The sequence below is a fragment of the Lentzea aerocolonigenes genome (assembly GCF_000955955.1).
Classification (GTDB): domain Bacteria; phylum Actinomycetota; class Actinomycetes; order Mycobacteriales; family Pseudonocardiaceae; genus Lentzea; species Lentzea aerocolonigenes_A.
Window position 1 is genome coordinate 1 of sequence record NZ_JYJG01000151.1, and the last position, 46,329, is coordinate 46,329.

Annotated in this window: 45 protein-coding genes; 16 read left to right on the forward strand and 29 right to left on the reverse strand. The window is 68.4% G+C overall.

What is annotated here, in order from left to right; translation table 11 throughout:
- The 5 genes from UK23_RS21890 to UK23_RS21910 form a co-directional block, all read right to left on the reverse strand.
- Positions 1-1,669 (reverse strand): glycoside hydrolase family 2 protein (locus UK23_RS21890; protein WP_045313456.1); only part of this gene is annotated, 1,669 nt, incomplete at its 3' end.
- A gap of 7 nt (positions 1,670-1,676) precedes the next feature.
- The gene (locus UK23_RS21895; RefSeq protein ID WP_045313457.1) at positions 1,677-2,630 is read right to left on the reverse strand and encodes an ABC transporter permease; all 954 of its coding nucleotides are present in this window, start codon (positions 2,628-2,630) and stop codon (positions 1,677-1,679) included.
- The gene (locus UK23_RS21900; RefSeq protein ID WP_045313458.1) at positions 2,627-3,571 is read right to left on the reverse strand and encodes an ABC transporter permease; all 945 of its coding nucleotides are present in this window, start codon (positions 3,569-3,571) and stop codon (positions 2,627-2,629) included. Before UK23_RS21900 ends, UK23_RS21895 begins: the two co-directional genes overlap by 4 nt.
- On the reverse strand, positions 3,540-5,042 hold the full coding sequence (locus UK23_RS21905) for a sugar ABC transporter ATP-binding protein (protein ID WP_045313459.1): 1,503 nt from the start codon (positions 5,040-5,042) through the stop codon (positions 3,540-3,542). Before UK23_RS21905 ends, UK23_RS21900 begins: the two co-directional genes overlap by 32 nt.
- On the reverse strand, positions 5,032-6,069 hold the full coding sequence (locus UK23_RS21910; protein ID WP_045313460.1) for an ABC transporter substrate-binding protein: 1,038 nt from the start codon (positions 6,067-6,069) through the stop codon (positions 5,032-5,034). Before UK23_RS21910 ends, UK23_RS21905 begins: the two co-directional genes overlap by 11 nt.
- A 131-nt stretch (positions 6,070-6,200) precedes the next feature.
- Here UK23_RS21910 and UK23_RS21915 point away from each other — a divergent pair, with 131 nt between their 5' ends.
- Positions 6,201-7,190: a LacI family DNA-binding transcriptional regulator gene (locus tag UK23_RS21915; RefSeq protein ID WP_045313461.1), complete on the forward strand. Its 990-nt coding sequence runs from the start codon at positions 6,201-6,203 to the stop codon at positions 7,188-7,190.
- Positions 7,191-7,202: 12 nt separating this feature from the next.
- Here UK23_RS21915 and chvE read toward each other — a convergent pair whose 3' ends face one another.
- The 8 genes from chvE to UK23_RS21955 all read right to left on the reverse strand — a co-directional run bounded on the left by chvE (position 7,203) and on the right by UK23_RS21955 (position 17,938).
- The gene (gene chvE, locus UK23_RS21920) at positions 7,203-8,297 is read right to left on the reverse strand and encodes a multiple monosaccharide ABC transporter substrate-binding protein (RefSeq protein ID WP_045313462.1); all 1,095 of its coding nucleotides are present in this window, start codon (positions 8,295-8,297) and stop codon (positions 7,203-7,205) included.
- A 193-nt stretch (positions 8,298-8,490) separates the two neighbouring features.
- Positions 8,491-11,028: a hypothetical protein gene (locus tag UK23_RS21925; protein ID WP_045313463.1), complete on the reverse strand. Its 2,538-nt coding sequence runs from the start codon at positions 11,026-11,028 to the stop codon at positions 8,491-8,493.
- 17 nt (positions 11,029-11,045) lie between these two features.
- A complete protein-coding gene (locus UK23_RS21930; protein WP_045313464.1) occupies positions 11,046-11,867 on the reverse strand; it encodes a carbohydrate ABC transporter permease in 822 nt (273 codons plus the stop codon).
- Positions 11,864-12,793, reverse strand: a complete 930-nt coding sequence (locus tag UK23_RS21935; RefSeq protein WP_082114863.1) for a carbohydrate ABC transporter permease — start codon at positions 12,791-12,793, stop codon at positions 11,864-11,866. Before UK23_RS21935 ends, UK23_RS21930 begins: the two co-directional genes overlap by 4 nt.
- Positions 12,793-14,091: an ABC transporter substrate-binding protein gene (locus UK23_RS21940; protein ID WP_045313465.1), complete on the reverse strand. Its 1,299-nt coding sequence runs from the start codon at positions 14,089-14,091 to the stop codon at positions 12,793-12,795. The genes UK23_RS21935 and UK23_RS21940 overlap by 1 nt, the downstream gene beginning before the upstream one ends.
- Positions 14,088-16,229: a glycoside hydrolase family 36 protein gene (locus UK23_RS21945; protein WP_196777818.1), complete on the reverse strand. Its 2,142-nt coding sequence runs from the start codon at positions 16,227-16,229 to the stop codon at positions 14,088-14,090. The genes UK23_RS21940 and UK23_RS21945 overlap by 4 nt, the downstream gene beginning before the upstream one ends.
- 102 nt (positions 16,230-16,331) lie before the next feature.
- On the reverse strand, positions 16,332-17,351 hold the full coding sequence (locus UK23_RS21950) for a LacI family DNA-binding transcriptional regulator (protein ID WP_045313466.1): 1,020 nt from the start codon (positions 17,349-17,351) through the stop codon (positions 16,332-16,334).
- A gap of 50 nt (positions 17,352-17,401) precedes the next feature.
- On the reverse strand, positions 17,402-17,938 hold the full coding sequence (locus UK23_RS21955; RefSeq protein WP_045313467.1) for an O-acetyl-ADP-ribose deacetylase: 537 nt from the start codon (positions 17,936-17,938) through the stop codon (positions 17,402-17,404).
- A gap of 41 nt (positions 17,939-17,979) precedes the next feature.
- Between UK23_RS21955 and UK23_RS53870 the strand changes: the two genes are divergently transcribed.
- The 3 genes from UK23_RS53870 to UK23_RS21965 all read left to right on the forward strand — a co-directional run bounded on the left by UK23_RS53870 (position 17,980) and on the right by UK23_RS21965 (position 18,910).
- A complete protein-coding gene (locus UK23_RS53870) occupies positions 17,980-18,258 on the forward strand; it encodes a hypothetical protein (RefSeq protein ID WP_231114614.1) in 279 nt (92 codons plus the stop codon).
- Positions 18,248-18,508 carry a hypothetical protein gene (locus tag UK23_RS53875; protein ID WP_231114615.1) on the forward strand — a complete coding sequence of 87 codons (261 nt, stop codon included), beginning with the start codon at positions 18,248-18,250 and terminating at the stop codon, positions 18,506-18,508. The genes UK23_RS53870 and UK23_RS53875 overlap by 11 nt, the downstream gene beginning before the upstream one ends.
- Positions 18,509-18,706: 198 nt before the next feature.
- Positions 18,707-18,910 carry a cold-shock protein gene (locus UK23_RS21965; RefSeq protein ID WP_045313469.1) on the forward strand — a complete coding sequence of 68 codons (204 nt, stop codon included), beginning with the start codon at positions 18,707-18,709 and terminating at the stop codon, positions 18,908-18,910.
- Between the two features lie 108 nt (positions 18,911-19,018).
- On the opposite strand, the gene UK23_RS21970 is transcribed toward UK23_RS21965, so the two are convergent.
- The 12 genes from UK23_RS21970 to UK23_RS22030 form a co-directional block, all read right to left on the reverse strand.
- Complete coding sequence (locus UK23_RS21970; RefSeq protein WP_045313470.1) at positions 19,019-20,242, reverse strand: MFS transporter; 1,224 nt, start codon at positions 20,240-20,242, stop codon at positions 19,019-19,021.
- A complete protein-coding gene (gene ectA / locus UK23_RS21975) occupies positions 20,239-20,727 on the reverse strand; it encodes a diaminobutyrate acetyltransferase (protein ID WP_045313471.1) in 489 nt (162 codons plus the stop codon). The genes UK23_RS21970 and ectA overlap by 4 nt, the downstream gene beginning before the upstream one ends.
- Complete coding sequence (locus UK23_RS21980) at positions 20,724-21,116, reverse strand: ectoine synthase (RefSeq protein ID WP_045313472.1); 393 nt, start codon at positions 21,114-21,116, stop codon at positions 20,724-20,726. The genes ectA and UK23_RS21980 overlap by 4 nt, the downstream gene beginning before the upstream one ends.
- Complete coding sequence (gene ectB / locus UK23_RS21985; RefSeq protein WP_045313473.1) at positions 21,113-22,357, reverse strand: diaminobutyrate--2-oxoglutarate transaminase; 1,245 nt, start codon at positions 22,355-22,357, stop codon at positions 21,113-21,115. Before ectB ends, UK23_RS21980 begins: the two co-directional genes overlap by 4 nt.
- Positions 22,354-22,602 carry an acyl carrier protein gene (locus tag UK23_RS21990; RefSeq protein ID WP_045313474.1) on the reverse strand — a complete coding sequence of 83 codons (249 nt, stop codon included), beginning with the start codon at positions 22,600-22,602 and terminating at the stop codon, positions 22,354-22,356. The genes ectB and UK23_RS21990 overlap by 4 nt, the downstream gene beginning before the upstream one ends.
- Complete coding sequence (locus UK23_RS21995; protein WP_045313494.1) at positions 22,602-24,053, reverse strand: class I adenylate-forming enzyme family protein; 1,452 nt, start codon at positions 24,051-24,053, stop codon at positions 22,602-22,604. Before UK23_RS21995 ends, UK23_RS21990 begins: the two co-directional genes overlap by 1 nt.
- Positions 24,053-24,787, reverse strand: a complete 735-nt coding sequence (locus UK23_RS53880; RefSeq protein WP_231114616.1) for a holo-ACP synthase — start codon at positions 24,785-24,787, stop codon at positions 24,053-24,055. Before UK23_RS53880 ends, UK23_RS21995 begins: the two co-directional genes overlap by 1 nt.
- Positions 24,784-25,989, reverse strand: coding sequence for a type III PLP-dependent enzyme (locus UK23_RS22010; protein WP_045313475.1), 1,206 nt, complete (start codon positions 25,987-25,989; stop codon positions 24,784-24,786). The genes UK23_RS53880 and UK23_RS22010 overlap by 4 nt, the downstream gene beginning before the upstream one ends.
- Positions 25,986-27,176 (reverse strand): aspartate kinase, encoded by a 1,191-nt coding sequence (locus UK23_RS22015; RefSeq protein WP_045313476.1) that lies wholly within the window; start codon positions 27,174-27,176, stop codon positions 25,986-25,988. Before UK23_RS22015 ends, UK23_RS22010 begins: the two co-directional genes overlap by 4 nt.
- Positions 27,177-27,447: 271 nt before the next feature.
- The gene (locus tag UK23_RS22020; RefSeq protein ID WP_045313477.1) at positions 27,448-28,722 is read right to left on the reverse strand and encodes a prolyl oligopeptidase family serine peptidase; all 1,275 of its coding nucleotides are present in this window, start codon (positions 28,720-28,722) and stop codon (positions 27,448-27,450) included.
- A gap of 11 nt (positions 28,723-28,733) precedes the next feature.
- Entirely contained in the window at positions 28,734-29,102 is a 369-nt protein-coding gene (locus UK23_RS22025) for an STAS domain-containing protein (protein ID WP_045313478.1), read from the reverse strand.
- A 76-nt stretch (positions 29,103-29,178) separates the two neighbouring features.
- Positions 29,179-30,066: a helix-turn-helix transcriptional regulator gene (locus UK23_RS22030; protein ID WP_231114618.1), complete on the reverse strand. Its 888-nt coding sequence runs from the start codon at positions 30,064-30,066 to the stop codon at positions 29,179-29,181.
- Positions 30,067-30,157: 91 nt separating this feature from the next.
- Here UK23_RS22030 and UK23_RS22035 point away from each other — a divergent pair, with 91 nt between their 5' ends.
- Positions 30,158-31,276, forward strand: coding sequence for an FAD-binding protein (locus UK23_RS22035; protein ID WP_045313480.1), 1,119 nt, complete (start codon positions 30,158-30,160; stop codon positions 31,274-31,276).
- 19 nt (positions 31,277-31,295) lie between these two features.
- Here the strand turns inward: UK23_RS22035 and UK23_RS22040 are convergent, their stop codons facing one another.
- Entirely contained in the window at positions 31,296-32,150 is an 855-nt protein-coding gene (locus UK23_RS22040) for an SGNH/GDSL hydrolase family protein (protein WP_082114865.1), read from the reverse strand.
- A 93-nt stretch (positions 32,151-32,243) separates the two neighbouring features.
- Between UK23_RS22040 and UK23_RS22045 the strand changes: the two genes are divergently transcribed.
- Complete coding sequence (locus UK23_RS22045) at positions 32,244-32,765, forward strand: isochorismatase family protein (protein WP_052684926.1); 522 nt, start codon at positions 32,244-32,246, stop codon at positions 32,763-32,765.
- 87 nt (positions 32,766-32,852) lie between these two features.
- Here UK23_RS22045 and add read toward each other — a convergent pair whose 3' ends face one another.
- Positions 32,853-33,857 (reverse strand): adenosine deaminase, encoded by a 1,005-nt coding sequence (gene add / locus UK23_RS22050; RefSeq protein ID WP_045313482.1) that lies wholly within the window; start codon positions 33,855-33,857, stop codon positions 32,853-32,855.
- Positions 33,858-34,197: 340 nt separating this feature from the next.
- Here add and UK23_RS48850 point away from each other — a divergent pair, with 340 nt between their 5' ends.
- The 5 genes from UK23_RS48850 (at position 34,198) to UK23_RS22075 (ending at position 41,614) form a co-directional block, all read left to right on the forward strand.
- Entirely contained in the window at positions 34,198-36,987 is a 2,790-nt protein-coding gene (locus UK23_RS48850; RefSeq protein WP_156213301.1) for a caspase, EACC1-associated type, read from the forward strand.
- A 51-nt stretch (positions 36,988-37,038) separates the two neighbouring features.
- Positions 37,039-37,509: a nucleotidyltransferase domain-containing protein gene (locus UK23_RS22060; protein WP_045313483.1), complete on the forward strand. Its 471-nt coding sequence runs from the start codon at positions 37,039-37,041 to the stop codon at positions 37,507-37,509.
- 315 nt (positions 37,510-37,824) lie between these two features.
- Positions 37,825-39,072, forward strand: coding sequence for a cytochrome P450 (locus UK23_RS22065; protein WP_045313484.1), 1,248 nt, complete (start codon positions 37,825-37,827; stop codon positions 39,070-39,072).
- A gap of 35 nt (positions 39,073-39,107) precedes the next feature.
- The gene (locus UK23_RS22070) at positions 39,108-39,830 is read left to right on the forward strand and encodes a class I SAM-dependent DNA methyltransferase (RefSeq protein ID WP_045313499.1); all 723 of its coding nucleotides are present in this window, start codon (positions 39,108-39,110) and stop codon (positions 39,828-39,830) included.
- Positions 39,831-39,892: 62 nt separating this feature from the next.
- Positions 39,893-41,614: a hypothetical protein gene (locus UK23_RS22075; protein WP_045313485.1), complete on the forward strand. Its 1,722-nt coding sequence runs from the start codon at positions 39,893-39,895 to the stop codon at positions 41,612-41,614.
- On the opposite strand, the gene UK23_RS22080 is transcribed toward UK23_RS22075, so the two are convergent.
- Positions 41,594-41,989 (reverse strand): nuclear transport factor 2 family protein, encoded by a 396-nt coding sequence (locus UK23_RS22080; RefSeq protein ID WP_045313500.1) that lies wholly within the window; start codon positions 41,987-41,989, stop codon positions 41,594-41,596. The two genes, UK23_RS22075 and UK23_RS22080, sit on opposite strands and share 21 nt — an antisense overlap.
- 50 nt (positions 41,990-42,039) lie before the next feature.
- Here UK23_RS22080 and UK23_RS22085 point away from each other — a divergent pair, with 50 nt between their 5' ends.
- Complete coding sequence (locus UK23_RS22085) at positions 42,040-42,609, forward strand: PadR family transcriptional regulator (protein ID WP_045313486.1); 570 nt, start codon at positions 42,040-42,042, stop codon at positions 42,607-42,609.
- 15 nt (positions 42,610-42,624) lie between these two features.
- On the forward strand, positions 42,625-42,933 hold the full coding sequence (locus UK23_RS22090) for a hypothetical protein (RefSeq protein WP_045313487.1): 309 nt from the start codon (positions 42,625-42,627) through the stop codon (positions 42,931-42,933).
- 15 nt (positions 42,934-42,948) lie between these two features.
- Here UK23_RS22090 and UK23_RS22095 read toward each other — a convergent pair whose 3' ends face one another.
- Complete coding sequence (locus UK23_RS22095) at positions 42,949-43,344, reverse strand: GNAT family N-acetyltransferase (protein ID WP_196777819.1); 396 nt, start codon at positions 43,342-43,344, stop codon at positions 42,949-42,951.
- 89 nt (positions 43,345-43,433) lie between these two features.
- Here UK23_RS22095 and UK23_RS22100 point away from each other — a divergent pair, with 89 nt between their 5' ends.
- From UK23_RS22100 to UK23_RS22110, 3 genes are all read left to right on the forward strand, one after another.
- Entirely contained in the window at positions 43,434-43,943 is a 510-nt protein-coding gene (locus tag UK23_RS22100) for a hypothetical protein (protein WP_156213302.1), read from the forward strand.
- A 50-nt stretch (positions 43,944-43,993) separates the two neighbouring features.
- Positions 43,994-45,292, forward strand: a complete 1,299-nt coding sequence (locus UK23_RS22105) for a PepSY-associated TM helix domain-containing protein (protein WP_156213303.1) — start codon at positions 43,994-43,996, stop codon at positions 45,290-45,292.
- Positions 45,293-45,405: 113 nt separating this feature from the next.
- On the forward strand, positions 45,406-46,329 hold a 924-nt coding region (locus tag UK23_RS22110; protein ID WP_045313491.1), incomplete at its 3' end, for a hypothetical protein.

Sequence of the window (46,329 nt, forward strand, 5' to 3'; positions counted from 1 at the left end):
GTTCGGTGTAGAGGGACGCGGACAGCCCGCGCGTGTGGATCAGCCGCGCGACCTGCTTGACGATCTCCTCGTACCGCTTGGTGAGCGACTGCTCGTCCGGATACAGGGCGCCGTAAGCGAATCCCCTGCCCGGTTCGTACTCGTGGCCGACGACTCGCCGTCCCAGCCCACCGAACTCGCCGAGCATCGCGACCCTGTTGTTGTCTGGCAGGCGGTTGGCCGTCGTGATCTGGTAGGAGTGGTCGTCGATCACGTCGCCGTTGCCCGGATCGGGATCGCTCAGACAGCAGTTGGAGCCGGAGTTGTGGTTGATCAGCCGAGTGTTGTCGATGCCGCGCACCAGGTTCACGATCCGGCCGGCCTCGTACTCGCCCCAGCCCTCGTTGAACGGCACCCACTGCACGATCGACGTGATGCCCTTGAGCTGGTCGATGATCCTGCGCAGCTCGGACTCGTAGTTGGCGTGCGAGTTCGGCGCCTCGTTGACCGCGTCGACCGACGGCATGTCCTGCCAGACCAGCAGACCGAGCTTGTCCGCGTGGTAGAACCAGCGCGCGGGTTCGACCTTGATGTGCTTGCGGACCATGTTGAACCCCAGGGCTTTCTGGCGTTCGAGGTCCCAGCGCAATGCTTCGTCGGTCGGTGCGGTGTAGATGCCGTCCGGCCAGTAGCCCTGGTCGAGGGTGCCCTGCTGGAAGACGAACTTCCCGTTCAGCAACGGCCGCATGACGCCGCCGACCATCGCCTTGCCGAGCGAGCGCATGCCGAAGTAGCCGGTCACGGAGTCGCCGTCGGCCAGCGTCACCTTGAGGTCGTAGAGGAACGGGTCGTCGGGCGACCACAGCCTGGCGTTCGGCACCGGGATGCGCAGCGAACTTCCGGTCGTGCCGGTCTGCCTGCCGACCACCTGCCCGCCGCTGAGCACCTCGGCCGTGACCGACTGTCCCGCGGTGCCCTGCACGACCAGGTCCAGCGCGCCCGCCGGTACGTTCGGGGTGGTGTCGAGGCGCGTGATGTTCGCGCTGCGCACCGGTTCCAGCCAGACCGTCTGCCAGATGCCGGACGCCGCCGTGTAGAAGATCCCGTCCGGGTTCCGCCGCTGCTTGCCGATCGGATAGCGGCTGCCGTCGACCGGGCTGTTAACGCCCACAATGATCTCGTTCGCGCCCGTGGTCAGCGCCGACGTGATGTCGAACGAGAACGCGTCGTAGCCGCCGGTGTGGGTGCCGACCTGCCGGCCGTTGACCCAGACCCGCGTCTCCCAGGTGACGGCGCCGAAGTTGAGCTTGATGTTCCGGCCGTTCCAGGTGGGCGGAACGGTGAAGGTGCGGCGGTAGAACATGTTGTCCTCGTGCCGTTTGATGCCCGACAGCGCGGATTCGATCGGGTACGGCACGAGGACGCCTTCGGCCAGCGGCCTGCCGATCGGCGGGGTGTTCAGGTTCGGTGCTCCTGCGAACTCCCAGACGCCGTTCAGGTTCTGCCACTCGGTGCGGACGAGCTGCGGCCGCGGGTACTCGGGCAGCGCGTTCGCCGGCGACACCTGGTCGGTCCAGGGTGTCGTGAGCGGAGGGGCTTTCGGGACCCACTCCGCCGCGTGAGCTGCCGGTACGACTGTGGTGGCGGTGATCAGGATGCCGACCAACACGCCCAGGACGCGTCTGGCCATGATGCTCCTATCTGCGCAGTATTCGTTGCAGAACAACGACGATGAGCAGGAAGACGCCGCTCACCACTGACTGGTAGTTGCTGTCGAGCGTGCCGATCTGGTTGATCACGTTCTGGATCACCTTGATCAGGCCGACACCGATCACGGTGCCGAGGACCGTCCCCATGCCCCCTGACAACAGAGTGCCACCGATCACCACCACCGCGATGGCGTCCAGCTCAGTGCCGACACCTATGACCGTGACCCCCGACTGCAGATAAGCCGCTGTCAGCGCTCCCGCCAGACCTGCCAGCGTGCCGCTCATCGTGTAGACACCGATCTTGGTCTTGGCGACGGGGACGCCGAGCAGGACGGCGGACTGCTCGGCGCCCCCGGTGGCGAACACGTTCTGGCCGAACGTGGTCCGGTTCAGGATCAGCCCGCCCAGGACTGCCAGTGCGGCCGCGATGAAGATCGGATAGCCGAAGCCGAACACCGTGCCGCGGCCGAGCTCGACGAACGCACTGTCTGGTGCGATCTGGTAGGTGTTGGCGCCCTCGTCGGTGATGGCGAGCAGGAGTCCGCGGGCGAACAGCAGGGATGCCAGCGTGACGATGAACGGCGCCATGTTCGTGCGGGCGATCAGCAGGCCGTTGACGAACCCGATCGCGCCACAGACGAGCAACGGCAGTGTTAGCGCTACCAGGAACCCGTACTGCGAGCCCCAGGCCGCCAGCACGCCGCCGAGGGCGTAGAGCGAGCCGACGGACAGGTCGATGCCGCCGGTGATGATCACGAACGTCATGCCGAGCGCGATCACCGCGAGGAACGAGCCCTGCAGGGCGAGGTCGCGAAGGTTGTCGAGGCTGCCGAAGCGTGGGAAGACCAGCCACGACACCGCGACCATCAGGATCAGCGCGACGGCGGCGCCCTGCCGTTGCAGGACCTTGGTTCTGGTCGCTGTTGCCTGCACGGTGCTCATCGGCGCTCCCGTGCCACGTACACGGCGGCGACGATGATCGCGGCCTGGATCATCTGCGCGATGGAGTCCGGCAGGTTGTGCTTGATCAGCGTGGCCCGGACGAGCTGCATCAGGACGACTCCCATGACCGTGCCGAGCACGCGCACCTTGCCGCCGGTGAGCGGAGTCCCGCCGACGACCACGGCGGTGATCGCGGACAGCTCCATCAGCAGACCCATGTCGGCGGGGTCGCTGGCGGCGAGCCTGGACGTGGCCAGCACGCCCGAGATCGCCGCGAGCACGCCGCAGATGGTGTAGACGCCGATCAGCACGCGGTTGACCGGCAGACCGGCCAGCGTGGCCGCCTTGCGGTTGCCGCCGACCGCGACGAGCTGCCGTCCGAACGTGGTCCGGTTGGTGAGTGCGGCGACCGTGAGCGCCAACAATCCTGCGATGACCACGCTGATCGGGATTCCGAGCACGTCGTCGGTACCGAGCGCGAGGAACGCCGGGTCGTGCAGCTGGACCAGCCGGCCGTCCGCGATGACCAGCGCGAGGCCTCTTCCGCCCACCAGCAGGGCGAGCGTGGCGACGATCGGTTGGATGCCCACCTTCGCGACGAGGAAGCCGTTGAAGGCTCCTGCAGCGAGGCCGACTGTCAGCGCCATCATGATGGCCACGAGCGGTCCGGCGCCGAGGTAGAGCGGGATGATCGCGGCGGCGAGCGCCATGACCGCGCCGACCGAGAGGTCGACGCCTTCGGTGCCGATCACCAGGGCCATGCCCAGAGCCACGATCAGCACCGGTGCGGCCTGGACGAGCTGGGTGCGGAAGTTGCCGACTGTCAGGAAGTTGGCCGTGAACGCCACGTTGAACAGCACCAGCGCGACTACGGCGACATAGACACCGTTGTCCTGGAGCCAGCGCGTTCTAGTGGCTGTTCTGGTTGCCGTCAGCGTCATCCATCACCTCCGCCGCGATCGCGTTGAGCACGTGCTCACGGGTGAGCTGGGCTCCCTCCAGCTCACCCGCGACTTCCCCGTCCCGCAGCACGATGAGCCGGTCCGCACCGTCGAGCAGCTCGTCCAGCTCGGAGCTGATCAGCAGCACCGCCAGGCCTTCCTTCGCGAGCTCGTCGATCAGCGCCTGCACCTCCGCCTTGGCGCCGACGTCGATGCCGCGGGTGGGTTCGTCGAGCAGCAGGATCTTGGGCTCGGTGCACAGCCAGCGGGCCAGCAGGACCTTCTGCTGGTTGCCGCCGGACAGTTCCGCGACCTTCTGCTCTGGGCTGGACACCTTGATGCGCAGGCGTTTGATGAACGCGTCGACGATCCGGTCCTGCTTGGACCTGCTGGTGATGCCGAACCGGCTGAGCTTCGGCAACGCGGCCAGCACGATGTTCTCGCGCACCGAGAGGTTCGGGATGATCCCCTCGGTCTTGCGGTCCTCCGCGAGCATGCTGATGCCCGCCCTGGTGGCCGCCTTCACGTTGTGCGGCACGGGTTTGCCCGCGACGAGCACCGTGCCGTGGTCGAGCGGGAGTGCGCCGATGATCGCCTTCGCGGTCTCGGTGCGTCCTGAGCCGAGCAGTCCGGCCAGACCGACGACCTCGCCCGGCCGGATCGAGACGTCGATGTTGTTGATGCGCGGCTTGCTGGTCAGGTCGAGCGCTTCGAGCACCGGCAGGGTGTCGGCGTGGTGATCTTCGCCGAACGCCGTGGTGCCGTGCTTCTGGATCTCGTTGACCGACCTGCCGAGCATCAGCGAGACGAGTTCGATGCGCGGAAGTTCTTTGAGGGGACCACTGTGAACGCTAACGCCGTCTCTCAACACCGTGACGGTGTCGCAGATCCGGTACAGCTCGTCCATGCGGTGGCTGACGTAGATGATCGCGATCCCTTGTTCGTGCAGCTTGCGGACCACGTCGAGCAGCGTCTCGACCTCGCGCGGCTCGAGCGAGGACGTCGGCTCGTCCATGATCACGACGTCCGCGTCCGCCTCGACCGCCCTGGCGAGCGCGACCATCTGCTGCTCGCCGACCGCGAGTGTCCCGAGTGGACTGCTCACATCCGCTGTGATTCCGTAGCCCTGCAGGAGTTCCTTCGCTTCGGCGTCACGTCTCGTGCGGTCGATCAGGCCGAGCCGGTTGCGCGGTTCCCTGCCCAGGAACAGGTTGGCGGCCACGCTCATCAGCGGGACGAGGTTGACTTCCTGGTAGATCGTGGAGATCCGGCCGTTCCTGGCGATCCGGCCGCCGTCCGGGCTGTGGATGCCGGTCAGCACCTTGATCAGCGTCGACTTGCCGGCGCCGTTCTCGCCGACCAGCGCGTGGATCTCGCCTCTGTTGAGCGTGAAGTCCACGTCGTCGAGTGCTTTGACCCCGGCGAACGTCTTGGTGACGCCGGCGACCTCGATCACCGGTTCAGTAGGCATTGCCGAGCTTCTGCTGGGCGTTGCTGCTGTCGTACTCGTCGTCGGAGATCACGATGTTCTGCGGGATCTCGTCACCCTTGGCGAACTTCTCCAGCGTCTCGAACGCGAGCGGCCCGAACCGCGGGTTGGACTCGACCACCGCGGTGTAGCTGCCGTCCGCGATGAGCTGCACGGCGTTGCGCGTGCCGTCGATGGACACGACCTTGACGTCCTTGCCGGGTGTCTTCCCCGCGGCCTTGAGAGCGGTGACAGCTCCGACGCCCATCTCGTCGTTCTCGGCGTAGACGGCGGTGATGTCGGGGTTGCTCTGGATGAGCTGCTCCATCACGGCCTGGCCCTTGGACCTGTCGAACTCGCCGGTCTGCTCGGCGACCACCTGGAGACCGCTGTTGGCGATGCCGTCCTTGAAACCCTTGGTGCGGTCGACCGTGACGTTGTTGCCCGACGCACCCAGCAGGATCGCGACCTTGCCACTGCCGCCGGTCGCCTTGATCATCTGCTGCGCCGCGCGTTTGCCCTGCTCGACGAAGTCGCTGCCGATGAACGTCAGGTAGTCCGTGCAGGGCTGTGACGTCACCTTGCGGTCGATGGTGACCACCGGGACCTGCTTGGCCTTGGCCGCGTCGAACGCGGGCTGCAGCCCGTCGGAGTTCAGCGGCGCCACGATCAGCAGCTTCGCGCCGCGGTCCAGCAACGACTTGATGTCGCTGATCTGCTTGTTGAGGTCGCTCTGCGCGTTCGTGTAGAGCAGGTCGACGCCCTTCTTGGCCGCCTCGTCCTTGATCGACTGCGTCTCGGCGGTGCGGAACGGGTTGGCTTCCTTCTCCGACTGGCTGAACCCGACCGTCGCACCCTTGACGTCGACCTGCGGGTATCCGGTCCTGCTCCGCGGGCAGCCGGGACCTGCGCTCTGTTGCTGCGCGGCACTCGCAGCGGGCCCGCCGCTGGTCGTGGTCTGTTGGCTCTCTCTGCTGGTGCAGCCGGTGACGAGCAGGGCGGCAACGGCGATGAGCAGGATGCGAGACATCGTTGGCTCCCGGACTGTGCGTGGTCGCGCTCTCACCGCTAGATTTGCATCGTTGTTCCAACGATGTAAAGACCGCGACTTCCCGGTACTTTTCCCGGTACAGGTACCGGTCCTTTCGGCTAGGAGGCTGCGTGGCCACGCTCAAGGACGTCGCCCGGCTGGCGGGCGTCTCGGTGAAGACCGTGTCGAACGTGGTCAACGGCTACTCGTTCGTCAAACCGGACAACCGCGCCCGCGTGGAAGCCGCCCTGGAGGCCACCGGCTACCGCCCCAACCTGGGCGCCCGCAACCTGCGCCGCGGCCGCACGGGCTTCATCGCCCTGGTCCTGCCCGAGCTCTCCATCCCGTACTTCGCCGAACTGGCCGGCCTGGTCATCGCCGCGGCCCAGGAACACGAGTGGAACGTGCTCATCGAGCAGACCTTCGGCACCCTGTCCGGCGAACGCCTGGCTCTCGCGTCCTTGGGCCCGCACCTGGTGGACGCCGCCATCCTGAGCCCGGAAGCGCTGCAGGTGGAGGACTTCCAGCTCTCCGTACCCGCCGTGATGCTGGGCGAGCACGCCGTCGACGTCCCCTTGTCGCGCGTCGGCATCGACAACGTGGCCGCCGCGACGTTCGCCGTCCGCCACCTGATCTCGTTGGGCCGCCGGCGAATCGCCGCGATCGGCGCCCACCCCCAACGCGGCACCGCGGCGCTGCGCCTGGAGGGCTACCGGGCTGCGCTGGCCGAGGCAGGCCTGCCCTTCGACTCCTCACTGGTCGTGCCCGCGCTGAACTACCACCGCGCGGACGGGGCCGCCGCGATGAAGGCCTTGCTGGACATGCGAAACCCGCCCGACGCGGTGTTCTGCTTCAACGACCTGCTGGCCGTCGGCGCGATGCGAACGGCCGCCGAGCGTTTCGTGCGCGTCCCCCAGGACCTGGCCATCGTCGGCTTCGACAACAACGACGAGAGCGCCTACAGCTCGCCATCCCTGACCTCCATCGCCCCGGACAAGGCCGCCATCGCCCGTGCCGCCGTCAACCTTCTTCGCGAACGCGCCGGCTCGCCCGACCTCGAGCTGGACGACGTGCAGACGCCGTTCTCGTTGCAGGTCAGGGAAAGCACGGTGGCACGGTGAAGTCCGGCGCGGCTAGCGGAGCTGGGCGTCGGTGTAGTAGCCGGACTCCACGAGAACCTTGTGGTAGTTGGCCTTGTTGACGCTCACCGGGTTCAGCAGGAAGGCCGGGACGACCTTCACGCCGTTGTGGTAGTCGTTGAGGTTGTTGAGCTGCGGCGGCGTTCGGTCCTTCAGCACGGCGTCGGCCATCAGCGCCGTGACGGTCGCCAGTTCGCGGGTGTCCTTGTAGATCGTCGAGTACTGCTGGTCGGCGATGATGGACTTCACGGAGCCCAGCTCGGCGTCCTGGCCGGTCACGATCGGGAACACCGGGCCGTAGCCGTTGTTCTTGAGCGCGGTGAGGATGCCGAGGGAAATGCCGTCGTAGGGCGAGAGCACACCGTTCACCTTTGTGCGGCGGTAGGTCGTGGCGAGGACGTCCTCCATGCGCTTGCGAGCGGTCTCGCCGTCCCAGCGCAGGGTCGTCACGGACTGGAAGTCCGTCTGGCCGCTGCGCACCACCACCGAACCGTCGTCGAGGTACGGCTTGAGCACGGACATGGCGCCGTTGAAGAAGAATGTCGCGTTGTTGTCGTCCGGCGAGCCGGCGAACAGCTCGATGTTGAACGGGCCCGTCGCGGGGCCGGGGCGGCCGTCGGCGGTGCGCAGGTGCAGGCCGGTCAGCAACGACTCGGCCTGGTACACGCCGACCCGGAAGTTCTCGAACGTCGCGTAGTAGTCGACGTTCGGGCTGCCGCGCAGGAGCCGGTCGTAGGCGATCACCGGGATCCTGGCGTCGGCGGCCCGCTGGAGCGGCTTGGTCAGCGCGGAGCCGTCCACCGAGGCGATGATCAGGAGTTTCGCGCCCTTGGCGATCTGGCCCTCGATCTGCTTCACCTGGGTGGGGACGTCGTTCTCGGCGTACTGCAGGTCGACCCGGTGCCCGTGCGCTTCCAGATCGCGCTTGATGTTCTCGCCGTCGTGAATCCAGCGCTCCGACGAGGTCGTCGGCATGGTGACGCCCACGAGAGCGCTCTCGGCGGGTTTGAGCTGCTGGTCGGACGCGGAAGCGCCGCACGCTGCGGCCAGCAGCGCTACCACCGGCAGCACGAACCTCGACACTCTCATTCCGGCTCCTCGCGCGGATCAACATCGTTGTTGACGGGTCGCCACGGTTCTCGCGGCGAGCTGAGGGCACGGCTTTCGTGTGATCCGGGCCACGAGCGGGTGTGAACGCTAACAAGTGAAGTCGCCCTGATCAAGCGACGACCTCGTCACCGGCGAAGGCCCGCCGGTGACGAGGGATGTCAGACCGCGTTCGTCACCGCCGCGTCACCCTGTTCGCCACGACCAGCGGGGCGAACTGGACCCAGTCGACGTTCGGTCCCCAGGCCGCGGGGTTGCCGAAGGTGACCGAACCGTCGCGCGTGACCAGGTCGATCGGCGACGTCTCTAGCCAGAAGCCGTCCCAGGTGTAGTTGTGGCGGTACGGCGTGGCGGTGGACTTGCCGCCCGTCTCGGTGGCGACGAGCGTCCGGTTGATGATGTCGGTGTTGTACGGGTGGCCGGTGTTCTTGTCCGCTTGGGCGTAGGCGACGGTCAGGTTGTACTGGCCGGGTGCTCCCGAACGGGGAATCGTCAGCGTGCCGTTGTTGCCGACGTAGCCGACGTAGGAACCGCCGGACGCCCAGGTGCTCGACGCGATCGCCGCGCCGCCCGCGAGCCGGCCGGCCTCGGCTTCGACGCGCACCGCGTTCCGGTCGGCCGAGGCGTCGCGGGTCAGCGTGAGGGTGCCAGCGGCGAGCGGGGTGCGGCCCTCGTTGGACAGCTCGACCTCGGTGATGCCTGCCTTGAGGTGCACGGTGGTGCTGCCGTTCCACGCACCGGCGCAGGTGGCGGTCTGGTCCGCGCCGGTGACGCGGCGGCCGGAGAGCGTGAGTCCGAGCGTGCTCCTGCCGGTCGCGGTGAAGGCGGTGTCGAGCCGGTAGTAGCCGTCCTCGGCCGCGGAGACGTAGGTGGTGACGGACTCGCCGGCGCGCAGCATCGCGCCACGGCCGGAGCCGCGCGCGTCCGAGAGCGGGTAGACCGTCCTTTCCGGACCGGTGACCTCGGTCAGGTCGACGCGGTCGAGCGTGATGTCCGCCGAGCCACCGAGGTAGCCGCCGGGACCGCTGGTGCGCAACGAGATCCGGTGCGTGCCCGCGGCGAGCTGGACAGGCGTGTCGTATCGGCCGCGGTAGGTCCAGCTCAGCGTCGCGGGCAGGGTCAGGTTCCGCACGTGGGCGTCGTCCACGTAGAGAGCGCTCTGACCGACGAACGCGTTGGTGCCGTACAAGACACCGAGTTTGTACGTGCCGGTGCGCGGAACGGTGACGTTGACGGTCACTCGCGAGTCCGGCCGGTTCATGGAGCCGACGTCCTTGCGCCCGGACGTGGTGTAGCGCATGGCCATGTCCCAGGAGCCCGATCCGTCGTCCTGGACGTACACCTGGGCGTTCTCCACCGTGCCGTTCTCGGCCTCGTAGCTCGCCTGCCACGGCGCGTTCGCGACCGGCGCCGCACCCGCCGCTGGCGTGACGATCACCTGGTACGCGGCGAGCTGGTCGCCACCCGGCACCTTGACCGTCGCACTGCCGTTCGCCACCCGGATCCGCGACGCCGCCACCACCGGCGGCTGTCCAGCGTCTCCTTCGTAGCCGCTCCAGCCGGCCTTCGAGATTCGCACGTCGACCTGGTCGCCGAACACCTTGCGGTCGATGCCGGTGAGAGCGACGTTCACGTCGTTCGCCGTGCCGCCGAGCAGAACAGTCGCCTTGGCGGCACCGCGGTTCAGCGTTGCCAGGCCCTGCAGGGTGTCCCTGACGTTCGGCTGCGGCGGCGTCACCTTGACGGTGTTGACCTCGTTGGCCGAGCTTCCGGCAAGGTCGCCGTACCACTTGGTGAGCCACCAGCCGCCGTTGGCGCGGTCCGAGCGCACGGCGTGGTCGCTGAGGTTGCCGGCCATGGACCAGAACGCCATGTGACCGTCCACTTTGGTGTCTTCCAGCATGGTGATCCACTGGACCATCTGGCCGGGCACCGAGGTGTCGCGCCTGTTGGTGTACTCGTTGATGACGATCTCTCGCGGCGAGACGCCGAGCTGCTTCTCCATCTCGCGGTACTCCGCGTAGTTCCTGCGGTAGTTCGCCAGCGAGTCCGGGCCCAGCTCGTGCCAGCTGGTCAGCTCCGGCAGCACGTTGTTGGCCTTGGCGTACGTCAGGAACTCGCGCAGGTGGTCCGCGCGGTACCGGGTCTCACCGATACCGGCGATGCGGGCGTTCGGCAGCACGGACTTCACCAGGCGGTAGATCCTCGTCCAGTCGGCGAAGAACTTCTGCTTCTTGTTCGCCCAGTCCGAGTACCAGATGCCGTCCGGCTCGTTGAAGATCGTCCACACGAACTTGTCGCGGTCGGGACGCTGGGCGACCTTCTCCAGCTGTGGCCGCAACCTGGCGGCGTAGTCGTCGATGCCCAGCTCCTCGTACGGCCACTTGCTGTACGCGTCCTGCGCGTAGATGTGCATCTCGCTGCCACCCGTGGCGAAGAACTCGTCCGCGAGCTTCAGGGCGTCGCCGTTCGGGTGCTGGTCCCCGTCCGGCGCCTTCTGCGAGATGCTGCGCAGCCGCATGCCCGCGATCAGGTCCTTGGACGGGACACCGGCGTCGCCCAGGCCGTAGAGCATGCCGGTGGCGCCGCCGCGGAACTGGCCCGTGGACGAGGCCAGGTCCACGCGCAGGGTCTCGGTCGCGGCGACGGCGGCCGCCGGGGACAGGGTTGTGAACGCTAACGCGGCAACGACCGCGCAGGCAGGGATACGCATCGGAGCTCCATTTCGGATCACTTGACGGCACCGCCGGTGATGCCTGAGATGATCTTTCGCTGGGCGACGGCGAGCACGACGACGAGCGGCAGGCTCATCAGCACGACGTAGGCGAAGATCAGGTGCCAGTTGTTCAGGTACAGACCGGCACTCGCCACGCGGAACAGGTTCAGCGGCAAGGTGTCGAGCCGGCCACCGACGACGAAGAACGCGTAGAACACGTCGTTCCACACGTACAGGCAGATCAGGATCGTGGCGGTGGCGAGCACCGGCCGCAGCAGCGGCAGCACGATCCGCCAGAACACCATGAACGGGCCGGCGCCGTCGATCTGCGCGGCCTCCTCCAGCGCCGGCGGGATGGTCCGGACGAACCCGGTGACGAAGAAGATCACCGTGGACAGGTAGATCCCCGTGTAGACACCGATCATGCCGATCGCACTGCCCGCGAGCCCGAGCTGACGCAGCAGCAACACCACCGTGACGACCGCTGGTGGCAGCACGATGCCGCTGATGCCCAACGCGTACAGCACCGCGTTCAGCCGGGTCGCACGGCGGGCCAGGACCCATGCCGCCATCGAGCCGAACGTCAGCAGCAACGCGACCGTCGGCACGACGATCAGCAGGCTGCCGAAGAACGCCGTGGGCACCTCGCCTTCGGTCCACACCTGGCGCAGGTTCTCCAGCAGCTGCCAGTGTTGTGGCAACGACAGGTCCGGGTTGAGCGCCTCGCCCTGCGACTTCGCCGCCGTGACCACCACGAGCCACAGCGGGATCCCGATGACACCGAGCACGAGCGCGATCGCCGCGACGGGCTGCACCCTGGTCCAGAACTTGGTCACAGGACCGCCTCCCGCCGGCGCAGCGTCCGGATCACCGGGAACGCCAGCAGCGCGACGAGCAGGAACAGCACCAGGCTCATCGCGGTGGCCTGGGCGAACAGGCCCTGCCCGAACGTGCGGTAGATGAAGATGTTGAGGATCTCGGTGGTCCGCGCGGGACCGCCACCCGTGGTGGCCTGCACGATGTCGAACCCGTTCATCGAGCCCAGCAGCGCGGTAGCCACGTTGAACGTGACCGCGGGCGCCAGCAGCGGGAACCTGATCGACCAGAACGCCTTGAACCGGGAGGCACCGTCGATGCGCGCCGCCTCCAGCAGGTCCTCGGGAATCGTCTTCAGGCCCGCCAGGTAGATGAGCATCGAGAGCCCCATCCACTTCCACGCGTGGATCACCGCCACCACGACGATCGTCCAGGTGGTGTCGCCGAGCCACGCGTAGTCGATGCCCAGGAGCTGGTTGAGGCTGCCCTGCGGCTTCAGCAGTGCCTGGAAGATGTAGCCGACGGCGAGCGCGGACATCAGCACCGGCACCAGGAAGAAGATCCGCGCCACCCGGTTCAGCGCGGTGTCGCGTTCCAGCAGCACCGCCAGGCCGAAGCCGAGGAGGTTCTGGAACACCGCGACCAGCACCGCGTAGACGAGCGTGATCCGCACCGCCCGCAGCAGCGTGCCGTCCGCTGCCAGCTGGGCGAAGTTGTCGAAGCCGACCGGGTTGATCGTGCTCTTGAAGCCGGACCAGTCGGTGAACGCGTAGACGAAGTTGAACACCGTCGGCAGGAAGAAGAACACGAGCAGGATCGCGAAAGCCGGTGCCAGGAACCACATCGGGTGCGTCTGCCGCCGGACGGCACCGCGGCGCGGCGGGTCCGGCACGGGGAGCGGCCGCACCGGCGACCGCTCCCGCACAGCTGCGGAGGTGACCGGCATCAGAACCCCGGTGCCCCGGCCGCCTTGGCCAGCTGGGCGAACTGGTCCTGGGTCGCCTTCGCGACCTGCTCCGGCGTCATCGTCCCGACGATCATGTCCGCCAGGTTGATGTACAGGTCGGGGTTCGCGACCGCCAGCGCCTGCATGGAGCCGACCGCGGTGCCGAGCGACGCGTGCACGTCGAGCAGGGCCTTGGGCACGCCGGCCGGGTTGGCGACCGCGGGCTGCAACGAGACCGTCTTGCGGGCGTTGACGAACTCCTGGTAGCCGGGCCCCGTCCAGTACGCCAGCAGCTGCCTGGCCGCGGCCTCCCGCTTGGCGTCACCGGTGCGGAACGCGACGAGTGCGTTGGACTGGTCCGGGATGAACGTGCCGACGTGACCGGACGGCGAGATCGGGAAGAACCCGATCTTCTGGTCCAGCGTCGCGGTGTCCGACTTCGCCTGCAGCTGTCCGAAGAACGAGTTCACCTGCACGGCCATCGCGGCCTTGCCGTCGAGCAGCGCGGCGCCCTGGTCCTCGAACTTCGCGGTCTTGATGTCGGAGTTGAACAGTCCCTCGTCGACCAGGGACTTGTACTTCTTGATCGCGTCGAGCACGACCGGGCTGCCGAAGGTCTCCTTCTTGGTGTTGATCTGCTCCCAGAGGCCGTTCTTGGCGGCGTCGGCGAGCTGGACCTGCACCCACCACTGGGTTGCCCAGCGGTCACCGGCCATCTCGAAGAACGGCGTGACGCCCTTGGCCTTGAGCGACCTCGCCGCGGTGACCATGTCGTCGAAGTTCTTCGGCAGCTCGGTGATCCCGTTGGCCGCGAACACTTCCTTGTTGTAGTAGACGCCCTCGACGGCCGGGCTGGTGACCAGCGCCGCGTACCGGGTGCCGTCGAGGATGCCGGTGATGTCCTTCAGCTCCGGCGCGAGCTTCGACAGCCAGGGCGCGTCCGTGAGGGGCTGGAGGTTCGACTTGGCGTTGATCGCCGTGAGCATCGACGCGGTGGGCTGCCAGAACGCGAGATCCGGCTTGTCACCTGTGGCGACCTTGGTCTGCACGCCCTGCTCGTACGGGTCCGGGATGGTCACGACGTTGACGTCGGCACCGGTCGCCTTCTCGAACGCCGCCACCACCTGCTCCGGCACGGTGTTGCTGTTCTGCGCCGCCCAGATCGTCAGCTTGACACCGCTGAGCGACGCGGTCGGGTCGGGCCAGGAGACCGCACCGGTGGCGCCGGTGTCCGCGCCGGGGTCACTGCACGCGGCGAGTCCAAAGAGGACGGCGGCGACGCTGATCCATTTCTTCATCGTGCGGTTCCTTCGGTGGGAGAGGGAATCGGGGATGTGCGTGGGGTGATCCGGAACAGCCGCGCCGAGGCCGCGACACGCGGCGCCGTCAGCGTCAGCTCTCCCGCGTCGAGATCCCAGACGGACTTCCACTCGGGCAGATCACGTGGGTAGAGCACGTCGAGATCGATCTCCGCGCCGCGCAGGTGCGGCAGCGGCAACGTCACGCTGTCCTGGTCGCTGTCGCGTTGCCACCCGGCGAGGTAGGTGATCTCGCCGGACTTCAGGGCCAGGCTCAGCCACCGGTCGCTCCACGCGGGCAAACCCAGTGGCCACAACGGAACCGAGGTCGCGAGATCGGCACGGATCTCGTGCTGCACCCGGACCGCGGCCCGCACGGACGCGAGCTGTCCGGCCGTCATGTGGTCGAGCCGGCCGGACAGGTAGAGACGGCCGAGCATGCCGGTGCAGAGGGTGAACGCGATGTCCTCGTCGGACATGTCCGGCTGCGGGTAGGCCCAGCTGGCGGACTGCTCCGGCAGCACCGACATCGGCGCGGACACCGCGATCGGCGGGTACCGCAGGAAGTCCTGCTGGTCGCTGGTGGACTGCAGCTGCATCCGCGCCAACATCGCGTAGTCCATGCGCATCGCACCGGACGCGCAGTTCTCCAGGATCAGGTCGGGATGCCGTTCCAGGACGGCGTCGAGCCACGCGAGGTGCGCCCGGTTGTGCGCGAGCAGGCCCGCGCCGGCACTGTCCGCGGCGGTGTCGGTGCCCGCGCCGGCGTCGATGTTGTAGTCGAGCTTGAAGTAGCCGACGCCCAGTTCGCCGACCAGCCGGTCGACCACCGCGTCCAGGTGCGCGACGGCCCGCGGATCGCGCAGGTCCAGGTGGTAGCGGCCGTGCTCGACCAGCCGTACCCCGCCGCGTTGCAGGAACGCCGAGGCGGGCAGCTGATCGGCCATCGGGCTGCGCACCCCGATCACCTCGGGCTCGAGCCACAGACCGGGCACCATGCCGCGCTCGCGGATGTGCGCGATGACCTTCTCGATCCCGCCGGGGAACCTCGTCCGGGACGGCTGCCACTCGCCGACGCTGTCCCACCAGCCGGAGTCGTCGTCGTACCACCCCGCGTCGATGCAGAACACCTCCGCACCGGCCTCAGCGGCCGCGTCGATCAACGGCAGCAGCTTCTCCGTGGTGGGATCGCCCATCAACGTGTTCATGTAGTCGTTGAACACCACCGGCAGCGCGGCCCGGTCGGGGTGCGGGCGCACGATCTCGCGGCGGTGCGCGGTGAGCGCGGCAACCGCACCGTCCACACCGGACTCGGACACCGCCACGGACACCGGCACGGAGGTGAACGACTCGCCGGGCAGCAGGCGGTGCTGCCACTGGTGGTCGATGTCGGTCGGCCCGAGCAGCGCGACGTACGGGCCGTCCAACCGCTCGGCCACCTCCCAGCGCCAGGCCCCGTTGTGCTCGACCTGCCACAGCCACGCCTGGCCGGTCCGCCGGTCCACGAGACCACCGGTCGGCAGAACCGTGCCCGTCGACCACGTGCCGGTGCTGACCACGGCGGCCCGGCCGCGGCCGTCCTGTCCGTGCAGCCCGAGGTTGAGATCGGGCAGGGCAGCGTCGCGCAGCGGGTGCCGGACCCACCGGCCCTCACCGAGCCATTCGCTGTCGGCCCGCAGCACGTCGACGTCCTCGACCTGCGCTGTGAAACCCGCTGCGAACGACGTCAATCCCTGCAGCACCAACGACTCCTGGCCGTGGTTGGTCACCGTGGTGGTGACCTGGCAGGCGGCGACCCCGTCGACCGAACGGAACGTCGTGCGCGCCATCAGACCGGTGCGCTCGTCCCGCAGGTCGATGTGCAGTTCGCTCCACTTGCCGTCGGTGCCGCGGGAGGAACCGGCGAAGACCATGCGCGTGCCGACAGCGGTCTCGGAGAACCTGTGCGAGACCCTCGCGCGCCCCTCCCCCGCGACCAGCACCTCGACCAACGGCTGCACAGCCCGAGGACGATCGACGTGGCCGGAAACGGCGGACAGCGAGCGGATACCGACCGGCCCGTCCGGCGACACGTCCACCACGAGCTCCAGCGCGGAATGGCCCCACGCCACGTCGGTAGCGGATTCGATCGAGCTCACGCGCGCCTCATTCCCACTGGTCAGCGTCTGTGTGACCGGTCACATCGTCGGCACAGTGTGAGCGCTAACATAGCTGTGGGGAAAGACTGCGTTACGCAGTTGTTACGCCGGGGGTCGCCCGGTGGACTCGCGGATCACGAGCGACGGCGGCGCGAGCGCGATCACCTGCCGGGGCTCCCCCGCCAGTTCGGCCGCGATCGCGGCCAGGCACGCTCGCCCCAGCGCGGTGAAGTCCATCCGCACGGTCGTGAGCGCCGGCGTCCAGTAAGCGGCGCCGGGCACGTCGTCGAAGCCGATGATGCTCACGTCTCCCGGCACGTCCCGGCCCGCGTCGTAGAGCGCGCGACGCACTGCCAGCGCCGTGTCGTCGTTGCCGCACAACACCGCCGTCACGTCCTGGTCGGCAGCCAGCCGCGCCCCCGCCTGGTAGGCCGACCGGACGTCCCATCCCGCCGCCAGCACGTCGGGCACGGCCGCACCGGCCGCCTCGAGCGCGGCACGCCACCCCGACTGCCGGGCGCTCGTGCCGCTCTCCGACGGGATCGCGACGTGGTGCACCGTGCGATGCCCCAGATCGAGAAGGTGCCTCGTCGCGTCGACAGCCGCCTGACGCTCGTCCAGGAACACCATCGAACGCGTGACACCGGCGAGCCCACCGGCTTCCGTCGCGGCCACGGCGGGAACCTTCGCGGGCAGCGCGCGCAGCACCTCGGCACCGGCCGTGTCGTACGCGATCACCACGACTCCGCCCGCGTCGGGATCACTCACGTGCTCGACGGCGTGCTGGACGTCGACCGGCCCGTCCGACTCCACCACCCGCACCCCCACCGCGAAACCCGCGGACCGCGCGGCCTCCTCGATGCCCTGCAACGTCGCGGCGTAGCCGTACAGCGTGGTGTTGGCGACGATCACCGTCACCGTGCTCGACCTCCCGGAACCGAGCGCGCGAGCCGCCCGGCTGGGCCGATAACCGAGCCGCCCGATCGCGTCGAGCACATGCCTGCGGGTGTCGGCGTTCACCCTCGGCGAGTCGTTCAGCACGCGTGACACGGTCTGGTACGAGACGCCCGCGGCCGCCGCGACGTCGCGGATGCTCGGTGTGCTGGAAGATCGGCGTGTCACGCCGACATCGTGATCTCTGCCGGACGTGGCGTCAAAACCGGGCCATGCCGCTAGCGCGCGTATGCCTCGTAGGCAGTTCGGTCGAAGAGCACGAACCTGACGAGCTCGACCGGCGCGTCCGCCACCGCAGCCCGTGCGATCTGTGCCGCCGACTCCACCGGCCACCGGTAGATGCCGGTCGAGATCGCCGGAAACGCCACCGACGCGGCCCCCAGTTCGGCCGCCACCCGCAGTGAGTTGCGGTGGCAGTCGGCGAGCAGTTCCGAGCGGTCCTCCGAGGCCGACCACACCGGGCCGACGGTGTGCACGACCCACCGCGCGGGCAGGCGGCCCGCGGTCGTGGCGACGGCCTGGCCGGTTTTGAGACCGCCGCCGTAGTGGCCGGCGCGGAGTTCGCGGCACTCGGCGAGGATTTCCGGGCCGCCCTTGCGGTGGATCGCGCCGTCCACGCCACCGCCGCCGAGCAGCGAGGAGTTGGCGGCGTTGACGATCACGTCGACGTGCTGCTCGGTGATGTCGCCCAGGACGTACTCGATGGTGGCCACGCGCTGGATTGGAACACGGCAGAGGACGGGCGGCCACGCCATTCGGGCCCGCCCGTCGGCCTGGTTCTGACAGGGTCTGGTCCGTGCTCAACATCCGGATGAACGAGGTGGCGATCGAAGCTCTGGGGCCGGCGCGCGCGGTGCCGGCGGCAGAGCTGGCACCGGAACTGCGTGAGCTGGTTGCCGAAGGCATCGTCCGGCACGGCCCGGCGCTGGCCTTCGCCCGGCATGCCGCCCGTGTCCCGGCGCCCCGCTCGGGCGCACCGGATCTGACCGCGTGGGAGTGCGCCACGAGCAGCTTCCACCTGCGACGTGGTGCCCGTCGAGGTCGGATCGCTGGAGGACGAGCCGGTGATCAGTGAGGCGGGCCAGGTGGTGATGCTGCGCCACGGGCTGGGCCTCGCCCTGGAGGTCGTGCGGCTCGTCCGTGCGCTGCCTGAGCCTGTCGCGGTGCGGTGCATTGTGAGCGCGAACAGCACGAACGGCACATTCAGGTTCCATCGTGCTCGGCCGGGTGAGTCGTGGCTGGGCCCCGACGTGGACGACTACTCGGGTGACAAACTGATCGTCGTCGACAGCGGGTCTGCGAGCATTGGCGGGACACCGTGGTGACGTTCCGCTCCACTTAGGGTGGGCACGGTGTCGGTCGCGAAACCGGCCGGTGTAGCGTGATGCAATCTGTCATGGTTTTAGAAGTGCTCGTTCGCCCAAGATCACATGTCACGGGCGGTTGTTGTGCGGCACCTCCGACCATGGCGGACACCCGGCCCCCGCGCAGTGCGGGTGCCACGTTGATGCTTGGAGTGCACCATGGCCACCGGAACCGTCAAGTGGTTCAACTCGGAAAAGGGCTTCGGCTTTATCGAGCAGGACGGCGGCGGCGCTGACGTCTTCGCCCACTACTCGAACATCGCCGCCCAGGGCTACCGCGAGCTCCAGGAAGGCCAGAAGGTCTCCTTCGACATCACGCAGGGCCAGAAGGGCCCGCAGGCGGAGAACATCGTCCCCGCCTAGGGTCCAATGCCGGCCGCTGGACCGCCAGCGGCACGTGCGGACACACCAGAGCCCGGCCGGATGATCCATCCGGCCGGGCTTTGTCCTGCACCCTGAACGGCTTGATGCTCAGGTGCGCTGGGACGTGGTGGAGGAACCAATGCGGCGCGACACGACCGCCGCGACCACGCAGAGGACTCCGGCACCGATCCAGACCGGGTCGTAGCTGCCGGAGGAGTCACGCACGACAGCACCGGACACGGCCATCAGCCCCGCGCCGATCTGGTGCGCGCCGTTGACCCAGCCGAACACGATCGCGCCGTCCTCGCCGTAGAACTCGCGGCAGATCGCGATCGTCGGCGGCACCGTGGCCACGTCGAGCACGCCGAACGCCACCACGAACGCCACCAGCGGCACCGAGACGTGCGAGGTGAGCAGCACGGGCAACAGGAACAGCGTGCCCGCGCGCAGGCCGAAGCACACCGACAGCACCAGGCGCGGGTCGACGTTGTCGATCAGCCAGCCCGCGCTCACGGTGCCGGCGACGTTGAAGAACCCGATGAGCGCCAGCAGTGACGACGCGGTGGTCAGCGCCATGCCGTGGTCGTGCGCGGCCGGGGTGAAGTGACTCCACATGAGACCGTTCGTGGTGGCTCCGCAGATCGCGAACATGCCGGCCAGCAACCAGAACGGCAGCGTGCGGCCGGCCGCGAACAGCACCCGGACCGCGCGGGTCAGCGCGCCGGGCACTGGTTCCGGGTGCACCCCGGGCGGATGGTCGCGCAGCAGAGCCAACGCGCACAACGCGGCCACCGCGGCGGCAGCGGCCAGCACGATCATCGGCGCGCGCCAGCCCTGGTGGTCGGCCAGCCACGACAGCGCGGGCAGAAACGCGAACTGGCCCAGCACGCTCGACGCGGTGAGCAGGCCGGTGACCAGGCCGCGACGTTCGGTGAACCAGCGGCCGGCGATCAGCGCCGCGAACACCATCGACAACGAGCCGGTGCCCAGGCCGACGCACAGGCCCCACAGCAACGTGAACTGCCACGTGTCGGCCATGAAGGCGGTGCCTGCGGTGCCGACGGCGATCAGCAGCAGCGCGGGCAGCACCACGGGGCGGATGCCGAACCGGTCCATCCACGCCACGGCGAACGGCGAAGTGACGCCGTACAGCACCATGTTCAACGACACCGCGACACCGATGGCGCCGTGCGTCCAGCCGAACTCGTCGTGCAGCGGGGCGACGAGCCGCCCGGACATGGTGGTGGTCGCGCCCGCGGTCATGATGACCACGGCGGTGGCGGCGACCACCCACCACGCCCGTGCTGTCGTGCGGGTTCGCGTTGTGGTCACTCGAGCGGCCCGAACCGGTACAGCACCTCGTCGTGGTGCTCACCTGGGAAGTGGTCCGCGCCGAACAGCACGTCCTGCTTCTCGATCGGCACGCCGTGCTTCTTGGCGACCTTCTTGAGCACCAGGATGATCGGCAGGTTGTCCTTCGACACCGTCGCCTCGACGTACTTCACGCCCTTGTCGATCTGCTGCCGCACGACGTGGTCGAACAGGTCGATGCCGAGGTCGGGGACGCCGTGCCGGGCCTGCACCGCCTCCTGCCACACGAAGAGCGTGTCCGGCGCGGAGGGCCTGCGGTAGCCCATCACGAACCCGATCACCTCGTCGTCCGCCACCGCGACCGCCGAGCAGTCAGCGAAGTCGCGGAACCACAACACGTACAGGTACGCGCTGTTGAGGTCGAGCTTCGGCTGTTCCTTCACCATCTCCCACACCGCGAGCCCGTCCGCGGGAGTCGGTTCGCGGAAGGTGATCGTCTGGGTCATGACTCCTCCAGCGGGTAGGCGCCGTTCTCGTCGTGGTCCTCCCTGCCGGTGACCGGAGGGTTGAAGACGCAGACGAACTTGGAGTCGACGCGCGGCCGCAGCGTGTGCCGCTCGTGGCCGTCGAGCAGGTACATGGTGCCCGGCTTGATGAGGTGCTTCTCGCCGGTTTCCTCGTTGGTCAGCTCGGTTTCACCCTCGGTGCACAGCACGGCCTCGATGTGGTTGGCGTACCACATGGTCGTTTCCGTGCCCGCGTACACGGTGGTCTCGTGCAGCGAGAAGCCGACGCCTTCCTTGGCCAGCACGATGCGCTTGCTCTCCCACGTGCCGGAGGCCGCCTTCACGTGCCGGTCGGTGTCCTCTATCTCCTCGAACGATCGAACGATCATGCTTCCTCCGTTTCCTCCACGGCGCTGCGCAGAATGTCCAGTCCCTCGTCCAGTTCCTCGGCGGTGGTGGTGAGCGGCGGCAGCAGCTTCACGACCTGGTCCTGCGGACCCGCCGTCTCGATGAGCAGTCCTTTTCGGAACGCCGTGCGCGCCACCTGGCCCGCGCGGTCCGGTTCCGCGAACTCCAGGCCCTGCACCAGTCCCCGGCCGCGGGTGCGGGCGTCGTGCTCGACGCAGATGTGCTTCAGCGCTGTTTCGACGCGTTCGCCGTGCGAGCGGGTCTGCTTTTCCAGCACGTCGTCGGACCAGTAGGTGTTGAGCGCGGCGGTCGCCGTGACGAACGCCGGGTTGTTGCCGCGGAACGTGCCGTTGTGCTCACCCGGTTCCCAGACGTCGTACTCCGGCCGGAACAGGGTGAGCGCGAGCGGAAGCCCGTAACCGCTGATGGACTTGCTGACCGTGACGATGTCCGGCGTGATGCCCGCGTCCTCGAACGAGAAGAACGCGCCGGTGCGGCCGCAGCCCATCTGGATGTCGTCCACGATCAACGGGATGTCGTTCTCACGGCAGACGTTCGCGAGGCCCTGCAACCACTCCTTGCGCGCGACGTTGACACCGCCTTCGCCCTGCACGGTCTCGACGATCACGCCTGCCGGGTGGTCGAGTCCGGAACCCTCGTCGAGCACCATCTGCTCGAACCACTGGAAGTCGGGTTCGTTCTCGTCGAGGTAGCGGTCGAACGGCATCGGCATCGAGTTCGTCAGCGGCACTCCGGCACCCGCGCGCTTGGCGCCGTTGCCGGTGACCGCGAGCGAGCCGAGCGACATGCCGTGGAACGAGTTCGTGAACGACACGATCGTCTGCCTGCCGGTGACCTTGCGGGCGAGCTTGAGCGCAGCCTCGACCGCGTTGCTGCCGGTCGGGCCGGGGAACATCACCTTGTAGGCGAGACCGCGTGGTGCCAGCAGCTTCTCGTTGATCGTTTCGAGGAAGGCGCGCTTGGCCGTGGTGGCCATGTCGAGCCCGTGCGTGACGCCGTCACCGCCGAGGTAGGCGAGCAGCTCCTCTTTGAGAATCGGGTTGTTGTGCCCGTAGTTCAGCGTGCCCGCACCGGCGAAGAAGTCCAGATAGGACTTCCCGTTCTCGTCGGCGATGCGACTGCCCCTGGCCTTGTCGAACACGGCGGGCCAGCCGCGGCAGTAGCTGCGCACGTTGGACTCGAGCGCGGTGAAGACATTCATGCCTTGGCCTTGAGGACGAAGTCGGTGAACTTGTCCACCGTCTCGAAGTCGTCGGCGTCCAGCTCCTCGGGGTCGACCTCCAGCCCGATGGTGTCCTCCAGCGCCATCAACGTCTCCAGCGCGGTGGTCGAGTCCAGGTGCAGGTCCTCGAACAGCCGCGTGTCACCCTTGAGGTCATGGACCGGCTGGTCGAGCACCTCCGTGAGCGCCTTCTCCAGTGCGGTGACAACTTCTTCGCGTTCCATCACTCACTCCCCTCGATGATGGTGGCCAGTTCACGTCGGTCGATCTTGCCGTTGTTGTTGGTGGGCAACGACTCCAACCGCACGCACCGGCGCGGGATCTTGAACGGTTCGATGTGCTCGCGCATCTTCTCGAGCACTTCCTCGGCGCTGATGCCGGTGACTGCGGCGAGCACGGCCTTGCGGTCCTCGGTCGGCGGCAGCACCGCGGCCTTCTCGACCTCCTGGACGCGGTTCGCGGCGGCCTCCACCTCGGTGGCGCTGACCCGGAAGCCGCGCTCCTTGTAGATGTCGTCCCGCCGCCCGCTGAAGTACAGGTAGCCGTCCTCGTCCATGCGCCCGTAGTCACCGGTGCGCAGTTCCGGAAAGAGACCGTCCTTGCGGTAGAAACGTTCTGCGGTGAGCTCCGGCCTGCGCCAGTAGCCGGCCATGACGTGCGGGCCGCGGACGACGAACTGCCCGATCTCCCCCGGTGGTACCCGGTTTCCCTCGTCGTCGATCACGAAAACCTCGGTGCCGGGCAACGGAAGCCCGCACGCGCCGGGCTTGTCGAGGTCGCCGTCCGGGGGCATGATCGCGGTGCGCTTGCACTCGGTCAGGCCGTACATCAGCGCGATCCTGAGGTTCGGCAGATGCCGGCGCAGTTTCTCGGTGGTCTTCTCGGACAGGGCGGCGCCGGTGTTGGTGAGCAGCCGCAGGTGCGGCAGGTCGCCGCCGCGCTGCAGCAGCCACGCGAGGCGGTCCGACACCGGTGGTACGCCGGGCAGCACGGTCGCCTTGGCCTCGGCGAGGTTCTTCAGCAGCGGCGGACCGCTTTCGGCCGGGGTGCCGAGCCAGAGGTGCGCTCTGGCGTTGGTGGCCAGGAAGACCTGGTAGAGCCCGTAGTCGAAGGACAGCGGCAGGGGGCAGTAGATGACGTCGTCCGGTTGGTAGTTCAGACATTGCTGGATGGCGCCGATCGCCCACAGCATCTGCTGGTGAGTGCTGACCACCGCCTTGGGCAGCGATGTGGTGCCCGAGGTGTAGATCAGGCAGGCCGGGTCGACTTCCAGGGCGGGGCAGGGATCTGTCGGTGCCGCATGTGATGATTCGGACAGGGCGGCGATGTGCTCGAACCTGACGGCCTCGGGGTCGCTATCGTCGTCACCGACGAGCAGCACCGGTTCGCAGTCGCCGACGACGTGCCGCAAAGGCTCCCCGCGCACCTCCTCGTGCAGCACGCTGAAGGCCGCGCCAGTCCGCGACACGGCGTAGCAGGCCGCCGCGACGGCCAGTCCGTCGGCAGAGCGCAACAGCACCCGTTCACCACGCCGCACACCACGTCCGGAGAGGGCGTCCGCCATCCGCAGACTCAGCTCGGCCAGCTCGCGGTAGGTCACCCGCCTTCCTCCGGAAGTGATCGCGGGCGCGTCGGGCCGTTCCGCGGCGGCTCGGTCGAGGAGCTCGTGCAACATCAGCTTCCCTCCCTCGGCACCACCGTCGTCGCGGTGGCCGTGCACACCAGTTCCGGTTCCGCCAGCACCTCCGCGGCGGTCTCGGCCTTGTCCGGCCGTGCCGCGATCACCTTGTGCGCCGTCAGTTCCACGACCCGGCGCAACCGCGTCTCCCGCACCACCGAGCCGCGGGCCTCGATGAAGTCCCCCGGCCGCACCGGTGCGTGGAACTTCACCTCGGTGTACTCGGACAGCAGGCCCTCGTCGCCGTCGGTGCGGACGGTGATCTCGGTCAGCACGTCGCCGAAGAGCTTCAGCACGCGCGCGCCGTCGACGAGCCCGCCACCGTAGTGGCCTTCCTCTCCGCCGATGCGCACGCGCAACGAGGCGGTGGTCATGGTCTCCTCCCTCTGGCTGATCGCAACCGCTGCGACCACGTTCGCCTTGTGAGTGATGGATGTCCGCACTTTCATGGCGCACTCGGCACTGCCCCGCAGCTCCACCTCCGGTGCCCCGCTGCCGGCCCGGCCGATCCGGATGTCACGTGGCGCGATTCCGCGCAACATCCCGGTGCCCAACGACTTGAGCACGGCCTCCTTCGCGGCGAACCGGCCGGCGAGGAACTCCCGGCGGCGTTCCGGGCCGAGGTTCTGCGCGTAAGCGAGCTCCTCCGGCGCGTAGATGTGGTCGAGGAACCAGCGCCTGCTCAGCAGCCGGTCCAGCTCGGTGCGGTCGAGCACGTCGATGCCGATCACCGGAAGTCCACCAGCGTCTGCCGCGCCAGCAAGTCCTGCACGGTGTCGCGCTGCCGGACCAGGTGCGCTTGTCCGTTGTGGACGATCACCTCGGCCGGGTAGCCGTGGCTGAGGAACAGGCCCGGCGAGGCGGTCGGGCCGTACGCGCCGGAACGTCCGACGGCGAGCAGGTCACCGGGCCGCACCTCGGGCAGCTCGACCTTCTTGGCGATCACGTCGTTCGGCGTGCACAGCGGGCCCGTGACGGTGTACTGCCGGCGCGAGCCGTCGTTGGTCAGGTGGCGCACCGGGAAGTTCCGCTTCACGAAGCTGCCGATGCCGACCGCGGCCATGTGGTGGTTCGTGCCGCCGTCCGCCACGACGAACCAGTCACCACGCGACTGCTTCACGTACCGCGCCCGCACGACGTACGTGCCGGCGGTGGCGGTGAGGTAGCGGCCGAGTTCCATGATCAGGCGCGTTTCCGGGTGCCTGCGGGTGAACGGCTCGATCACCTCGCGCAGTCCCGCACCCAGGGCGCTGAGGTCGAGGTCGGTCTCGTTGTCGAAGTACGCGACCCCGAGTCCGCCGCCGAAGTCCACCGTTTCCAGTGGAATCCCCAACGCGCCCGCGACTTCTTCTGCCATGGCGAGGATTTCCGCGGTGTTGCGCACGATGTCGTCGTGGTCCAGGAACCTGGTGCCCATGTAGGCGTGCACGCCGATGATCCGCGTGGTGGTGAGGTCGATCTTGCCGACCGCCTCCTGGTCGATGCCGAACTGCCTGGGCTTGCCGCCCATCGTGAGACCGGAGCCCTTGGCGCCGAACGACGGGTTGATCCGGATCATGGCGCGCGGACCGGCGATGTCGTCGAGCTGGTGCAGTTCCTCGACCGACTCGCAGACGACGGCGTGGATGCCCGCGTCGACGCACGCCTGGAGTTCGGTGATGTCCTTGCCCGGCCCCAGGAAGATGATGTCCTCTGGTCGCACGCCCGCCTTCAGCGCGGTGGCCAGCTCGGCGTGCGACGACACCTCCGCCCCGACGCCGAGCGAACGCAGGTACGCGCACACCGAGACGTTCGGGTTGGCCTTGAGCGAGTACAGGACGTCGACGCTGTCCGGCAGTTCCCCGCGCAGCCGCTGGTGGACCCGGTGCAGCTCGGCGGTGTCGTAGACGAACAACGGCGTGCCGAACTCCTCGGCCAGCTCTTCGAAGTTCACGTGCTCACCTCCAGTCCGAACTCGTCGTGGACGATGTTCACCGCGTCCGCGGTCCGGTCACGCGGCACGATCACCGAAGCGCGCGCTTGTGACGCCCAGGCGTGGGTGACGGCGACGCCTGCCTCCCGGAGACAGCGCGACAGCCGGGACGTGACATCGGGCCTGCTCGACAGCCCGGTGCCGACGATCGACACCTTGCCGGTGGCGGGTTCGGCCCGCACGTGCAGACCCGCCCGCGTCAACGCCTCGCGCAGCCCGTCCGCCGCGTCGGCGCCGACGGTGAACGACACCGCCTGGTCCGACATGGTCAGCATGTCCGCCGCGGCTGAGCTCGCCGACAGTTCGTCGAGCACGGTGCACAACCCGTCACCGCCCGGCGAGTTGACGTGGAACAGCACCGAGCTCTCGTCGTGAACCACGGCGGTGACGACATTTCTGGTTTCGAGTTGTTTCATCCGCCCTCCCCGCACGACGGTTCCGATGCGGTTGTCCAGTGAACTGCCGACGTGCACGTCCAATTCATACAGAGCAGCCAGTTCCACTGCTCTGGGATGAACTACTCCAGCGCCGGCGAACGCCATTTCCGCCATTTCAGCGGCGGTGACGACCTGTAGTACGCGCGCACGCGGGACCACTCGTGGATCGGCAGTGCAAATTCCCGCAACGTCGGTGAAGATCTCGCACCTGTCCGCTGCGAGCGCGGCGGCGACGGCCACGGCGGTGGTGTCGGAACCACCTCGCCCGAGCGTGACGACGTCACCGGTGTCGTTGGTGCCGTGGAACCCGGCGACCACGACGACGGCGTTCCTGGTCAGCTGCTCGGCGATCCGCGCGGTGTCGAGCTCCTCGATCACCCCGGCGCGGTGATCACCGACAACACCGATGCCCGCCTGCGCCCCATCCAGAGAAACCGCAGGTACACCCATGTCCTGCAACGCCATCGCGAGCAACGCCGCCGACTGCCGTTCCCCGGTCGCGAGCAACGTGTCGACCTCACGAGCAGGCGGTGTGGGCGTGACCTCGTCGACGAGACCGAGCAGGGCGTCGGTCGTGTCACCCATCGCGGAGACCACGACCACGACCCGGCTGCCGGACGCGCGGGCGTGCGCCACGTCGCCGGCGACGCTGTGCACGCGTTTCAGGTTCGAGAGTGAACTGCCACCGTATTTCCGGACAGTCACTTTCATGATCGAAGACGGCGGTACAGGGCCACGCCGCGAATACCGTTAATTCTCCTCATCATCCCCATGTGGCGTAGGTACCCGGGCCTTCACGCACCCCAATCACGCATCACCCGATGGGACTAGATTCGTCGCAAATGCTCACGCAACGTGCATCCACAATGGAGAGTTGGCCGAATTCGAGGACGGCTCACGCAAAATGTCTTCGAGTATTGCCGAACAGCTCCACAGTGGACATCGCGAATCCTGACACCGGGGGCTGATTCGAAAACAGCCCTCAGCTGGCCGGCAGCGGGCAGGTGGCCACGTCCGCGGGCCGGGCCAGGGTGGCGGACGGTGGTGGCGTCACGCCGTCGAGCCAGCGTTCCAGGGCGACGAAGGCCGCGCGGTGGCACGGCGCCAGTGGACGCAGCCGGTCCGGGTAGGCGTCCACCAGGCCGTCCACGTGCGTGCCCTGCTCGACGCGGTAGTAGCGGTGCAGGCGGCCGGGGGTCATGGCCGCGTACACGTCGGAGTCCTGACTGATGGGCAGGAGTACGTCGTAGGTGCCGTGCACGGTCAGCAGCGGGCGCTTGAGCTTGCCCGTCAACGCGACACGAGAGACCGCGGGGCCGGCGATGCGGCGTCGCGCGGCGTAGGAGTAGTCCGCGTCGCACGAAGGTGTTCCCGACGAGCAGAACGGGACGCCGGCTTCCAAGGTGCCGTCGAACCCCGGGTCGAACTCCTCGCGGTAGATGCGCTGCGTCAGGTCCCAGTAGTAGCGGTAGTGGTAGTCCCACAGGAATTCCGTGCCGGCGGGAAAACCAGCCGCGACCATCGCTTCATGGGCGTCGGAACTACCTGCTGCATAAGCAGGATACGAACGCAGGACGGGAGGCAGGAAGGTCAGCGGGTTGGGGCCGTCGACCGTCCACAGTGTCCCCTCCCAGTCGACGCCGCCGTCGTAGAGGTGGGCGCGGTTCTCGAGTTGCCAGCGCACCAGGTAGCCACCGTTGGAGATGCCGGTGGCGATGGTCCGGCGCGGAAAGTGGCCGTAACGACTGAGAACAGCTGCACGAGCGGCGACGGTGAGTTCGGTGAAGCGGCGGTTCCACTCCTCCATCGCGCGGCCGTCGCGGTAGAACCGCGCGCCGGTGTTGCCCTTGTCGGTGGCGGCGAAGGCGTAGCCGCGGGACAGGACCCAGTCGGAGATGGCGCGGTCGTTGGCGTACTGCTCGCGCACGCCGGGGGCGCCGGTGACGACGAGGCCGCCGTTCCAGCGGTCGGGCAGGCGCAGCACGAACTGGGAGTCGTGCGCCCAGCCGTTGTTCGAGTTCGACGAGGAGGTGTCCGGGAAGTAGCCGTCGATCTGGATGCCGGGGACGGCGGCGGGTACGGGCAGGGCCGCGCTCGTCAGGCCCGCCCAGTCGGCCGGGTCGGTGTGGCCGGTGGCGACCAGGCCCGTGGTGGTGAGGTCGGACAGGCGGGCGAGTTGCTGATGTTCGGCGCCCGGAACGTGCACCGCGGCCGTCGGCGGGGTCAGCGCGAGTACTAGCACCAGCGGGAGCAACATAGCTGGTCAAGCTAGTGAGGGCGGCTCGTCCGCGACATGGTTGCCTCCCACACAAGGCCCGCTTTGAAGGTGGTGAAACCGAACAGGTCCAGCACGCGGCGGACCTGGGGCTGGGTGCGGTGCAGGTCGAACGACTTGCCGTTGTAGTGCGCGGCGCACAGCAGGAGCAGGAGGCTGCGCAGGCCACTCGCGGACAGGAACGTCACGTCGGCCAGGTCGATCGACACGCGGCTGGTGGCGGTGTCGGTGATGCCGGGCAGGACGGCGGCGAAGAACAGGTCGCACGTCGTCACGTCCATCTCGCCGCGGCAGGTGGCCACGAACTGGGTACCCGTGCGCTTCGTCCGCACGGCGAACGGGCTGGTCTCACAGGCGCTCATCGCACCACTTCAGCGCACCCGGAACGCACGCGATAGCAGCGGAAACGAAGACACCGGCCGCGAAAGCGAAGCGTCCTCAGCCTGACCGCAGGGTCTGCGAGGGCGACACCCCGTAGGCGGAGCGGTAGTGGGCGGCGAAGACACTCGGACGGGCGTAGCCCCAACGGGCGGCGATGGCCGTGACGGAACCGTTCGCGGCGCGCAGGTCGGCATCGGCACACGAGAGGCGTACGCGTCGGAGGTACGCCATCGGCGTCATGTCCAGGTGACGGCGGAACGCCAGCTGTATCGCACGGATGGACACTCGTGCGGCGTGTGCGATGTCCGCGGCGGTGATGTCGTCAGCGGCGTTGTCCTCGATGTACGCGACCGCACGCCGCACGGTCAGAGGATGCGCATCACGCCGATCCGCAACGGACTCGTTGAGCGCGTTGGTAGGAAATGCAGCCAGTGTCGTGGCCACGAGCAGACGGGTCGCGTTGGCCACCACGAGCGGCGAGCCAGCGAACACCGGTAGCACCTCATCGCGCAGGTGCACGCACGTGGATCGCCACGCGGCAGCAGCCTGAGGCGAGAGAGGACGGCAGCCGGCGAAGCTCACCCCGTCGGCGATCTCGTCGAGCACCTCCTGGCTCAGCACGACCATCGACACCTCGGGGTCGTCGATCGCCGCACCGAACGGCCGGTCCGGCGGCGCGCTGAGGAACACGTCGCCCGATCGCGACAACCGGTCCTCACCGTCCGAACTGTGCCGGATCCACCCGGACTCCAGGTATCCGAACACGTAGTTGCCCAGCGGCTCCCCGGTCGCCTCGAGCCCGATGTGGCCGCTGATCCGGTCGAACCGGACACGCCCGAGCATTCGCGAGGTCATCCTCATCAGCGACCGATCGCGCCCACCGTCGATGCGTATCCGGCTGTACGCCGCGCTGAGGACCTCGTGTGCCGCGTCCAAGTCGGTCACTTCGACGACCTGCTCCACAAGCTGCACGATCCTCGTCCGACGCGGCGGTGTCCATCGGCAGTACGGATCATTCCTCTGGCACGGTGGGCTCATGCTCCACACCGACGAGGCCACCCTCCACCAGGCCGCCCGCGACTACGGCGGCCTGGTCCACCACCGCCCCGCCGCGGTGCTGCGCCGGTCCGGCATCGCCGAGATCAGCGCGGTGCTCCGGGAGAACGCGCTGGTCGTGCCGCGCGGTGCCGGGCACTCGCTGGACGGCCAGGCGCAGGCGTTGAACGGCGTGGTGGTCGACATGACCGGGCTCGACACGATCCACGAGGTCCGCTCCGACCGCGTGGTCGTCGACGCGGGCGCGAAGTGGAGCGACGTGTTGCGCGCCACGCTCCCCCGCGGCCTCACCCCGCCCGTGCTCACCGACTACCTCGAACTCACCGTGGGCGGCACGCTCTCGGTCGGCGGGCTGGGCGGCGCGAGCCAGCACTTCGGCGCGCAGACCGACAACGTGCTCGCGCTCGACGTCCTCACGCCGTCCGGAGAGCTCGTCAGCTGCGGCCCCGCCCACCCCGTGCTGGCCGGGCGCGGGCGCAACGGGATCATCATACGAGCCACCCTGAGGTTGGTGCCCGCGCCCGAAACCGTGCAGTGGCACCGGCTCCGCTACAGCTCGGTCGCGCAACTCGTCGCGGACCAGCGCCTGCTCATCGACGCCGGCTCGTTCGACTACCTGGAGGGCCAGCTCAAGGTCCGCGACGGGCGGCGGGTCCGCGAGCTCGAAGCTGTCAGCCATTCTGGTGCGAGTCTCGACGGCCTCGAGTTCGACGACGCCGACACGCACGTCACCAGCTACTGGGACTTCGTGAATCGGCTCGCGGCAAGCGAACCAGTGCTCCGGGAAGCCGGTCTCCGGGAGTCTCCGCATCCGTGGTGCAACCTGTTCGTGCCCGATCACGCGGTCGAGGAAGTGCTGCGGCATCTGGAGACCGAGGACGAAGACCTGTACAGCGACTTCGGGCTCGTCCTCGCCTATCCACTGCGGCCGGAACGGATCAGCGCGCTCGAGCTGCCGGCCGGAGAGCTCGTGTTCCTCGTCGCCGCGCTGAGGTATGCGTCAGACCAAGAAACAGCGCGGCCCATGGTGGAAGCCAACGACGTGCTGACGAAAATGGTGCTGCGGGCAGGCGGAACGCTCTACCTCGATCCTTTGTAGAGCGTTCCGCCGGGCGAGCTCAGACCCGGACGAGCGTGGCCAGCGCGGCCTGACCCTGCTGGTTCGGGTGGAACACGGCTTCCGGCCCCTCCTGACCGGGCGCCAGCGCGTCGAACCCGCGCAGGTACGGCGTGCCCGCCTCGCAGAGGGCATGACCGTCGAACCTGTCCGGATAGGCGAACGGGCTGGCGAAGACCACGCCCTTGTGCGCAGCGGTGGAGCGCAGCGTGGCGTCGAGGCCGTCCGCGACCTTGTTGCCCTCACGTCGTTCCGCGGCGGTGAGGATGCCGTCGCCGCAGACCGGGTCGAGCGTCGCGCCGGGAGGGTTGTCCGAAGTGGACACCTGACGGCCGTAGCCGACCAGGATCACCCGCGCGTACGGGCTGCGCTTGCGGATTTCGGTGAGCAGCGCGGAAACGTTGCGGCCCATGGCAGGCAGCTTCGCCAGGATCGCCTCGGTGGGTGCGCCGGCGCAGTCGGCCTGGATGCACGTGCCGCCGTAGTCCGCGTAGTCGATGTCGTTGGTGCCGATGGAGAGCAGCACCACGTCGGTGTCGCGCCTCAGCGAGTCGAGCTGCGCCGGGCGGTCCTTGAACGGGCGGGACAGGTCGGCGGTGGCGGCGCCGCTGCAGGTGACGTTCGTCAACGACCTGAGCCTGCCCTGGGCGCGCAGGCGGGCGGCCACCTGTTCGCCGTAGGAGTTGTTGCTGCGCCAGCAGTTGCCGGCGGTGCCGTCTTGATAGGCGCCGGCTCCCGTACCGGACGCGTAGGAGTCGCCCAGCAGCACGAGGGAAGCCGGGCGGGCGGCGTGAGCGGTCGGAGCGATCCCCAGTGCGGCCAAAACAGCCGTGAGGACAACAACAGTTCTCTTCATCGAACCCCCAATGTCGATGTTGTTCCCAGCGCCATCCTGCCCGAACCGGAACGGACTGCGCCGCGAAACGGGGAAAGCGCTAGCGTGGAAGGCATGAAGACGGCGTTGCTGATCGTCGACATGCAGGAAGTGCTGATCCCGGTGGTGTGGCAGGGGCCGGAGCTGGCGGACCGGATCGCCGAGCTCGCGGACCGGGCGCGCACGAACGGCGTGCAGGTCATCGCGCTGCAGCAGGTCGGCGGCCCGATGTTCGAACCGGGCGCACCGGGCACGGAACTCTCCCGGCGCCTCAGGCTGCGGCCAGAGGACACGGTCATCCGGAAGACCGCGACCGACGGCTTCTACGAGAGCGGTCTGCACCAAGCCCTCGAAGACGCCGGCACCATCGTCCTCACCGGCGTCGGCACCGACTACTGCGTCGACGCGACCGTGCGGGCGGCCGTCAGCCGCGGGTTCGACGTGATCCTGGTCGAGGACGGGCACTCGACGGTGCCGGACCCCGAAGCCGGGCTCACCGCCGAGCAGATCATCGCCAGGCACAACCGGATCCTCAGCAACGCCGTCCACCCCGGCGGAACCGTGAAAGTGCGCCCAGCAGGCAAGATCTTCACCTGAACTCGGTGACAAACAGGTGAAACCGTTGCCGCCGATAGGCGCACGACCTGGGTCGCACGAGGTCCTGTGGTACGTCGCGTTCAACACTCACACCGCGGCGAGCACCGCGGAGATCTCTTCCAGCAGCACCGTCTTGCGCGCGTTGGGCAGGAACGAGGCCAGCACGGCGTTTTCAGCCAGCCGCGCCACTTCCGCGTGACTCAGCGCCAGCGTCGAGGCCACGGCCAGGTACTCGCCTTCCAGCGTGGCGCCGAAGAACGGCGGGTCGTCGGTGTTCAGCGTGACGACGATTCCGGCGTCGAGCATCTGCCGCACCGGATGGTCCGCGATCGACGCGACCTGCCGGGTGCGGACGTTCGACGTCGGGCACACCTCCAGCGGAATCCCTTTCAACGCGAGGTGTTCGACCAGCGCGGGATCCTGGACGCAGCTCGTGCCGTGCCCGATCCGCTCGGCCTTCAGGTCGCGCAACGCGGACCAGATCGTCTCCGGGCCGGTGGTCTCCCCCGCGTGCGGCACGCCGTGCAGACCCGCTTCCCTTGCGGCGTCGAAGAAAGGCGCGAACTGGGCCCGGCCGACGCCGGCCTCGGGACCGGCGAGCCCGAACGAGACCAGGCCTTCTGGACGTTCGGTGAGCGCGAACGCCAAGGTTTCCCGCGCGGCCGCCAGGCCCTTCTCACCGGGAATGTCGAAGCACCAGGCCAAATCAACGCCCGACGACAAGGCCTCTGCACGGCCGGAGGCGAGGCCGGCGAACACCTCGTCCGCGGACAAGCCGTCCAGCACGTGGTTGTACGGCGTCACGGTCACCTCGGCGTACCGGACGTTCTGCGCCGCCAGGTCACGGGCCAGGCCCACGACGAGCGCGTGGATGTCGGCGCGGCCCTTCAGCATCGACTGGACGGCCCAGTAGACCTTCAGGAAGTGGTCGAAGTTTCGGAACGTGTAGAACCGCTCCAGTTCGGCGCGGCCGGTGGGCACGCCTGCCTCGGGGTGGCGGCGGGCCAGTTCCAGCACGGTGTCGATGCCGGCCGAGCCGACGAGGTGGAGGTGCAGCTCCACTTTGGGCAGGGCGTGGATGAACGAGCGCATGGCGAAGCTCCCTGGGAAGAACGGTGAAGGGTGCCGGGAAGAACGGGACGACTCAGGGAGCGAGGTCGCCGCGTTCGGTGTCAGCGCCGTAGAGCGGCAGCTTGAAGTCCGGCACGATCTCGAACGTAGCAGCTTCGGGATCGCCACAGCGAAACCGCGTTCAACGGCTCGCTCGGACGGTCGGCGTCGTGCGCAGCGCGGGCGAAGGCATGCCTCCACTGCACGCCCGCACGCGCGAGGGCCGTTTACGAACTCCGAACTCCGTGCGCCCGGTTCTTGCCACCGTTCGTGCGTAACCAAATCACGATGTTGAACGACTTCTCCTCGGGAGCGTGGTGTCGTGACGAGCGGGGGTACGGGCGTGGGGCGGCGGCTGGCGCTGTTGATCGCCACCTACGCGTACCAGGATCCCGGGCTGCGAAGGCTCACCGCGCCCGCCCACGACGCCGAAGCGCTGGCCGGAGTGCTGGCCGATCCCCGGATCGCCGGGTTCGAGGTCACCACGCTGATCAACGAGCCGCACCACGTCGTCGGCGCCGCCATCGGTGCCTTCTACCGGGATCTGCGGCGCGACGACCTCACGTTGCTCTACTTCACCGGCCACGGCCTCAAGGACGACGCCGGGCGGCTGTACCTGGCGATGGCCGACACGCGACGCGACAACCTGCTGTTCACCGGGCTCGCGGCCGAGCGGATCGACCAGGCGATGGAGGGCTGCGTCTCCCGGCAGAAGGTCCTCGTCCTCGACTGCTGCTACAGCGGCGCGTTCCCGGCCGGGTGGCTGGCCAAGGGCGACAGGGACGTGCACACGCTGGAGCGGTTCGGCGGCCGGGGCCGGACCGTGCTCACCGCGTCCGACGCCACCCAGTACTCGTTCGAGGGCACCAACCGTCCCCGTGGCGAGGCGCCGAGGTCCGTCTTCACCCGGCACCTGGTCGCCGGCCTGCGCGACGGCAGCGCGGACCTCGACGGAGACGGCGACATCACGCTCGACGAGCTGTACGGCTACGTCTACGACCGGGTCGTGGAGGAGCGGCCGGAACAACGGCCCAAGAAGCAGGACAACGTCGAGGGCCGCACGGTCATCGCCCGCAACGTGAACTGGGCGCTGCCTGCCCACCTGCGCCACGCGATCGGCAGTTCCGCGGCTGCTGACCGGCGATCCGCGCTGGGCGGGCTCGCGCACCTGCACCGGATCGGCAACGACCACGTGCGCGCGCAGGTGCTGGACCAGGTAGGGCGCCTCGCTCAGGATCACGACGAGCAGGTGTCCGCGGCGGCGGTCGAGTTGTGGCGCTCGGTCGCGGTGGGAGGCGAGGAGCCGCCCGCGCCGCAACCTCCGCCCGCCGAGCCGCCCACGCCCACGACCACGACCACGACCACGCCGACCAGGCGCCGTCGGTGGTCGTACCTCGCCGGTGGCGTCCTCGCAGCGGCAGCGGCACTGTTGACGGCCGCTGGAACCACATCGGGACTGGGCAGCCTGGTCTCGGTGATCGCCGCCTACGTCGTCGCGTTCCTGGCAGCGGCCGTGTACGTGCTCGTGCCGCGGACCAATGCATTGATCGGCGCCGGGCTGCTCCTCGGCCTGGCGATCGCCGCGATCTGGGGCGGTGTCGCGTTCGGCCTCGATCTCCCCGGATTTCCTTGGCATCACGAGGTCCTGCTGCGCACCCCGGCCGGCCTGGTCCTCTTCTACCTCGCCGCGGCCGTGGTCGTGGCGCCCGTGTTCCGCACGCGCGAGGTGCGTCTGCGACGAACGCACGCCTCCCTGCCGTGGCCACAGGTCGGATCGATCGCCCTGGTCACGTCCGGCGTGGCCGCAGCCCTGCTCCAGATTCACCTGGAGAACCAGCTCTTCCGTTCGAGCTTCCTGGTGGCAGCAGTCGTCACGGCGACCACGCCGCTCCTCGTCGCGGTGCTGACGCCGCGCAAGTTCGCACTGTCGGTGTTGACGGGGTCCGCGGCCGGACTGTGGGTCGTGTTCGCGGCGGCCGGTGCCGATGTCGACTACGCGGGTGCCGGCTACGCCAGGGTCAGCACGCTGTCCCTGATGTGGCTGGGCCTGGCCGTCCTGGTGCTCACGCTGGTGACCGCGGGCCTCGCCCTGCACGCCGCACGGGGCCACCTCCTGGCACTCCGCCTCCGGATACTCGCGTACCTCGCCGTGTTCGTTCTGCTCGCCGCGCAAGGCGTCTACGGCTACACCACCCACGTGGACCGCAGCGGTGCGACCGTCCTCGCGCACGAGAGCGAGGTGGTCGGCGTGGCGTACGACCCCCAGGGCAACACCCTGACGACGGTCACCACCCGCAGCAAGGTGAGAGTCTGGGATTTGGCCACCCACCGGACCGCACGCGAGTTCAACGCCGACTACGACGCACTGGTCAGTTTCAGCCACGACACCAGATTCGTCGCGATGGCCAGGCGGGACCACCGGACCGTGACGGTGTGGAACACCACCACCGGTAAGGCCACCGCGACGCTCACCGCCCAGCAGCCCGTCCAAGCCGTCGCGCTGAGTCCCGACGGCAGCACCGTCGCCGCGGCCGTCGGCCAGGACGGCACGTGGCTGTGGAGCACGAGCACCGGCGAGCAGGTGACCACCCTGCCCGAGGCGTACAACGCCGGGCCCGTCGACCTGGCGTTCAGTCCCAACGGCAACTCGATCGCCACCGTGGGCCACAAGGACAGGGACATCCGGATCTGGAACATCCGCAACAGCGCGGTCGCCCTGACCATCGAGCCGGACCGCGGCGGTCCGTTCGGGCGGATCCTGTTCAGTCCTGACAACGAGACGCTCGCCACCAGCAACTGGCGCAGCGGCGTGGCGGAGGTGTGGAACCTCTACGCCCGCACTCCGATCGCCGCGGCGGTCGACGGGACGACCGATGTCCGCGCGTTCAGCCCGAACGGCCGCTACTTCGCGACCGTCGGCACGGACAACGACACCGGCGATCACCGTGCACGGGTGCGAAGCACGGTCGACGGAACCGTGACGGCCACCCTCGACGGGCACACCGATCAGGTGTGGTGCGCGGCTTTCAGCCCGGACGGGAACACCGTCGCCACGGGCAGCGCCGACAACACCGTGCGCCTGTGGGACGCCGCAACCGGCCAACCCAAGTAGCTCGGGCCAAATGTGGTGGACCCGTTCCGCTTCCGGTGATTGTCTGGCTCGGTGATCGCTGAGCACGTGCTGGAGATCCTGGCCGCCCTGGACGGCAACGAGGTCTGGATCGGCGGCGGCTGGGGTGTCGACGCGTTGGTGGGCGAGCAGACCCGGCCGCACGACGACCTCGATCTGATGCACCGCGAGGAACAGGAGCCCGCGGTGCTCGACGCCCTGGCCGCGCTGGGGTTCGTCGAAACGCTTTCGTGGCGGCCGGTGCGGTTCGTGCTCACCGACGCGGGAGGCCGCGAGATCGACCTGCACCCGCTCCGCTTCTCCCCTGACGGCAGCGCCGAACAGTCCTCACTCACCGTCGAACCGTTTCGCTACCCGGCGGAGTGCTTCGTCACCGGCACGATCCTCGGCATCGCCGTGCCCTGCCTGTCCGTCGAGCAACAGCTGTACTTCCACCAGGGCTACGAACCGCGTGAACGCGATCTGCACGACCTGACGTTGCTGCGAGCGCTCTCCGAATTGTGAACTCAGGTCGTAGGCCAACCGCACGCAGGCCATACCGCCGTTCGTCGTCACGAGCGATTTGAAATACCAATGGAGACGGGCGGCAAAAAGGGCATTCTTTTGCTGCACGCATTCCTGATGACAGCAGCGGTCATTCTCCTGTAATCGAAGTTCCAGCAGGTCAGAGCGCAGAGATGGCAATATCGGTTGGATACGAACCAGTTTTGGGCTTTCCGGAACGCGGAGAGGTTCAGTTCTTTCCCCAGTTTCTCGCGGCTTAGAACTCGCACCTCCCCCGCATTGCCGCCGACCGAACATTCGACCGAAGAGGACGCGATGACGACTGCCTCGAAACCGGACGCCGCGCTCGACGCGATGAGACCCGTGTTGCCGGCCGACCTGATGGAGCGCGCGAGCACGTTCGACCCGGCGCCGCGACTGGCCCGCCTCAGCGCGGAAGGCCCCATCCACAAGGTCGAGCACCACGACGAGCCGCTCTGGCTCGTCACCGGGCAGGACGCCGCACGTGCCCTGCTGTCCGACCCGCGGATGAGCGCGGACCGGTTCAAGGTCAAGCGGTTGCGGGACAAGCTCGACCCGGCGATGCGCGACAAGTTCGCGGGCGCCGAGAGCCGGGCCGGGTCGTTCATCACGACCGACCCGCCCGAGCACACCCGGTACCGCAGGCTGCTGGCCCGGCAGTTCACGATGCGCCGGATGCGGGCGCTCACCGAGCAGATCGAGGCGATCGTCAAGGACCGCATCGACGTCCTGGTGGCCGCGGGGCCGCCGTCGGACCTGATCCGCGACTTCGCGCTGCCGGTGCCGTCACTGGTGATCTGCGAGCTGCTCGGCGTGCCGGTCGAGGATCGCGGGCACTTCCAGGACGACACGATCGAGCTGCTGGACATGGCGACCGACCTGGAGGGCCTGATCGAGGTCGGCACCCGCATGCACCGCTACATGTGGGGCCTGGTGCAGCAGAAGCGCGCCGGCCGCGAGGACGACCTGCTGTCCGAACTGGCGCACACCAGCGACATGTCCGACGACGAGATGGTCGGCCTGGCGAACCTGCTGCTGATCGCCGGACACGAGACGACGACGAACATGCTCGGCCTGGGCGTGCTCGCGTTGCTGGACCATCCCGCGCAGCTGAAGGCGTTGCGCGACAACCCCGGCGAGCTGATGGAGACCGCGGTCGAGGAGATGCTCAGGTATCTGTCCATTGTGGATACCGGGATCGTGCGCTATGCGTTGCAGGACGTGCGGATCGGCGACGTGACGATCAACGAGGGCGACACGGTGATGTGCTCGGTGATCGCCACCAACCGCGACCCGGCAGAGTGCCCGCGGCCGGAGGAGTTCCGCATCGACCGGCCCCGCGGCAGGCACCTGTCGTTCGGCCACGGCGTGCACCAGTGCCTGGGCAACGAGCTCGCGCGCATCGAGATGTCCGTGAGCTTCCGCGAGCTGCTTCGCAGGCTGCCCGGAATCCGGCTCGCCGTGCCCGCCGAGGACGTGCGCGTGCGGACGACGTCGACGATCTTCGGCGTCAAACATCTGCCGATCGCCTGGGACGTCTGAGAAACTCGCTGGCCGCGGGGTTTAGCGTGGGGTTCGTGAAGGGGTTCAATCCGAGTTTCGGTCCCGAAACAGCCCGTACCTACGACAACTCGCTCCGCGGCGACGAGGCGGACACCGTCCGGTTCCTCGCGGGGTTCGGCAAGTCGGCACTGGAGTTCGCGGTCGGCACCGGCCGCATCGCGTTGCCACTGGCACAAGCCGGTGTCGCCGTGGACGGCATCGAGCTCTCGCCGGACATGGTGGCGCGCATGCGGGAGAAACCCGGCGGTGGCGACATCGACGTGACGATCGGCGACATGTCCCGCGCGGGCACCGACCGCACGTACGACCTCGTGTACCTGGTCTACAACACGATCTGCAACCTGCTCACCCAGGACGACCAGGTGCGCTGCTTCGAGAACGCGGCACGCCACCTCGCGCCCGGCGGCGTGTTCGTGATCGAGTCCGGCCTGCCGGGCTGGGCCGCACGGCCACGCCACCAGTTCATCGACGTGGAGACCTTGGAGATCGACCGGGTCGGGTTCGACGTGAACCGCTACGACCCGGTCACCCAGCTGCTCGACGAGAATCACGTGGAGATCACCGCGGACGGCATCCGGTTCGGCCCGATCCGGCAGCGGCTCACCTACCCGGCCGAGTTCGATCTCATGGCACGCATCGCGGGGCTGAGGCTGCGCGACCGATGGGGCGGCTGGAACGGCGAACCGTTCACCGCCGACAGCAGGCGGCACGTGAGCGTGTACGAGGCCGCCGCGTAACGTTCTTGCCCGACGGTCGAGTTCCTCTGTGTCCACTCGAAGCGGACACGGAGGAGCCGACAATGATCGCAGTCGTTCCGGTGAAGTACGCGGCCACGGACAGCGTCTGGACGCAGGAGCAGTTCGAGAACTGGATGCGGCCCGGCATCGACTACAGCATGGGCGACTTCTGGTGGCGGTCCTCCCGCGGGCACTTCGACGTGAGCAGCCAGGTGTTCGACCCGATCACGATCCACGACCCCGGCCCGATCTCGACCGAGGCCAAGCGCAACGACCTGCACGAGCTCGTGGTGAAAACCGCCGTGCAGGTCGACTTCGCGTTCGTGGACGTCCTGCTGATCTGGATGGCGCGCCCGACCGGCTGGTGGGGCGGGTACGACGTGCTCGTGCCGTCCGCCGACGGTGGCGAACGAGTCGTCAAGGTGACGGTGGTCGACTCCATCACCCCGTTCGACGTGGCCGCCGAGGAGCTCGGCCACGGCTACGGCCTCGCCCACGAGCTCGGCACCGACGGCTCGGACTACGGCTCGCCGTACTCCTCGATGAGCGCGCGCGTCTACGGCCCGGCCAGGGAAAACCAGCCGAGCTTCATCCGCCTGGCCAGCCCGAAACTGCCGGACGGCGGGCCGAACACGCAGTGGCCGCACGTCGGGCAGCCCGCGAACCGGATCATCGGGCCGATGATGTGCGCGGCACAGCTGCACCGCGAGCAGGCGTTCCGCGACAGCTCGTCCGTCGTCAACCTCCGCGACCTGCCGGCCACCGTCCGGCTGTATGCGCTGAACTACATGGCCGCGGGACCGGGCAAGCCGGTGCTGATCTCGTTCCCGCGCAAGGGCCGCGTGTTCTTCGTCGAGCTGCGGCAGAAACGCGGCTACGACCAGGGGATCACGTACGAGGCCGTGGTCGTGCACTCGAAGGGGCCGGACGGCCGGATCCGGTACGAGGGCGCGGCACAGCTGGTGGTGGGCGACCGTCCGTTCGCCGTGGGCGACTTCGCGTTGCGGATCCTCAGCGTGGGCAGCGAGTTCGTCGACGTCGAGGTGCGCGCCGGTGCGATCGTCTCGTTCCCGATCCGCGGCGTGCTGCTCGCGGGCGGGTTCCGCACTCAGCACCAACTGAACCTCATGCTGCCAGAGGACATGCGCAACACGTTGATCGTCGAGATGACCGCCCGCAGCAAGCAGAACGACTACCAGCGCTACGACAGCGAGACGCTCGCGGGCATGGGTGCAGTGCTGGTCTTCTTGCGCCGCAACGGACTCCGTGACGACGCCGCGCTGAAGTCCATGACCGCCGACGACATGCGCAACGTGCTCATCGTCGAACTCGGCGCGCAGACCGGGCTCGGCCGTGAGCTGCAGGGGTACACGAACCTGCAGCTGGTCCAGATCGGACTGGGCAGCGACCTCGCCCGGCGCGGGGTCGGCACAGCGCCGTTCTACGTCCGCGGGGTGTTGCTGGCCGGGCGTTTCCGGACGCAGCACCAGCTCAACACCATGTCCAACGACGACATGCGCAACACGTTGATCGTGGTGATGACTTCGCTGTCGAACCAGACCGACTACCAGGCCTACAACGACGCTGATCTGGCCGGAGTCGGTGCGGTCATGGTGTTCCTGCGGGAGAACGGGCTGCGGGGTGACGCCGACCTCAAGAAGATGTCCGCCGACGACCAGCGCAATGTGGCGATCGTGGAACTGAAGGCGCAGACCGGCCGCAACCTGCAGGGGTTGTCCAACATCGACCTGGCGCTCACCGCGTTAGGAGTTGAACGCTTCTAGCGCCTCGGCCTTGATCTGCTCGAACTGCGCCGCCATCGCCTCCGACAGGGCCTGCGCGGCCGAGAGCGGGCGCACCATCACGGTGAACTCGTCGATCAGGCCGTCCGCGTCGAGGTGCAGGAAGTCGCAGCCCTGGATCTCCTTGCCGCCCACCTCCGCCCGGAACACCAGCGCGTGGTTCTCCCCGTCGATGATCTCGCGCTCGTAGCGGAAGTTCTCGAACACGCGCATGACGCCGCGCAGGATCGCGGCCGTCAGGGGCTTGCCGGGGTACGGCGCGAAGGCGACCGGGCTGGTGAACACCACGGTGTCGGCCAGGCAGGCGGCCATCGCGTCGGTGTCACGTGCTTCTACTGCCTTGCGGAACGCGCTCACGGCCACCTACTAAACTTGTTGACTAGGTCGAGGCACCGTAACCTGCTCGTATGTCGCTGCGCAATGCCGTGATGGCCACTCTGCTCGACGGGGAGGCGTCCGGCTACGACCTGGCCAAGGCGTTCGACGCCTCGGTGGCGAACTTCTGGATGTGCACGCCGCAGCAGCTCTACCGCGAGCTGGATCGGATGGAGGCCGACGGGCTGGTCTCCGCACGAACCGTTCAGCAGGAGAAGCGGCCGAACAAGAGGTTGTTCTCGCTCACCGCATCCGGTCTCGAAGCTCTGGCCGGGTTCACGGAGGCGGAGCACAAACCGACCGCGATTCGCGACGAGCTGCTGGTCGCGGTGATGGCTGCGGACGCCAACGCCGAGGCGGTCAAGGCGTCGCTGCGGGAACGCAAGCAGTGGGCCGAGGCCAAGATCGCGCGGTACGAGCGGCTCAAGGCCAAACTGCTCGGCAACCGCACTGAGGAAGAGTTCCTCGGCGAGGCGGAACGGGTCGGGCCGTACCTGACCCTGTTGCGCGGCTTGTCGTTCGAGCGGGACAACGCGCGGTGGTGTGCGCGTTGCCTCACGGTGCTGGAGCGGCGTGGTGCCCGGCTCGACGCGTCCACGTGAGGTTGAATCGGGTGCATGAACGGCATTTCGGTGTTGCAGGAGGCTCTCAGCGCGCCCGCGGAAGAGGCGCGGAACCGGTTCGCGGGGCGGCTCAACGGATACCTCGAGGGGTCCGACGTGGTGCACGCCGTGCGGTTGCAGGGGTGGCTCGGCCTGGAGGTGCCGGGGCCCGGCTGTCACGTCGGCACCGGCAGCTGGGACTTCACCCGGTTCAAGGCGACGACGTCACCGGTCACGTGCGGGCGGTGCCGGAGTGCGGGGTTGCTGACGAGCTCGTTCACGGGTGGCCCGCATCAGCAGACCCTCGACTTGGAAGGGATCTGAAGGCGGGCACGACGGTCACCCGCACGCGTCGCGGTTGCGCAGGCCCATGCCGGTCAGCGCGGCCATGCCGAGGCGTTCGTAGTACGGCCGCAACGACTCGTCGCAGGTGAGGTCGATCGAGTAGAGGTGCGACGCCTCGGCCACGATCCGGCGCATCAGCTCGGTGCCCATGCCCTGCCCCTGGTACTCCGGACGCACCTCCAGCCACGGGATGAACGCGGTCAGCACGCCATCGCTGATCATGTTCACGAACCCGGCGACCTGACCCTCGGCACGCGCGATGACCACGCGGTAGCTCCCGCGCAGCACGGCGAGGTGCTGCGCAGCAGACGGCGGCTTCGGCCACCCGACGAAGAACCCGGCCAGGTCGTCCACCGCGAGATCGCCGATGTCCGTGGTGTAAGAGATCACAATGCTCATTTTCCGGTCACGGCGATGAACCGTCCACAGGGTTATTCCGTGGGTGTGGTTTCGGCCTGACTGGCGGTTAAGCTCCGCGCGTGACCCTGCCATCAGCCCCGTTGCGCCGTGCGCGCTGTGCGGTTGCCGGCGTGGTCACGGGAGCGCTCGCCGTTCTGGCGCACTCGACCGCGGACGGCCACTTCCCCGACGCCGGTCTGGCGTTATCGCTGGTCGCCCTGCTCACGTGGGCCTGTGCCGGTTTCGCACGGCACGAGCTGACACCGGGCCGGATGCTCCTGCTGATCGGCGGCGGCCAGCTCGCGATGCACTTCATGATGTCGCTCGCGGCATCCAGGCACGAGCACGCGGACCCGTCGCGCATGGTCGCCGCACACATCGCGGCCACCGCGCTGACCGTCGTCGTGCTCGCGGCAGCCGAACGCACTGTGCTCGCACTGGCCCGCGCCGTCGCGTCGGTGCTCCCCCGCAGGCTCACTTCCCTGCCCGCCACGGCGCCGCTCGTCGTGGCCACCCCGCGCATCCTTCCCGCGGTGGTCGTCTTCCTGGACGTGCTGTCGTGGCGCGGTCCTCCGGCTGAACAGGTCTGAAACCCCTTTCACAGGGCCGTCTCGAGACGGTCCTGCACCTGTTCACGCCCATTGGGAGAGCCATGTCCACCACAACGGCTCCGTCACGCACATCGTTCGCGTGGCGGGGACTCCTGATGCGCCTGCACTTCTACGCAGGCGTCCTCGTCGGCCCGTTCATCCTGGTCGCCGCGCTGACCGGTGTCCTGTACGCCCTCACTCCGCAGCTGGAGTCGTGGGTCTACTCCGATCAGCTCCGCGTTCCCGTTACCACGCAACAACTCCCGCTCGCCAAGCAGGTCGACGCCGCACTCGCCACGTCGCCCAACGGTTCCTTGGTCGCCGTCCGACCGGCGCCCGGACCCGGTGACACGACTCGTGTCCTGTTCGCGGAGAAGGGACTCGGCGAGTCCGAACGCCGTGCGGTGTTCGTCGATCCCGGCACCGGACGTGTCACCGGCGATCTCGTCGTCTACGGAACGAGCGGCGTGCTGCCGTTGCGCACCACGCTGGATCAGTTGCACCGCAACCTGATGCTCGGCGAACCCGGACGCCTCTACAGCGAGCTCGCCGCGTCGTGGCTTTGGGTCGTCGCGTTGGGCGGCCTCGTGCTGTGGATCAGCAGGGCGCGCAACAGCAAACGCATCCGCACGCACGGTCTGATCGGTGTGTGGGTGCTCGTCGGCGCGTTGTTCTTGTCCGCCACGGGTCTCACGTGGTCTGCGTACGCGGGCGAGAACGTCTCCAAGCTCCGCGAAGCCTTCAGCTGGACCACGCCGCAGCTCAAGATGCCCGGCGCCGGCGAGCACAGCGAACACGGCTCCAGCACTCCGGCCGCAGGCGGTCACGGCGACGTCGACAACGTCCTCGGCATCGCCCGGCTGGCCGGCATCGACGCCAAGCCCGTCGAGATCGGCCTGCCCACGGCACCGGGCGGTGCGTGGAAGGTCGCGGAGATCGGCCGTGGCTGGCCGACGCAGGTCGACTCGGTCGCGGTGCACGGCGGCGAGGTCGTCAGCTCGGTGAAGTTCGCCGACTACCCGCTCGCCGCGAAGCTCACCAGGTGGGGCATCGACGCGCACATGGGCGTGCTGTTCGGGTGGCCGAACCAGTTGCTGTTGCTGCTGCTCGGCGGCGGGCTCGTGACGCTGGTCGTGCTCGGCTACCGGATGTGGTGGAAGCGCAGGCCCACACGGGGTTTCGGTCGTCCGACGCCGCGCGGCCAGTGGCGCAAGGCCCCGCCCGCCGCGCTGATCGGACTCGGGGCCGGAGCGCTGGCGGTGGGCTGGTTCGTGCCGCTGCTCGGCATCAGTCTCGTGGCGTTCCTGGTGATCGACGCCACGCTCGGCAGGAGGGCGAAGACGAGCTGACTCCTTGTGCTACCTGGACATTTACGCGATATTGATGCGTAGGTGCGCCGGGAAGCCTGGTCGGCCCGCACGTCACAACGCGTGACGGCGGAGAGCAGACGAGGGGTGCGCCGATGACGCCCATACCTCATGCCGTTCCTCAGATCGACGATCCCCGGATCGCGCACGCGCTGGCGTCCCGCTGGCGCCGGACGAGGACGTTGCTGCTGCTCTCCGCCGGGCTGTTGCCCGCGGCGACTGGTCTGATCTGCGTCGCGCTGGCCGGGATCGCCCCGGTCTGGTGGGCGGCGATCCCTGCCGTCACGGCGGTCGCGTGTGCCGGTGTGCTGCTGACGTGGTTGCGGCGCAACGGGTTGAACGACCCGTACTCGTGGTTGCCCGCCACTGTGCTGATGACCGGAACACAGCTCGTGCTCGGCGTGTTACCGGGCTCGGCGATAGCGCTGCGGCTCACCCCGCACGCGGCGCTGGCGGTCAAAGCGTTGTGCGCCCTGGGAATGCTCAGCGCGGGGTCGTCCGGGGTGCTCGCGAGGATGGCCCGCCGGACGTTGCTCGACTCGCCGCTGCTCGAACTCGGGTCGACCGGCTTTCCGCTGGTGCTGGCTGGTCCGGCACACGTGGTGATCGGAAACGACCGCATCGACTGGAAGGGCGCTCGGGTCTCGTTCGACCGGATCGGGCACGTGAGCACCGAGGCGAGCGGTCTGGTGCTGCACACCGCGTCCGGGGCGTGGACGGTTCCGGTGGCGGACCCCGCCGCCGCGCACGCGTTGCTGCGCCGCCGTCTCGCCTGGTGGGAAGAACAGCGGTTGGTCGCCGCCGAGCACGAACGCCGGCACTACCTCGATCTGGTCGCGTCCCTCGCGGAGATCAGCGGGGTCGGCATGCGGGGTGGCGTCGGCGTCACCGTCGACTCGAACGGCGTGACCACGGGAATCGCGCTCAGCCCGGCCGTGCGTGATCTTGACCCCGATGTGCTGGCCGCGCGGTTGATGGACTGCGCCGAGCGGGCCCGTTCGGACGCCCGCAGGCAGGTC

What these genes read in the sequence shown, in the direction of transcription:
- UK23_RS21990 (WP_045313474.1), bottom strand. Translation starts at nt 22,602, where the DNA reads ATGGAACGCGAAGAAGTTGTCACCGCACTGGAGAAGGCGCTCACGGAG.
- ectB (WP_045313473.1), bottom strand. Translation starts at nt 22,357, where the DNA reads ATGAATGTCTTCACCGCGCTCGAGTCCAACGTGCGCAGCTACTGCCGC.
- UK23_RS21940 (WP_045313465.1), bottom strand. Translation starts at nt 14,091, where the DNA reads ATGAAGAAATGGATCAGCGTCGCCGCCGTCCTCTTTGGACTCGCCGCG.
- UK23_RS21995 (WP_045313494.1), bottom strand. Translation starts at nt 24,053, where the DNA reads ATGTTGCACGAGCTCCTCGACCGAGCCGCCGCGGAACGGCCCGACGCG.
- UK23_RS22020 (WP_045313477.1), bottom strand. Translation starts at nt 28,722, where the DNA reads ATGTTGCTCCCGCTGGTGCTAGTACTCGCGCTGACCCCGCCGACGGCC.
- UK23_RS22040 (WP_082114865.1), bottom strand. Translation starts at nt 32,150, where the DNA reads ATGAAGAGAACTGTTGTTGTCCTCACGGCTGTTTTGGCCGCACTGGGG.
- UK23_RS22035 (WP_045313480.1), top strand. Translation starts at nt 30,158, where the DNA reads ATGCTCCACACCGACGAGGCCACCCTCCACCAGGCCGCCCGCGACTAC.
- chvE (WP_045313462.1), bottom strand. Translation starts at nt 8,297, where the DNA reads ATGAGAGTGTCGAGGTTCGTGCTGCCGGTGGTAGCGCTGCTGGCCGCA.
- add (WP_045313482.1), bottom strand. Translation starts at nt 33,857, where the DNA reads ATGCGCTCGTTCATCCACGCCCTGCCCAAAGTGGAGCTGCACCTCCAC.
- UK23_RS22075 (WP_045313485.1), top strand. Translation starts at nt 39,893, where the DNA reads ATGATCGCAGTCGTTCCGGTGAAGTACGCGGCCACGGACAGCGTCTGG.
- UK23_RS21910 (WP_045313460.1), bottom strand. Translation starts at nt 6,069, where the DNA reads ATGTCTCGCATCCTGCTCATCGCCGTTGCCGCCCTGCTCGTCACCGGC.
- UK23_RS21980 (WP_045313472.1), bottom strand. Translation starts at nt 21,116, where the DNA reads ATGATCGTTCGATCGTTCGAGGAGATAGAGGACACCGACCGGCACGTG.
- UK23_RS22090 (WP_045313487.1), top strand. Translation starts at nt 42,625, where the DNA reads ATGAACGGCATTTCGGTGTTGCAGGAGGCTCTCAGCGCGCCCGCGGAA.
- UK23_RS21935 (WP_082114863.1), bottom strand. Translation starts at nt 12,793, where the DNA reads ATGCCGGTCACCTCCGCAGCTGTGCGGGAGCGGTCGCCGGTGCGGCCG.
- UK23_RS22015 (WP_045313476.1), bottom strand. Translation starts at nt 27,176, where the DNA reads ATGAAAGTGACTGTCCGGAAATACGGTGGCAGTTCACTCTCGAACCTG.
- UK23_RS22085 (WP_045313486.1), top strand. Translation starts at nt 42,040, where the DNA reads ATGTCGCTGCGCAATGCCGTGATGGCCACTCTGCTCGACGGGGAGGCG.
- UK23_RS22045 (WP_052684926.1), top strand. Translation starts at nt 32,244, where the DNA reads ATGAAGACGGCGTTGCTGATCGTCGACATGCAGGAAGTGCTGATCCCG.
- UK23_RS22025 (WP_045313478.1), bottom strand. Translation starts at nt 29,102, where the DNA reads ATGAGCGCCTGTGAGACCAGCCCGTTCGCCGTGCGGACGAAGCGCACG.
- UK23_RS22065 (WP_045313484.1), top strand. Translation starts at nt 37,825, where the DNA reads ATGACGACTGCCTCGAAACCGGACGCCGCGCTCGACGCGATGAGACCC.
- UK23_RS21925 (WP_045313463.1), bottom strand. Translation starts at nt 11,028, where the DNA reads ATGCGTATCCCTGCCTGCGCGGTCGTTGCCGCGTTAGCGTTCACAACC.
- ectA (WP_045313471.1), bottom strand. Translation starts at nt 20,727, where the DNA reads ATGACCCAGACGATCACCTTCCGCGAACCGACTCCCGCGGACGGGCTC.
- UK23_RS21905 (WP_045313459.1), bottom strand. Translation starts at nt 5,042, where the DNA reads ATGCCTACTGAACCGGTGATCGAGGTCGCCGGCGTCACCAAGACGTTC.
- UK23_RS21900 (WP_045313458.1), bottom strand. Translation starts at nt 3,571, where the DNA reads ATGACGCTGACGGCAACCAGAACAGCCACTAGAACGCGCTGGCTCCAG.
- UK23_RS21895 (WP_045313457.1), bottom strand. Translation starts at nt 2,630, where the DNA reads ATGAGCACCGTGCAGGCAACAGCGACCAGAACCAAGGTCCTGCAACGG.
- UK23_RS21965 (WP_045313469.1), top strand. Translation starts at nt 18,707, where the DNA reads ATGGCCACCGGAACCGTCAAGTGGTTCAACTCGGAAAAGGGCTTCGGC.
- UK23_RS21955 (WP_045313467.1), bottom strand. Translation starts at nt 17,938, where the DNA reads ATGGCGTGGCCGCCCGTCCTCTGCCGTGTTCCAATCCAGCGCGTGGCC.